The 55221-nt window shown below is 56.8% G+C and carries 58 protein-coding genes, 1 tRNA gene and 8 pseudogenes (2 of these 67 cut by a window edge); 22 read left to right on the plus strand and 45 right to left on the minus strand.

Annotated elements, in window-relative coordinates; all coding sequences use genetic code 11:
* The 5 genes and pseudogenes from ACZ1HE_RS15390 to ACZ1HE_RS15410 all read right to left on the minus strand — a co-directional run.
* Nucleotides 1–851: the 5' portion of a FliM/FliN family flagellar motor C-terminal domain-containing protein gene (locus ACZ1HE_RS15390; protein WP_472624491.1), read on the minus strand. It extends 202 nt beyond the left edge of the window; only the first 851 of its 1053 coding nucleotides appear in the window; the start codon lies at nt 849–851; its stop codon lies off the left edge, out of view.
* A 177-nt stretch (nt 852–1028) separates the two neighbouring features.
* A pseudogene (locus ACZ1HE_RS15395) lies at nt 1029–3706 on the minus strand (ATP-binding protein).
* A complete protein-coding gene (locus ACZ1HE_RS15400) occupies nt 3706–4014 on the minus strand; it encodes a hypothetical protein (protein ID WP_472622160.1) in 309 nt (102 codons plus the stop codon). The pseudogene ACZ1HE_RS15395 and the gene ACZ1HE_RS15400 overlap by 1 nt, the downstream one beginning before the upstream one ends.
* Nucleotides 4011–4391, minus strand: coding sequence for a response regulator transcription factor (locus ACZ1HE_RS15405; protein WP_472622162.1), 381 nt, complete (start codon nt 4389–4391; stop codon nt 4011–4013). Before ACZ1HE_RS15405 ends, ACZ1HE_RS15400 begins: the two co-directional genes overlap by 4 nt.
* Before the next feature lie 86 nt (nt 4392–4477).
* Entirely contained in the window at nt 4478–5776 is a 1299-nt protein-coding gene (locus tag ACZ1HE_RS15410; RefSeq protein WP_472622164.1) for a short-chain fatty acyl-CoA regulator family protein, read from the minus strand.
* A gap of 229 nt (nt 5777–6005) precedes the next feature.
* Between ACZ1HE_RS15410 and ACZ1HE_RS15415 the strand changes: the two genes are divergently transcribed.
* The 6 genes and pseudogenes from ACZ1HE_RS15415 (at nt 6006) to ACZ1HE_RS15440 (ending at nt 12318) form a co-directional block, all read left to right on the plus strand.
* Complete coding sequence (locus ACZ1HE_RS15415; RefSeq protein WP_472622166.1) at nt 6006–7352, plus strand: substrate-binding protein; 1347 nt, start codon at nt 6006–6008, stop codon at nt 7350–7352.
* A 135-nt stretch (nt 7353–7487) separates the two neighbouring features.
* On the plus strand, nt 7488–8510 hold the full coding sequence (locus ACZ1HE_RS15420) for a branched-chain amino acid ABC transporter permease (RefSeq protein WP_472622168.1): 1023 nt from the start codon (nt 7488–7490) through the stop codon (nt 8508–8510).
* Between the two features lie 4 nt (nt 8511–8514).
* Nucleotides 8515–9720 (plus strand): branched-chain amino acid ABC transporter permease, encoded by a 1206-nt coding sequence (locus tag ACZ1HE_RS15425; RefSeq protein WP_472622170.1) that lies wholly within the window; start codon nt 8515–8517, stop codon nt 9718–9720.
* Nucleotides 9721–9731: 11 nt separating this feature from the next.
* Complete coding sequence (locus ACZ1HE_RS15430; protein ID WP_472622172.1) at nt 9732–10487, plus strand: ABC transporter ATP-binding protein; 756 nt, start codon at nt 9732–9734, stop codon at nt 10485–10487.
* A 12-nt stretch (nt 10488–10499) separates the two neighbouring features.
* Nucleotides 10500–11256: pseudogene (locus ACZ1HE_RS15435) on the plus strand (ABC transporter ATP-binding protein).
* 195 nt (nt 11257–11451) lie between these two features.
* The gene (locus ACZ1HE_RS15440; protein ID WP_472622174.1) at nt 11452–12318 is read left to right on the plus strand and encodes a glycosyltransferase family 2 protein; all 867 of its coding nucleotides are present in this window, start codon (nt 11452–11454) and stop codon (nt 12316–12318) included.
* 202 nt (nt 12319–12520) lie between these two features.
* On the opposite strand, the gene ACZ1HE_RS15445 is transcribed toward ACZ1HE_RS15440, so the two are convergent.
* Nucleotides 12521–13681, minus strand: coding sequence for an acetyl-CoA acetyltransferase (locus tag ACZ1HE_RS15445; protein ID WP_472622176.1), 1161 nt, complete (start codon nt 13679–13681; stop codon nt 12521–12523).
* A 275-nt stretch (nt 13682–13956) separates the two neighbouring features.
* Between ACZ1HE_RS15445 and ACZ1HE_RS15450 the strand changes: the two genes are divergently transcribed.
* Nucleotides 13957–14619: a GntR family transcriptional regulator gene (locus ACZ1HE_RS15450; RefSeq protein WP_472622178.1), complete on the plus strand. Its 663-nt coding sequence runs from the start codon at nt 13957–13959 to the stop codon at nt 14617–14619.
* Nucleotides 14620–14646: 27 nt separating this feature from the next.
* Nucleotides 14647–15402, plus strand: a complete 756-nt coding sequence (locus ACZ1HE_RS15455; protein WP_472622180.1) for an aspartate/glutamate racemase family protein — start codon at nt 14647–14649, stop codon at nt 15400–15402.
* 98 nt (nt 15403–15500) lie between these two features.
* Here the strand turns inward: ACZ1HE_RS15455 and ACZ1HE_RS15460 are convergent, their stop codons facing one another.
* From ACZ1HE_RS15460 to ACZ1HE_RS15475, 4 genes and pseudogenes are all read right to left on the minus strand, one after another.
* A complete protein-coding gene (locus ACZ1HE_RS15460; RefSeq protein WP_472624493.1) occupies nt 15501–15662 on the minus strand; it encodes a hypothetical protein in 162 nt (53 codons plus the stop codon).
* Complete coding sequence (locus ACZ1HE_RS15465; RefSeq protein WP_472624495.1) at nt 15587–16276, minus strand: thiamine pyrophosphate-dependent enzyme; 690 nt, start codon at nt 16274–16276, stop codon at nt 15587–15589. The genes ACZ1HE_RS15460 and ACZ1HE_RS15465 overlap by 76 nt, the downstream gene beginning before the upstream one ends.
* A 9-nt stretch (nt 16277–16285) precedes the next feature.
* A pseudogene (locus tag ACZ1HE_RS15470) lies at nt 16286–16432 on the minus strand (hypothetical protein); the annotation flags it as partial.
* A 23-nt stretch (nt 16433–16455) separates the two neighbouring features.
* A pseudogene (locus ACZ1HE_RS15475) lies at nt 16456–17229 on the minus strand (thiamine pyrophosphate-binding protein); the annotation flags it as partial.
* A 592-nt stretch (nt 17230–17821) separates the two neighbouring features.
* Here ACZ1HE_RS15475 and ACZ1HE_RS15480 point away from each other — a divergent pair.
* Entirely contained in the window at nt 17822–18928 is a 1107-nt protein-coding gene (locus ACZ1HE_RS15480; RefSeq protein WP_472622182.1) for a tyrosine-type recombinase/integrase, read from the plus strand.
* Between the two features lie 15 nt (nt 18929–18943).
* Here the strand turns inward: ACZ1HE_RS15480 and ACZ1HE_RS15485 are convergent, their stop codons facing one another.
* From ACZ1HE_RS15485 to ACZ1HE_RS15575, 19 genes are all read right to left on the minus strand, one after another.
* Nucleotides 18944–19216 (minus strand): hypothetical protein, encoded by a 273-nt coding sequence (locus tag ACZ1HE_RS15485; protein WP_472622184.1) that lies wholly within the window; start codon nt 19214–19216, stop codon nt 18944–18946.
* Between the two features lie 5 nt (nt 19217–19221).
* Nucleotides 19222–19500 (minus strand): hypothetical protein, encoded by a 279-nt coding sequence (locus ACZ1HE_RS15490; protein ID WP_472622186.1) that lies wholly within the window; start codon nt 19498–19500, stop codon nt 19222–19224.
* Between the two features lie 2 nt (nt 19501–19502).
* A complete protein-coding gene (locus ACZ1HE_RS15495; RefSeq protein WP_472622188.1) occupies nt 19503–19994 on the minus strand; it encodes a hypothetical protein in 492 nt (163 codons plus the stop codon).
* 320 nt (nt 19995–20314) lie between these two features.
* Nucleotides 20315–20650, minus strand: coding sequence for a hypothetical protein (locus ACZ1HE_RS15500; RefSeq protein WP_472622190.1), 336 nt, complete (start codon nt 20648–20650; stop codon nt 20315–20317).
* A complete protein-coding gene (locus ACZ1HE_RS15505; RefSeq protein WP_472622192.1) occupies nt 20650–22305 on the minus strand; it encodes a phage tail tape measure protein in 1656 nt (551 codons plus the stop codon). The genes ACZ1HE_RS15500 and ACZ1HE_RS15505 overlap by 1 nt, the downstream gene beginning before the upstream one ends.
* Before the next feature lies 1 nt (nt 22306).
* Nucleotides 22307–23008, minus strand: a complete 702-nt coding sequence (locus ACZ1HE_RS15510; RefSeq protein WP_472622194.1) for a hypothetical protein — start codon at nt 23006–23008, stop codon at nt 22307–22309.
* On the minus strand, nt 22996–23259 hold the full coding sequence (locus tag ACZ1HE_RS15515) for a hypothetical protein (RefSeq protein WP_472622196.1): 264 nt from the start codon (nt 23257–23259) through the stop codon (nt 22996–22998). Before ACZ1HE_RS15515 ends, ACZ1HE_RS15510 begins: the two co-directional genes overlap by 13 nt.
* Nucleotides 23256–23444 (minus strand): hypothetical protein, encoded by a 189-nt coding sequence (locus tag ACZ1HE_RS15520; protein WP_472622198.1) that lies wholly within the window; start codon nt 23442–23444, stop codon nt 23256–23258. The genes ACZ1HE_RS15515 and ACZ1HE_RS15520 overlap by 4 nt, the downstream gene beginning before the upstream one ends.
* Nucleotides 23422–23613, minus strand: a complete 192-nt coding sequence (locus ACZ1HE_RS15525) for a hypothetical protein (RefSeq protein ID WP_472622200.1) — start codon at nt 23611–23613, stop codon at nt 23422–23424. Before ACZ1HE_RS15525 ends, ACZ1HE_RS15520 begins: the two co-directional genes overlap by 23 nt.
* The gene (locus ACZ1HE_RS15530) at nt 23592–23957 is read right to left on the minus strand and encodes a hypothetical protein (RefSeq protein WP_472622202.1); all 366 of its coding nucleotides are present in this window, start codon (nt 23955–23957) and stop codon (nt 23592–23594) included. Before ACZ1HE_RS15530 ends, ACZ1HE_RS15525 begins: the two co-directional genes overlap by 22 nt.
* Nucleotides 23954–24184, minus strand: coding sequence for a hypothetical protein (locus ACZ1HE_RS15535; protein ID WP_472622204.1), 231 nt, complete (start codon nt 24182–24184; stop codon nt 23954–23956). The genes ACZ1HE_RS15530 and ACZ1HE_RS15535 overlap by 4 nt, the downstream gene beginning before the upstream one ends.
* 5 nt (nt 24185–24189) lie before the next feature.
* Complete coding sequence (locus tag ACZ1HE_RS15540) at nt 24190–25575, minus strand: hypothetical protein (RefSeq protein ID WP_472622206.1); 1386 nt, start codon at nt 25573–25575, stop codon at nt 24190–24192.
* Nucleotides 25575–25802: a hypothetical protein gene (locus ACZ1HE_RS15545; protein ID WP_472622208.1), complete on the minus strand. Its 228-nt coding sequence runs from the start codon at nt 25800–25802 to the stop codon at nt 25575–25577. The genes ACZ1HE_RS15540 and ACZ1HE_RS15545 overlap by 1 nt, the downstream gene beginning before the upstream one ends.
* Nucleotides 25792–26118, minus strand: a complete 327-nt coding sequence (locus tag ACZ1HE_RS15550) for a hypothetical protein (RefSeq protein ID WP_472622210.1) — start codon at nt 26116–26118, stop codon at nt 25792–25794. Before ACZ1HE_RS15550 ends, ACZ1HE_RS15545 begins: the two co-directional genes overlap by 11 nt.
* Nucleotides 26115–26645, minus strand: coding sequence for a hypothetical protein (locus tag ACZ1HE_RS15555; RefSeq protein ID WP_472622212.1), 531 nt, complete (start codon nt 26643–26645; stop codon nt 26115–26117). Before ACZ1HE_RS15555 ends, ACZ1HE_RS15550 begins: the two co-directional genes overlap by 4 nt.
* Nucleotides 26646–26755: 110 nt before the next feature.
* Nucleotides 26756–27040: a hypothetical protein gene (locus ACZ1HE_RS15560; RefSeq protein WP_472622214.1), complete on the minus strand. Its 285-nt coding sequence runs from the start codon at nt 27038–27040 to the stop codon at nt 26756–26758.
* A complete protein-coding gene (locus tag ACZ1HE_RS15565) occupies nt 27037–27267 on the minus strand; it encodes a hypothetical protein (RefSeq protein WP_472622216.1) in 231 nt (76 codons plus the stop codon). The genes ACZ1HE_RS15560 and ACZ1HE_RS15565 overlap by 4 nt, the downstream gene beginning before the upstream one ends.
* Complete coding sequence (locus ACZ1HE_RS15570; RefSeq protein WP_472622218.1) at nt 27264–27725, minus strand: hypothetical protein; 462 nt, start codon at nt 27723–27725, stop codon at nt 27264–27266. Before ACZ1HE_RS15570 ends, ACZ1HE_RS15565 begins: the two co-directional genes overlap by 4 nt.
* 132 nt (nt 27726–27857) lie before the next feature.
* On the minus strand, nt 27858–27995 hold the full coding sequence (locus ACZ1HE_RS15575; protein WP_472622220.1) for a hypothetical protein: 138 nt from the start codon (nt 27993–27995) through the stop codon (nt 27858–27860).
* On the opposite strand from ACZ1HE_RS15575, the gene ACZ1HE_RS15580 reads away from it, so the two are divergent.
* Nucleotides 27994–28119: a hypothetical protein gene (locus ACZ1HE_RS15580; protein WP_472622222.1), complete on the plus strand. Its 126-nt coding sequence runs from the start codon at nt 27994–27996 to the stop codon at nt 28117–28119. The genes ACZ1HE_RS15575 and ACZ1HE_RS15580 overlap by 2 nt on opposite strands.
* 297 nt (nt 28120–28416) lie before the next feature.
* Here the strand turns inward: ACZ1HE_RS15580 and ACZ1HE_RS15585 are convergent, their stop codons facing one another.
* The 6 genes from ACZ1HE_RS15585 to ACZ1HE_RS15610 form a co-directional block, all read right to left on the minus strand.
* The gene (locus tag ACZ1HE_RS15585; protein WP_472622224.1) at nt 28417–30330 is read right to left on the minus strand and encodes a VapE domain-containing protein; all 1914 of its coding nucleotides are present in this window, start codon (nt 30328–30330) and stop codon (nt 28417–28419) included.
* Nucleotides 30327–30737 carry a hypothetical protein gene (locus ACZ1HE_RS15590; RefSeq protein ID WP_472622226.1) on the minus strand — a complete coding sequence of 137 codons (411 nt, stop codon included), beginning with the start codon at nt 30735–30737 and terminating at the stop codon, nt 30327–30329. Before ACZ1HE_RS15590 ends, ACZ1HE_RS15585 begins: the two co-directional genes overlap by 4 nt.
* Before the next feature lie 121 nt (nt 30738–30858).
* Nucleotides 30859–31299, minus strand: coding sequence for a hypothetical protein (locus tag ACZ1HE_RS15595; protein WP_472622228.1), 441 nt, complete (start codon nt 31297–31299; stop codon nt 30859–30861).
* A gap of 115 nt (nt 31300–31414) precedes the next feature.
* A complete protein-coding gene (locus ACZ1HE_RS15600; protein WP_472622230.1) occupies nt 31415–31843 on the minus strand; it encodes a hypothetical protein in 429 nt (142 codons plus the stop codon).
* Nucleotides 31840–32016, minus strand: a complete 177-nt coding sequence (locus ACZ1HE_RS15605) for a helix-turn-helix domain-containing protein (protein ID WP_472622232.1) — start codon at nt 32014–32016, stop codon at nt 31840–31842. Before ACZ1HE_RS15605 ends, ACZ1HE_RS15600 begins: the two co-directional genes overlap by 4 nt.
* A gap of 199 nt (nt 32017–32215) precedes the next feature.
* A tRNA-Leu gene (locus ACZ1HE_RS15610) sits at nt 32216–32302 on the minus strand.
* A gap of 211 nt (nt 32303–32513) precedes the next feature.
* On the opposite strand from ACZ1HE_RS15610, the gene ACZ1HE_RS15615 reads away from it, so the two are divergent.
* Both ACZ1HE_RS15615 and lipB read left to right on the plus strand, forming a co-directional pair.
* Complete coding sequence (locus ACZ1HE_RS15615; protein WP_472622234.1) at nt 32514–33173, plus strand: DsbA family oxidoreductase; 660 nt, start codon at nt 32514–32516, stop codon at nt 33171–33173.
* Nucleotides 33174–33203: 30 nt separating this feature from the next.
* Nucleotides 33204–33863 (plus strand): lipoyl(octanoyl) transferase LipB, encoded by a 660-nt coding sequence (lipB, locus tag ACZ1HE_RS15620; protein ID WP_472624497.1) that lies wholly within the window; start codon nt 33204–33206, stop codon nt 33861–33863.
* 79 nt (nt 33864–33942) lie between these two features.
* Here the strand turns inward: lipB and ACZ1HE_RS15625 are convergent, their stop codons facing one another.
* The 3 genes and pseudogenes from ACZ1HE_RS15625 to ACZ1HE_RS15635 all read right to left on the minus strand — a co-directional run bounded on the left by ACZ1HE_RS15625 (nt 33943) and on the right by ACZ1HE_RS15635 (nt 36439).
* Nucleotides 33943–35145 carry a bifunctional helix-turn-helix transcriptional regulator/alpha/beta hydrolase gene (locus ACZ1HE_RS15625; protein ID WP_472622236.1) on the minus strand — a complete coding sequence of 401 codons (1203 nt, stop codon included), beginning with the start codon at nt 35143–35145 and terminating at the stop codon, nt 33943–33945.
* A complete protein-coding gene (locus tag ACZ1HE_RS15630; RefSeq protein ID WP_472622238.1) occupies nt 35135–35665 on the minus strand; it encodes a hypothetical protein in 531 nt (176 codons plus the stop codon). The genes ACZ1HE_RS15625 and ACZ1HE_RS15630 overlap by 11 nt, the downstream gene beginning before the upstream one ends.
* A gap of 356 nt (nt 35666–36021) precedes the next feature.
* A pseudogene (locus tag ACZ1HE_RS15635) lies at nt 36022–36439 on the minus strand (HIT family protein).
* A 164-nt stretch (nt 36440–36603) separates the two neighbouring features.
* On the opposite strand from ACZ1HE_RS15635, the gene ACZ1HE_RS15640 reads away from it, so the two are divergent.
* From ACZ1HE_RS15640 to ACZ1HE_RS15655, 4 genes are all read left to right on the plus strand, one after another.
* Nucleotides 36604–37599 (plus strand): helix-turn-helix domain-containing protein, encoded by a 996-nt coding sequence (locus ACZ1HE_RS15640; RefSeq protein ID WP_472622240.1) that lies wholly within the window; start codon nt 36604–36606, stop codon nt 37597–37599.
* Between the two features lie 94 nt (nt 37600–37693).
* Entirely contained in the window at nt 37694–38878 is a 1185-nt protein-coding gene (locus tag ACZ1HE_RS15645; RefSeq protein ID WP_472622242.1) for a sterol desaturase family protein, read from the plus strand.
* A gap of 161 nt (nt 38879–39039) precedes the next feature.
* Entirely contained in the window at nt 39040–40710 is a 1671-nt protein-coding gene (ctaD, locus tag ACZ1HE_RS15650) for a cytochrome c oxidase subunit I (RefSeq protein ID WP_472622244.1), read from the plus strand.
* Nucleotides 40711–40849: 139 nt separating this feature from the next.
* A complete protein-coding gene (locus tag ACZ1HE_RS15655) occupies nt 40850–41329 on the plus strand; it encodes a DUF2244 domain-containing protein (RefSeq protein ID WP_472622246.1) in 480 nt (159 codons plus the stop codon).
* Between the two features lie 3 nt (nt 41330–41332).
* Here ACZ1HE_RS15655 and ACZ1HE_RS15660 read toward each other — a convergent pair whose 3' ends face one another.
* Nucleotides 41333–41818, minus strand: a complete 486-nt coding sequence (locus tag ACZ1HE_RS15660) for a GatB/YqeY domain-containing protein (RefSeq protein ID WP_472622248.1) — start codon at nt 41816–41818, stop codon at nt 41333–41335.
* 195 nt (nt 41819–42013) lie between these two features.
* Here ACZ1HE_RS15660 and carA point away from each other — a divergent pair, with 195 nt between their 5' ends.
* Entirely contained in the window at nt 42014–43180 is a 1167-nt protein-coding gene (gene carA, locus ACZ1HE_RS15665; protein WP_472622250.1) for a glutamine-hydrolyzing carbamoyl-phosphate synthase small subunit, read from the plus strand.
* Between the two features lie 72 nt (nt 43181–43252).
* Nucleotides 43253–45145 (plus strand): glycosyltransferase, encoded by a 1893-nt coding sequence (locus ACZ1HE_RS15670; protein WP_472622252.1) that lies wholly within the window; start codon nt 43253–43255, stop codon nt 45143–45145.
* Here the strand turns inward: ACZ1HE_RS15670 and ACZ1HE_RS15675 are convergent.
* Nucleotides 45142–45792 (minus strand): GntR family transcriptional regulator, encoded by a 651-nt coding sequence (locus tag ACZ1HE_RS15675; RefSeq protein WP_472622254.1) that lies wholly within the window; start codon nt 45790–45792, stop codon nt 45142–45144. The genes ACZ1HE_RS15670 and ACZ1HE_RS15675 overlap by 4 nt on opposite strands.
* A gap of 105 nt (nt 45793–45897) precedes the next feature.
* On the opposite strand from ACZ1HE_RS15675, the pseudogene ACZ1HE_RS15680 reads away from it, so the two are divergent.
* The 4 genes and pseudogenes from ACZ1HE_RS15680 (at nt 45898) to ACZ1HE_RS15695 (ending at nt 48848) form a co-directional block, all read left to right on the plus strand.
* Nucleotides 45898–46541 (plus strand): annotated as a pseudogene (locus tag ACZ1HE_RS15680) (pyrimidine 5'-nucleotidase).
* Between the two features lie 136 nt (nt 46542–46677).
* Nucleotides 46678–46878, plus strand: coding sequence for a hypothetical protein (locus ACZ1HE_RS15685; RefSeq protein ID WP_472622256.1), 201 nt, complete (start codon nt 46678–46680; stop codon nt 46876–46878).
* Between the two features lie 72 nt (nt 46879–46950).
* Nucleotides 46951–48147 (plus strand): UbiH/UbiF family hydroxylase, encoded by a 1197-nt coding sequence (locus tag ACZ1HE_RS15690; protein WP_472622258.1) that lies wholly within the window; start codon nt 46951–46953, stop codon nt 48145–48147.
* 8 nt (nt 48148–48155) lie between these two features.
* A complete protein-coding gene (locus tag ACZ1HE_RS15695) occupies nt 48156–48848 on the plus strand; it encodes a M50 family metallopeptidase (protein ID WP_472622260.1) in 693 nt (230 codons plus the stop codon).
* On the opposite strand, the pseudogene ACZ1HE_RS15700 reads toward ACZ1HE_RS15695, so the two are convergent.
* The 5 genes and pseudogenes from ACZ1HE_RS15700 to hutI all read right to left on the minus strand — a co-directional run.
* Nucleotides 48836–49964: pseudogene (locus ACZ1HE_RS15700) on the minus strand (aminotransferase class V-fold PLP-dependent enzyme). The gene ACZ1HE_RS15695 and the pseudogene ACZ1HE_RS15700 sit on opposite strands and share 13 nt — an antisense overlap.
* A 157-nt stretch (nt 49965–50121) precedes the next feature.
* Nucleotides 50122–51802: pseudogene (gene hutU / locus ACZ1HE_RS15705) on the minus strand (urocanate hydratase).
* Nucleotides 51799–52581, minus strand: a complete 783-nt coding sequence (hutG, locus tag ACZ1HE_RS15710) for an N-formylglutamate deformylase (RefSeq protein ID WP_472622262.1) — start codon at nt 52579–52581, stop codon at nt 51799–51801. Before hutG ends, hutU begins: the two are co-directional and overlap by 4 nt.
* Nucleotides 52578–54101, minus strand: a complete 1524-nt coding sequence (gene hutH, locus ACZ1HE_RS15715; RefSeq protein ID WP_472622264.1) for a histidine ammonia-lyase — start codon at nt 54099–54101, stop codon at nt 52578–52580. The genes hutG and hutH overlap by 4 nt, the downstream gene beginning before the upstream one ends.
* A protein-coding gene (gene hutI, locus ACZ1HE_RS15720; RefSeq protein WP_472622266.1) for an imidazolonepropionase crosses the window boundary here: on the minus strand, nt 54098–55221 show its 3' portion. It continues 82 nt past the right edge of the window; only the last 1124 of its 1206 coding nucleotides appear in the window; its start codon lies off the right edge, out of view; the stop codon is at nt 54098–54100. Before hutI ends, hutH begins: the two co-directional genes overlap by 4 nt.

A 55221-nucleotide genomic window follows, 5' to 3' on the forward strand; every position in this document is an offset into this window, starting at 1 on the left:
ACAACGGTCAGCGCCGTGGCCTCGGTCACTCTGTGCTCTGAAAACCCGCTGTCCGGGCTTGGTGCTTCCAGTTTGGGTACGTTTTCGTTCAGACGTAACGCGCGCATGCCACGACATTGGCCAAGCCGGGCCAAGGTTACCTTCTGCCCTTCGATTGTCAGCACCTCAGTTTTGTCCAACTTGTCCCCAATCAGCGGCAGGACATCCCCAGGTCTCATTTCCGCAAACGCTGACAAAGGAAGTTGAACGCGGGAAATGACGGCCATCAACTCTGCGCGCATGACACCAAATGATTGTTCCATCCCCGCAGCGTCAATTGCTTCACCCGCTGTGTCATTTGCATCCTGAGGTTCAGGTTGATCGGGCAAAATCACTGTCAAGTTTCCCTGAGACACGCCGCCGCCTATCTCGACAGTCAGATCAAACAGACGAAAACTCTCATATTCCAGCGCCAGTAGGAAACTTCGTCGGTCCTCTGCGCGACCCGCGAACTGAAACCCGTCCAAGCACACCCTATCCACGGTCGCCTCGACCAAATCTCGTGCTCTTGGTAGAAACGCGTCAACCAAGGGCGCAACCATGGCCGCATCGGTGTCAGTAAACGCGCGGTTCCCTACTGGCGCGGAAAACACGGTTCCCATTGTTTGTTGTTGAATGATCGTTGTTACACAGACCCGGTCGACGCAAATCCCCCCAAGTACTCCGCCAGGTCCTGACAGAAAAATAAAAAGTCGATCTTCGGGAAGTACGCTTTCCAAATCGTCCTGTGATCTGCGTGCCTGCGTCGCACCGATGACCGTCATGGCCATATCGATCGTCTCAACAGCTGCGCGGGCCAACCCCAGGCGCATGGCACGCAAAATGGAACGCCTGATAGAACGCCCCTCGTCTTGAGCTGCAGCGAGCTTGCGTTGAAGTACCGAGTGTGTATCCACCTCTGATGGCATTTGCCCTGACCTGCCTTGTCGGCCCTGTTCGTCCCATCTCTGATCTAACAGTCCGATGGTTACGAATGTGTTTACAGCCAGCTATTGCGCTGCCAGTTCGTAACCTGTGGGCACACTGACACGAAAAGCCGCGCCTTGATGCCCGTTCAGATAGGATATGTCACCGCCCAATCGTTGCATGATCTCGCGACAAATGGCCAAGCCCAGCCCAGCCCCTCCGGCACGGTCTGCGCTGACACGGGCAAATTTCTCAAAAACCAATTTGCGGGATTCCTTTGGAATTCCGCTGCCATTGTCGATCAGGTCGATTACGATTTTGCCGCTGATTTCATGAACTTGGATTGTCAACTCGGGGTCCGCCGCGTCGCAGTACTTGCGGGCATTGGCGATCAGGTTGATGAAAACTTGGGTCAACCTATCCAGATCCGAATGCACAGGAACACGCTCGTCCGCCTTGGTCCGAACGATCTTCATTTTCCGAGGCGCACCGGTCATAGCGGTGGACACAGCCCGATCCAGAACACCCATCAGCGTTCCGTCATCAAGGTTCAGATTGACCTGCCCCCGTTCCAACACGCTTAGATCAAGCAGATCATCCAATAGACGCGTCAATCGCAAGGCCTCGTCGTGAATGATCGTTGCATATCGGGTCTGTTCTTCGGGTTTCAATTCATCGGTGTCACGCAGAATCTCGGAAAATGCACGTATGGATGTCATCGGTGTGCGCAACTCATGACTGACCTGACTCAAGAACGCGTCTTTTTGCAGCGAGATCTGTGTCAGCTTTTCATTTGCCTCGCGCAACTGATGGGCAGTACGACTGAGTTCCGCCGATTTGGCCTCGAGTTGGCTGGAATATTCCAGCAATTGTGCAGATTCGTCCGCTACGGCCAGCAGGTCCTCGACCGAAACCGAAGAGCCACCAACGATTTGTCCGATCATCGCATGTGCAGTTGCTGCACCTACAGAACCGGATAGCTCGCGTTCCAGTCGATCCAGAAACATCGGTGTCGGTTCGGGCAAATGGCCACGTCCGCCCTGTCTCTGGACCTCGGCGTGAAAAAAGGTTTGTGCTTCATGCCCACCCAGGATGCGCTGCGACATGATCATCAAATCTTCGCTCTGCGCCACCGAGCCAACCCAGCCTCGCGGACCTGCAGAATGCTCGAATACATTGACAAACTGCGCTGCCTGCAACCGCTCGATCGGGCTGGGAATACCAAAAAGTGATACGACACAGAATCCCACGGCATTCAGAGACAGGCTCCACATGACCGAATGCACCATCGGATCAATACCATCGATCCCGAACAAAGCCTGAGGACGGAGCCAGGACAACCCAAAAGGCCCATTGCTCATGACACTTGCGGGCATGACATTGCCCCCGATTCCGGGGAGCAGCAAAGTGTACAGCCAAAGAACAAAACCGATGGTCAGCCCGGCGAGAGCACCTGAGCGGGTGGCGCCGCGCCAGAACAGCCCACCGACAAGCGCCGGTAAGATCTGCGCTATGCCCGCAAAGGCAATCAGCCCGATCGCGGCAAGGGCTGCGCCCCCGCCTGAAAGCCGATAGTAGAAGTAACCGAGCGCCATGATCACCGCAATCGACACCCTTCGCGACAACAGCACGATAGAACGCACATCGCCCGACACTGACGCTCCGGACCCTTGGGAACTGAGCCAAACCGGCATCACGATGTGGTTCGACACCATTGTGGAAAGGGCCATAGCAGCCACAATGACCATCGACGTGGCCGAGGAAAACCCCCAAGGAACGACAGCATCGCAAGCCCCTGCTGCCCTTGCGAAAGTGGTACGGTGAGAACAAACAGGTCAGGGTTTGCCCCTTCGGGCATCAGATCCAGCCCGACGACTGCTATGGGCACGACAAACAGGCTCATCAGCAACAGATAAAGTGGAAAGGCCCAAGCAGCCGTGCGCAGGTGACGCTCGTCGTCGTTCTCGACCACCATCACTTGAAACATACGTGGCAGACAGACAAAGGCCGCAGCTGCAAGAAAAGTGATCGTAGCCCACCTTCCCCGATCCACCTGCCACTGGCCAATCTCGGAAGCATCAATACGAGCCATCGTATCACTGATCCCGCCGGCGATCCCCCAGACCACAAAGATCCCTACTGCCAGCAGCGCCAACAGTTTGACGACGGCTTCGATAGCAACGGCTGTGACGACGCCGTGGTGGCGCTCGTTGGCATCCAGATTTCGCGTTCCGAACAGGATTGCAAAGATTGCCAACCCCGCGGCAACCCAAAACACACTGGCAATTTCATTATAGGAATTGTCAGGGTCGGCCTCGGCAAAGATTGAAAAAGACAACGTAATAGACTGAAGTTGCAGCGCAATGTATGGCGTCACTCCGATGACTGCGAGAATTGTCACACAGATCGCCAACAGGTTCGACTTGCCGTACCGGGACGAAATCAGGTCAGCGATCGAAGTCACGCGCTGACTGCGTCCGACGCGAACAAGCTTTCGCAGGCCCCACCACCAGCCAATCATCACCAGAGTGGGGCCCAGGTAAATAGTCACAAACTCCAGCCCCGAACGGGCAGCGTACCCAACCGCTCCGTAAAACGTCCACGCGGTGCAATAGATCGACAGTGATAGCGTATAGACCAAAGGAGACCGGAGCCACGTGCTGCGTCCCGTAGCAGCCAGCCGATCAGCGGCGAAGGCAACCAAGAAAAGTAATGCGACGTAACCCAGACACACCAGCACCAATACATTGAGCGATGCCATCAGCTTTGCTCCGTTTGCGCCACATCGCTCGGTCGGTTCAATCGACTAACCCCCAAACCGAAAACAGCCGCTACAACGATCAAACCTGCCCAGATGCCAAAAACATAGACAATCGCGGACGACATGCTGAACGGTTCTTGCGCTTCACCCGGTCCTGGCCACAGCAATGGAACAGCAAACAACCCTGCACCGATCAGCGGCAAAAGGCGAGCGGCGTCCATCAAGCGACGCCGACGATAGCCTTGGCGCTCCAGGAAAACCGGTGGATAGGAAACCTGGCCGGGTTCAGTTTCCGGCTCGCGACTCATGTCTGTGTGGCCTGGGCGTACAAATCTCGCACGGCAGTCAACACTTCAGTATTTGAAAAGGGCTTGGTCATGAAACGGCTGACACCCGCCTTTTCTGCCATGTCGCGATCTCTTGACTGCCCTCGGGCAGTCAACATCAGTACAGGCAACCCTTTCAGATCTTCACGCGCACGCAAATCTGTCAGAATCTCCATTCCGCTCTTGCCCGGCAACATAACATCAAGAATGACCAGATCCGGGCTTGCCGCGCTGATCACCTCGACAGCGTCCGCACCATCCGCATGAGTATCAACATGCCATCCATCCCGAACCAATAAAAACCGGATCGCTTCAGCAATGTTCGGTTCGTCCTCGACCAACATGACACGTCGGCTCATCTCTGCCCTTCCTCCCCAAAAAAGGCACGGAGTTCTCACTCCGCCAATGCGGTTCGATCCAGCTTAGCGTCGCTGTCACGGAACTGTCAAAACCCTTCTGACAGAATAGAAGGCTCGCGACGCGCACCACACTCTTGCCGAGGACACACCCGGCAACTGCTGCCAACCGGCTGTGCATCTTCTGCCCCGGTTTGCGCCGCCGGAACCGGCAGGATCAGCATGATGGACCGATAAACAGGATCACGATCAAAGCCCGGCATCTCCTGAGGCCAGGAAACCGCCAAGCAGTCGAACTCGCCAACGGTTCGCCCAAGTTGTGATACACGACGACGAATTGGCACCAAAGGGCGGTTGAGCGCAGTAAATAGTGGCCACAACGGGCAACTTTCACCGTATCTTGGCAAGGCAAACCCGGTAATTGATTTGCGAAACAGGATACTACCACTGGCGTCACAGATTACTAAGCCAACCTCTTGTGGCAATGCCCCCTGTGGCAGGCTCGCCAATCGCCGAAACACCGCTGGCATGTCCACATGAAACTCTCGCGACAGAGACAGAGGATCGATTCCATAACGCCCGACAGCATCCAAGAATTCAGATAGTGGCATCGCCCGCGCATCTGCCGCGTAAACGTCAAGAAGCTGTCGCGCAATCTTCTGCGCAGCTCCGGACGAAAGCCCCTGCAATTGCTGTTCCCTAACGGCAGCGCCAGTTTCGATCTCTGGAAAATGATGCCCCTGACCCGCGATGAAGGCCTCAACCTCTTCCAGAGGAATTCCGCGCCTGTCTTCACTGCTTTCACTTTCATCCAGATACGTCACCAGAGCCTTTGAACTTTCGGCAAGGCGTTCTGCATCCTGGTTGATGTTTTGGTGAAAGCGGTCACGCCACTCGGCCTCAAGCTCCCTGGTTTCCGCCAGAATTGAGGCCGTTGAGCGAATTGCAGCCGCTGTCGACAGCACCTCATGCAATGAGGCGGCCAGATATGGATCGTGGGTCAGCCGGTCGGACAATGTCTCAACCGTACGTTCCAGAGCCGAAGTTCTTCGATACTCCTGAGCCAGCACCTCTGCCCACCCGGGAAACCTACCCGCAAACTCCTCCGAGCGATCGGTCTCGGCAGCTATTGCGCCAGCGTCCGCTGCGGCTTCCTTCAAAGTTGCAATCAATGCGGCTTCTGCACCTTCGGTCAACATCGAGGGCTCGACGGCCAGAACACCCGCGATATCAACAAGAAGCTTGCCGCCGATTCTACGGCGATTGTGCTCGATCAGGTTGAGATACGACGCTGAAATTCCCACCTGCCGTGCAAGATCTGCCTGACGCAGCCCGGCGATCATGCGCCTTTCGCGAATACGGCTTCCAGTTAAGGTATCACGCGCCATGTCGACCTTTTGAATATCTCGTGCCTTATCAAAGGCTTTCTGCGCTGCAATGTAACTTAATTTACATCAAACCCATAATGCCTGTGTACTTATTTACAGAATTATTACGTTAAATAAAGGGTTTATTGCAGGATTTTCCATACGCGCCCCATAATCGCTTTGCACGAATAGTGCCTGCGCCATGCGGAAGAGGAGCCGCCCGGTGCAAATCACGAAATGGGAGGAATGAATGACCAAATCTGATGTCACACGCCGTGGTGTGCTAAAAACCGGTGCCGTTGCAGGGGCCGGTGTTGCATTGCCGACGATCTTTACCGCCTCGTCCGCGGCGGCTTACACCAACGAACCCACAGGCGGTTCGGTCACCTTGGGCTTTAACGTGCCCCAGACTGGCCCCTATGCGGACGAAGGCAACGATGAGTTGCTGGCCCAGCAGCTGGCGGTTGAGCACCTGAATGGTGAGGGCGACGGCGGCTGCATGAACACCTTCACGTCCAAAGCGCTGAAGGGCAACGGCATCCTGGGCAAGAAGGTCGAGTTCGTCACTGGCGACACCCAGACCAAATCGGACGCAGCCCGCGCATCGGCCAAGTCGATGATCGAAAAAGACGGCGCAATCATGATCAACGGCGGCTCGTCCTCGGGCGTGGCTGTTGCGGTTCAGGGTCTGTGCCAAGAGGCTGGCGTCATCTTCATGGCGGGTCTGACCCACGCCAACGACACCACCGGCAAGGACAAGAAGGCCAATGGCTTCCGTCACTTCTTTAACGCCTACATGTCGGGTGCCGCTCTGGCTCCGGTGCTGGCCGCCGAGATGGGCAAGGAACGTCGCGCCTATCACCTGACGGCTGACTACAACTGGGGCTGGACCCGGGAAGAGTCGATCGTGGCCTCGACCGAAGCCATGGGCTGGGAAACCGTCAACACGGTGAAAACCCCGCTCGCATCGACCGACTTCTCGTCCTACATCGCACCGGTTCTGAACTCGGGCGCGGATGTGCTGGTTCTGAACCACTATGGCGGCAACATGGTCAACTCGCTGACCAACGCGATCCAGTTCGGCCTGCTCGACAAGGTCGTGAACAACAAAGACTTCAAGATCGTTGTTCCGCTCTATTCGGAACTGATGGCCGCAGGTGCGGGTGAAAACATCAAAGGCGTTCTGGGCTCGATGAACTGGAACTGGCAGCTGCAGGACGAAGGCACCAAAGCGTTCGTTAAGTCGTTCGGCGAGAAGTACGGCAAGCCGCCGTCAAACTCGGCTCAGACATGCTATGCACAGGTTCTGCTTTATGCGGACGCATGTGAGCGTGCGGGCACCTTCAACCCCTGTGGTGTTGCCGAAGCTCTCGAAGGCTTTGAGTTCGATGGTCTGGGCAACGGCAAGACGCTGTATCGTGCCGACGACCACCAGTGCTTCAAGGATGTGCTGGTTGTGCGCGGAGCGCTGAACCCGACCAACGCCTATGACACGCTGGAAATCGTCGAAGTAACGCCGGTTGAGCAGGTCACCTATGCGCCTGATCACCCGATGTTCGCCGGTGGCGATTTGGGCAAGTGTAATCCGGGCGCATAAGGTTCGCATGTGCGCCTGACGGTTGAACCACGCCCAGCGCGTGGTTCTGCCACCCCCGGACCGAGGAAGGGGAGAGCCCCGGTCCGGGGGAAACCAAAATAAGCCAAAAAACCGGCCAACCCAAAGGTGGGGACAATGGACGCCATCCTGCTTCAAATTCTAAACGGGCTCGACAAGGGCTCGGCCTATGCGCTGATTGCGCTCGGGCTGACACTCATCTTCGGCACGCTTGGCGTGGTGAACTTTGCCCACGGGGCGCTGTTTATGGTCGGCGCTTTTTGCGCCGTCACACTTCAACGTGTCCTGACGCTATCGTTCGAAACCATCGACGAGACACAAAAGGACTTTCTGGGCAATCCGCTGAAGGTCAAAACGCCTTACGTCGAGGCATGGTTCGGGCCCGAGGCCGGGGCCTGGATTATCGACTGGGCCGTTCCGCTTGCGGTGCTCATTGCCATTCCGATCATGCTGCTCGTCGGCTATGTGATGGAACGCGGTCTGATCAAACACTTCTACAAGCGTCCCCATGCCGACCAGATCCTTGTGACCTTTGGCCTGGCCATCGTCATGCAGGAAATCGTCAAGTATTTCTTCGGCGCCAATCCGATCCAGACACCGCCGCCGGACGCACTGAATGGCGTTGCCAACCTTGGCGCCATCATCGGGATGGACATTGTCTATCCAGTCTGGCGCATCGTCTACTTCTGCTTTGCAACATTGATCATCGGCGGCATCTTTGCCTTCCTGCAGTTCACCACCTTCGGGATGGTTGTTCGGGCAGGCATGGCAGACCGCGAAACCGTGGGCCTTTTGGGCATCAACATCGACCGTCGGTTTACGATCATGTTTGGCATCGCAGCCGCTGTCGCGGGATTGGCCGGTGTTATGTACGGGCCGATCAATCCGCCAAACTATCACATGGGCATGGACTTTCTGGTGCTCAGTTTCGTTGTGGTTGTTGTCGGCGGCATGGGGTCTCTGCCCGGTGCTGTGCTCGCGGGGTTCCTGCTGGGCATTCTGGAGAGCTTTGCTTCAACCACCTGGGCAACCACCACAATCCCTGGCATCAACCAGATCATAATCTATCTCGTCGCTATCGTCGTCCTGCTCACCCGTCCACGCGGGTTGATGGGTCGCAAAGGTGTGATGGAGGAGTAAGGCCATGTTTGGTTTAGACAAAAAAGACACATCCCTTCTGATCGTCGTGGCGCTTTTGACTTTGCTGGCGCCCTTCATCCTCAACCCTTTTCCCACCGACAGCGCCATGGCGCAGTTCAATGCGGGATATCCTGACCTGATGCAGCGGTTCGTGATCTTCGGGATCTTCGCCGTAGGCTTTAACATCCTGTTTGGTCTGACCGGCTACCTGTCCTTTGGACACGCCGCATTCCTAGGCGTGGGTTCCTACTCTGCCGTGTGGATGTTCAAGCTGCTCAGCTACAACATCATTCCCGCTATCGTTCTGGCCGTGATCATTGCGGGTCTCTTCTCGCTGCTGATCGGATACGTCAGCCTGCGCCGCTCGGGCATCTACTTCTCGATCCTGACACTGGCCTTTGCCCAGATGTCGTTCGCGCTGGCCTATTCGGTGCTGTCGAACCCCAAGTTCAACCTGACCAACGGGGAAACCGGCCTGCAGGTTTATGCTGATGACCCACAGATATTCCACGGCGCAAACGCTCCTGATTTGCCGCATCTGTTTGGCCTGTCGATGCGATCGACCTACACGATGGACGTGGGACCTTGGGCGTTTGACTTCAACGCCGGCTACTATGTCTGCGCGGTGATCATGATGGCAGCCTTCTATCTGGCGATCCGCATCTTCCGCTCGCCGTTCGGCATGATGCTCCGTGCCGTCAAGTCGAACCAACAGCGGATGAACTACACCGGGCTGAACACCCGCCCCTACACGCTGGCGGCTTTTGTGATCTCGGGCATGTACGCCGGTCTGGCCGGTGGCCTGATGGCTGCGATGGACCCGCTGGCAGGCGCCGAGCGTATGCAGTGGACTGCATCGGGCGAAGTTGTCCTGATGACCATTCTGGGTGGTGCCGGCACTTTGATCGGTCCGGTTTTGGGTGCTGGTTTCATCAAGTACTTCGAGAACATCTTTTCGAAGATCAACGACAACGTTCTGCACGGCTGGTTCGCCTTTCTGCCGGATGGGGTTGAGGATTTCGTCGTGGCCATCATCCATCCCTTTGTGGGTAAGGGCTGGCACCTGACGTTGGGCCTGATGTTCATGATGGTTGTGATCTTCCTGCCTGGTGGCCTGGTCGAAGGTGGTCAACGTCTTGCAGCCTGGGTGCGCAGCAAGCGCAACAAAGGCAAAGACGAAACCACCGGCAAAACCGAACCTGCGGAATAAGGAGACGCATCATGGGCATTCTTGAAGTCAAAGGCGTCAACAAGCGGTTCGGTGGCCTGCAAGCATTGGGTGACGTGAACCTGAGCGTGGCCGAAAACACCGTTCACGCCATCATCGGCCCCAACGGGGCGGGCAAGTCCACCCTACTCAACTGCCTGGTGGGCAAGCTGATCCCCGACACCGGCTCGGTCATGTTCGACGGGCAGTCGGTGTTGGGCCGCGCGCCGTATGAGATCAACCAGATGGGCATTTCCCGCGTGTTCCAGACGCCCGAGATCTTTGGCGATCTGACGGTGATGGAAAACATGATGATCCCCTGCTTTGCCAAACGGGACGGGGCGTTCGAACTGAACGCTATGCCCTCGGTCGGTAGTCAGAAGGACATCATCGAACGCGCCGAAAGCGTGCTTGAAGACATGAACATGGCCGATAAGCGGCACATGCATTCTGCCTCGCTATCACGCGGCGATAAACGGCGACTTGAGATCGGTATGTGCCTGTCTCAGGAACCTCGCCTGTTGCTGTTGGATGAACCTACCGCGGGCATGGCGCGAGCCGACACAAACAACACTATCGATCTGCTCAAACAGATCAAAGAAGAGCGCGACATTACCATCGCCATCATCGAGCATGACATGCATGTGGTGTTCTCCCTGGCCGAGCGCATCACCGTTCTGGCCCAAGGTACACCACTGGTGGAAGACACACCGGAGAACATCAAGGGCCATCCGAAAGTGCGCGAAGCGTACCTCGGTGAGTCGGCGTAAGGGAGAAGATCAATGAACGTCAAACCGGACTTTTCCAAAAACGCCAATCAGGCCACGACTGCTCCGGCCTTTCTGTCGGTTTGGGACATGCACTCGTACTATGGCGAAAGCTACATCGTGCAGGGCATTTCCTTTAACGTGCACGAAGGTGAGATCCTGGCCCTGCTGGGGCGCAATGGGGCTAAGCAAAACCTCGACCCTGCGATCCATCGCACGGCTTGGTGACCCCGAAGTGCGCCATGGCGAGATCTGGTTGGATCACAAACCGCTGCATAAAATGGCCAGCCACGAGGCCGCATCGGTTGGGCTTGGCCTTGTGCCCGAAGACCGCCGCATCATCCCCGGCCTGACGGTCGAGGAGAACCTGCAACTGGCCCAGATTGCGCCGCCCGTCGGCTGGTCGCTGGATCGCCTTTACGACCTGTTCCCTCGTTTAGGCGAACGTCGCAAGCAAGAAGGTGTGACCCTGTCAGGTGGTGAACAGCAGATGCTGGCCATCGCGCGGGCGCTGGCGCGTGACATCAAGGTACTCCTCTTGGATGAACCCTACGAAGGGCTCGCTCCGGTAATCGTGGACGAGATCGAAAAGACCCTTATCCACATCAAGGAACAGGGCATGACCACCATCATCGTCGAGCAAAACGCGGTGCGCGCGCTGGAACTGGCTGACCGCGCCGTGATCCTCGACACCGGCGGCATCGTCTTTGACGGCTTGGCTGCCGAAGTTCTGGAGAACGAAGAACTACGCGCCGAATACTTGGCGATCTAGTACAACCACCTTGCAGGCAAGGGAGAACACCTTGTCGGCACATCAAATGCAATACTTAGCCTCCCCACCACTCGTGGGGAGGGTTTTTTTTGAGCGCCTCATTCCAGACGGTGTTAGTCTAAATTTAGAACCTGCTTTTTTGCGGCTGGACAATGAGCTGTTTCTAAACGGCACATTTTTGCGTTAAATAGCGTCATGAGGATTTGCGCACTCACGATGGTGTATCGGGACTATTGGGCACTATCGCAATGGTATGCGCACTACGGCAAGTATCTGGGATATGAGAACCTGTTTGTGGTTGCGCATGGCGCGGACCCCAAAATTGGACAACTTTGCCCACAAGCCAGCATAATCACGATCCCACGAGAACAACTTGCGCATTTCGATATGGCCAGAAACACCATGTTGAACGGGTTTCAGCAGGGTTTGGCCGAGGTCTACGATTGGGTAATACGAACCGACGCAGACGAGTTGATCTGTCTTTCTCCGGATCGTTACTCGGGTTTTGGCGAACTATTTTCCTTACATGACGGCAACGCAGTTTTTGCCCTTGGATTGAATGTCGGTGAAGAACCTGACGACCTTGAGTTGGAAGGAAACGAACCCGCCCTGTCCAAAAGGAGGAGCGCAGTGTTCTCCGGCCACTACAGCAAGGCCTGGGCAGTACGCAAACGAGTTGGATTGATGCGTCACGGGATCAAGGTGCGTCCCCGTTTCGCTGCCCAATACCCATTTGTAATGCCCCGCGGCGTGTATCTTGTTCATTTGAAATTCGCCAACACTCGTGCCCTGTCCACTGCAAACTCTATCCGTCGCGACATAGCCAATTCCCAGGCCGCAGGTTTGCCGGGACGCGCATGGCAGAACCCTGGCGCTGAAAACAGGAAATTCTTTGACATGATGTCCACCCTGCCCCTTGAAGAGTGGGATAAAGCCGAGGCCAGTTCGTATGATTTACTCAGCCAAAATCCAGTTCGCGATATCGACAAAGGTCTGATCCGCGCGCGCAACATCAGGGGAAAAGTTAAAACAATTCTGCCTGAGTGGTTTGCGACGGCTTGAAGCTCAGACGAGATTGTCCCTTTGCCATATTGCCGATTCAGGACAACCTGAACGGGATACTGTAGATCACATACGAAACAGTGCCGGTGTCAGCCATCCCACTCCCCCAAAAACGCCTGTGGCGCCATTGGCAAAGCTTCCGGTTGAAACGCCAGACGAACGCATTCAAAACGCGCTTCTTACCTTACATTTAGGCCAACTCTCAGGCCTTTATGCCCTCAAGCACCGAGGCATAGTTCGCCACGCCAGAACCGCCCATGTTGAACACCAATCCTAATCCGGCTCCAGGATGTTGCATTGCGTCAGCTTGACCGATCACCTGTCGGGCAATCAGTGTGTGCATGGACACACCAGTTGCCCCCACCGGATGCCCCTTGGCCTTGAGTCCGCCAGACAGGTTCACTGGCAGCTTACCACCAGCATGCACCATGCCGCCCTCAAGAACATCTGCTGCATGACCGTGAGCAGCCAGCCCCATTGCCTCGTAGATCAACAATTCCGCGATAGTGAAACAGTCATGCACCTCTGCCACATCAAGGTCATTGACTGTGATCCCTGCCCGGTCATAGGCCTGATGCATTGCCCGACGTGGCCCTTCGAACGCAATCACGTCGCGTTGTGACATGGGCATGATATCATTGACCTGTGCAACAGAACGCATTCGCACAGCCTTGCCCACGTCCCCCAACAGATCATCTGAAACTAAAACCAGTGCCGCTGCCCCGTCTGATACCAGCGAGCAATCCGTCTTTTTCAAAGGCGCTGCGATTATCGGGTTACGATCTGATACATTTGCGCAAAACGCCTCATCCATTGGCTTTTGCAGCTGCGCCAACGGATTGTTGACCGAATTGCCGTGGTTCTTGGCTGCGATCTTGGCCAAGGCGTGGGTGTGATCGCCATACTTGTCGAAATAGGCCTGCGCAAACTGCGCGAAGACACCTGGAAAGGACAATCCAGCCTCTTCTCTCTGGTAAGCCGCGTGCCCCAATGCCGCCGCGACTTTTGACGTTGGTAGATGGGTCATTTTCTCGACACCGATGACAAGAGCCGCCTTGCATTCACCGGACAAAATTGCCTGACGCGCGGCAAACACCGCAGCCGACCCAGAAGCGCAGGCGTTTTCCAGCCGTGTCGCAGGCTTGTACCTAAGCCCCGGATCAATCGACATGGCCAGCGAGGACGGAAACCCGTCAGAAACCAGGCCTGCATTGAAATGACCAACCCAAATTCCGTCGATAGCATCCGCGCCAAGACCCGCATCCAGCATCGCTTCGCGTCCGGCAGCCGCTATCAGATCCTCAACAGACATATCCGTCAGTTTACCGAATTTGGTGTGTCCCCAGCCGACGATGTTTACCATGGTTTCTCTCCCCTTCTCTTCTCGCAACCTACAAGTGACAAAACAGCCAACTCAATTCGTAGTAATACGTGGGCAGGCAAATTGGGGGCGGGCTTGGCCTGGGTCCTACCGGAGGCCGAACTCAAACAAGTTCATCCAAAATAGCTCATGTTTTGCTTGTGATCGCCATGTCAGAATTGTATACAGATACGTATCCAGGGCGCGATGCAAACTGTTCCCCCATGGTCCAGGTGCATCCAAAGCCAAAGTGTCAAACACCAAGGGAGCAACCCCGGATGAGTACAAGCGTCGATCTGGTGTATGATCAGGTTCGCCAAATGGCGGCAAATTTCGAGTTCAAGCCAGCGGAACGGATCAACGAAAGCGAGCTGTCAAAGAGATTGGGCGCCAGTCGAACGCCATTGCGAGAAGCTATGAACCGGCTGACAGCCGAAGGGCTCCTTGTTTTTGAGGCGGGGCGAGGCTTCTTTTGCCAACCTCTCAATCCACAATTGGTGGTACATCTTTACGAAGTTCGCGAAGCTCTCGAAACTGCAGCCATACGTTTGGCAGCTGAACATGCAACCGACGAAGGCATTGCAAGCATCAAGCACTTTCTGTCGGAAACGGCGGATCGCTATGCAGATGGAACGCCAACCCGCGAAATCGTGCACTTGGACGAAGAATTTCACCTCATGATTGCCAGATTGTCGGATAACCCGGAAATGGTGAACATGATCCAGCTAACGTATGAACGCATTCGCTATGTGCGATGGATCGCCATGCGGGAAAAAATCGACATCACGCACGCGGCGCACCTGCAGATCTTCGAGGCTCTGGCCGAAAGAAATGCCGACCTCGCGGTTGAGAGAATGCGCACACACATCAAAACACACAACACCGAAGCGACCGAGATCGTAAGGAAGGCCTACAGCCATCTTTACGTTCCCCAAATTTAGGCGCCCCAAAGAAAAGGGATCAATGCTATGGCAACCGAGTACGGTGGAAAACCGGTCTATGGCGCGGTTTTGGGCATCTTGATGCTCGAAGCACGTTTCCCACGGATCTATGGCGATATCGGAAATGCAACCACTTGGCCGTTCCCAGTTCAATACCGCGTGGTCAAAGGAGCCAGCCCCGACCAGATCGTACGCAAGGATCCGATGCGACTGGTGGATGACTTTATTGCAGCCGCGCAAGACCTGGTTGCATCGGGATGTGACGGCATAACCACCAACTGCGGATTTCTGGCCCTGACCCAAGAGCGCATCTCGCACGCTGTTCCTGTTCCCGTAGCAACTTCGTCATTGATGCAGATCCCGATGGTCCAGTCCCTGATGCGTCCTGACAAGAAGGTGGCAGTTCTCACGATCTCCAAGTCTACCCTGACCCCTGCGCACCTTCTGGCGGCAGGCGTCACCAATCTGGATGAGGTTCCCGTGTACGGAACTGACGGTGGCCGCGCGTTCACGCGCTGCATTCTGGACGACCACGAAGAGATTGATTTCGAAGCCTGTCGACAGGACATGATCGACGCAGCGCGGGACATTGTGGAAACTGACCGGGACATCGGCGCGATCGTTTTAGAGTGTACCAACATGGTTCCCTATGCGCGCGATGTTCGCAAGGTCACCGGCCTGCCAGTCTACTCAATTTATTCGTTCGTGAACTGGTTTCACCAAGGACTTTTGCCTAGACGGTTCCCTCTGGAATTGGATGACCCGCGCGCAGGCTTGTTTTGAACAGCCCCTAAAAGACTGAGCCAACAAGGAAATGATCGCAGCGGCCACGCCGGGGAAGCGAAGTTCGCTTTCCCGGAGTGGCCGCTGCTTTGCTTATGCTATTCGAAATACGGCAGATTCTTTGCCTTGGCCGCCCGCACCCAATTGGGCACAAACGGAATGATCTTGTCCTGTGTCGGCACCATTATTTCAATAAAACTGGCCCCGTCGTGATCAATTGCATCCTGCAGGACTGTTTCAATTTGGTCTTCGTTGGTGATCTTTGCCGTTTTGAAACCGAATGCCTCTGCCAGCTTGACGTAATCCACAGCTCCGAAGTCCGTCGACCAGGGCTCATCCACATCATCAAGCAATATCGCCTCCCCCGAATCCAACCGAACGTGTCATTGCGCGTCAAAATCACCGTAACGTTCTTACCCGAGCGGCGAATGGTTTCCATATCCCCCATCACGAACCCGAATGAGCCGTCCCCAGTAAAAGAAATGACCGGTCCGTCCGAGGCATAAGACACCCCCAGAGCCGCAGGAACGGAGTATCCCAAAGCCCCCATGGAGTAGTTGGTGATATAACGGCGTCCCGGTTCTTTGATTGTCAGCAAGGCAGATGGATAGATCGCACTCACCCCGGGTTCCGACGTGACGATTGCTTCGGCTGGCAAAATCTTGTCCAGCGCCTGGCTCAATTTAACCGGGGAAACCGTCCCTTTCGGCATTGGAATATTGGAATTGAATACCTTGTCCAGCGCCGTTTTCTTGATCGGATTCAGGTCGACCGGGTCACGCTGTAAATCCGGATGTTCGGCTTTTATGATCTCTACCATGTATTCAAGACTGGCACGGGCGTCTCCGACCAACCCGACCTTAACCGGGAACATGTTGCCGACATGAGCTTCGGCAATATCCAGGTGCAGAAATGTCTTGGTTTTCGGGTTTCCGTACAACCGCCAATGATCCGTGGCTGCGCTGTCGGTATTGCTGCCAACAAAAAATATGGTGTCAGCGTCGCGAACATAGGCATTGGAGTATTCCATGCCACCTCGCCCCCGATCACACGCAGAGCCAATGGGTGATTTTCGGGTATCGTCCCCTTACCAGGCGTCGTCGTTCCAACCGGTATCTGCAATAACTCTGCCAGCGCCAACACGGCATCCGTCGCCTTCGAGATCAGCGCACCTTGTCCGCACACAATGGCTGGCTTCTCGGCCGTCAAAAGCACGTCAATCGCAGCCCGGATCCGGTCATGGTTTGCAACTGGCCGGTGCGCGGGAAAAGACCCATATGCCTCATCGGCATAGAGGTCATCGACCTCGGCCACCTCATCGAACACATTGATGGGAACACGGATATGAACCGGCGCCGGACGACCTGACGTCGCCACACGGAACGCCCTGCGCAACAGGAACGGAATTTCGCGCGCGTTTGTCACGACGAAACTTTCCTTGCAGATGCTGTCATACAAGGCGGTTTGATCGACACCAGTCAGGCCGTGTTTCTTGTCCTGATTGATTGGAATATCCGAACTGAAATAGATGACCGGAATTGAGCTTAGAAAAGCCTCGGTGATGCCGGGCGTGCAATGTGTTACCCCCGGACTCGGCGCTTCCAGAACACAGGGACGCCCCGTGACCTTAGCATAAGCTTCTGCCGCGTAGGCCGCAGTACGTTCATCCCGCGTCAGGACGTATTCGATATCCGAGCTCTCGCGCCAGTGTTTGTACCATCCAATGGTTGTTTCCCCCGGAAGTCCAAAGACGTGTTTGACGCCATGAAGTTCCAACATCTTCAAGATGATCTGTGCACCTGTCATGGCGCCATCTGCGCAATCCATCAATTTTCTCCGCTCAAATCGTCAGGTTTCCAAATTGTATACAGATCTATATACATTTTCAAATACTGATTTGCGCACGGCGTCTAACCACGTGTCGACCGGCAAGAAAAACTGGTTCAATTTCACGATAGGAAACCGGCCACGATGCCACCATCGTCGTGAATGGACCCCCTGTTCGCTTACTGTGTGTTGAAGCATCCAAGTTGAGCTCTGTCGCGAAACGCGATGTTCGGGTGAGGACGATCAATCATCATTCTCAGGGGGCCGATTTGAACTGAAAACCGACAGGAGAGAGAACACCAACTTAGGATTTTGATTTTGTCGAATTTGCATTTGCGTGCCAAGGCCGACTGGATGACAGCAATCCAAAGTGGAAACAAAAAGCAAATGCTCAGCCAATAGCCATGGGCATGTAAATTCAGGAGAACTAGTTGGTGCGGTCGAGACGCATATACCTTACCGCACACCGCACCATACAATCCAACGTATAGCCTTTATTATATAAGAAATATGGACTACTCATCCCACAGTGCCCCACACTGATTCGTATCTGAGTGTGGGGCAAGTGTGGGGCAGAATGTGGGGCATACGGATGCTAACAGCGCAACAAATCAAGTCACTCGGCGACGGGAAACACACGGACGCCAACGGTCTATATCTACACGTTCGCGGCAACAGCCGCGTCTGGATGTATCGCTATCAACTCGGCGGCAAACGACGGGACATGCAGATCGGGAAATACCCGGCAATGAGCCTCAAAGAAGCCAGGATGGCCCGTGCGGATGCCTATGCCCTGAAGGAACGCGGGATCGATCCGGTGGATGCCCGCAACCACACGGCCACCACAGATACCGTCACCGACGCCATCAACCAGACGTTCGAAGCCATCAAAGGCGATCTGAAACGGGACGGTCAGGCCGGTCGCTGGATGTCTCCCCTGACCACCCACATCATCCCTGCCCTGGGTAACCGGGATGTCACCACGATCACCGCCAACGATATTCACGCCACTCTTGCCCCGATATGGAAGACAAAGACATCGGCGTCAGAAAAGGCATTGCAGCGCCTGGGGATCACGTTGCGCCACGCAGCGGCCAAGTATGTCGGTCAGGTGGATGTCGCAGCGATAGACAATGCCCGCATCCTGCTGGGCAGTCAGGGCCATCGCGTGACACATATCCCAGCCATGCCCTGGCAGGACGTTCCGGCCTTCTATGCCACCCTGGGGGTGTCGTCAGTCGAGTTGGCGCTACGGTTGGTCATACTCACCGCCTGCCGGTCCGCGCCGGTCAGACTGGCCACGGTCGATCAGTTCGACGGGGACACCTGGACCATACCGGGCGAGAACATGAAATCCGGCGAGTCATTTCGGGTGCCACTCAGCCAGGCGGCGCAGGATACGATCACAGCCGCCCTGCCCCTTGCCCGCGATGGGTATCTATTTGTGGGGCACCGGGGCAAGCCGATCAGCGACATGGCGATGACGGCATATATGCGCCGGGCTGGTCTGTCCTACCGTCCGCACGGGTTCAGGTCGTCATTCCGTGACTGGGCTGCTGATGGTGGTCAGGATTGGACGCTGGCTGAAGTGGCGCTGGATCATCGGGTCGGTGGAAAGGTTCAACGGTCCTACCAGCGCAGCGACCTGCTGGATCGCAGACGCCCGCTGATGGATGAATGGTCGGAGTGGGTCACTTAGCCCGGCCCATACGGGTCAGTTGGTGAAACATTTCCCCGCAGCGGCCATATCACCCATCGACACCACATCACCCGTGCTGACCATCATCTGCCATGCGGCTTGCGTGAAGTCACCCAGTCGCCACGATTTCAGTTCACCCAATGCCACCAGATTGGCCGTAGTAGCTTCAGGGTCGGCCACGTCCATTTGAGCGACAACAGCATCCACGCAAGCTGTCACGTCCTGTTCAGCCACAGCAGCCGTGGCGGTCAGTGCGGCCAGGGTGGCCGCTGCGATTAGTTTCATCATGCCGATCACCCGAACAAAGATGCCCAGAACCCGCGCTTAGGTGCAGGTGTAGGTGTTGGTTTCACGACCTTGATTTGACCATATGTCCCGTCGCGCAACGGGACGTGTTCGGTTTCAATGATACGTGCCACCGCTGCCCGCATTTCAGCATACGTTCCGTGCGGAACGCGGTTGGCGTAAAGGTCCACAAATTTGTGGTAATCCACCTTTTCGTAATAGGGGTGCCGGTCGTGGTTCATGATGATGTCGGCACAGGACATCACTGCGGTTTCGTGTTCGTTCATGTTCAGTTCCATGCTTTCGGTTTAAGGTTGGCATCATTCCAGATACGGAACGCTTCGTTTGCCTTGTCGTCTGACAGGTTCGCGTCAGGATGCAGTGCCTTTTTCAGCAGTTTCAGTTCCGACTCCTTAAAGACTCCATCTGTGGATACGACCCTTTCGAACATATCAGATTGACGCGCGACTGCCCTATCAACCTTCTTGTTGAATTCGCGGGTCAGCTTGGCCTTGTGGGACGATAGCGCCTTTTTGAATTCAGGGTGTTCCGTAACATCCACCTGTAACGGTTCATACCGGCCCTTTTCCAATTCCTTCATCTTGGCATTGTACTCGCGATCCAGTGCAGCCTTGCGATCCCGCAGGGCCACTGACAGCTTGGCATCGTACTGGGCTTGCAGGGTGGCCCTGATCGCCGCTTCATCGACCGTATCAGTCGCAGGAGTTACGCGCTTCTTTCCTTCAGCGGTCAACCCAGCGGCACGACGCCTGTCGCGCATTGCCTGGACGCGACACTTCGCGTCACAATATTTCCGTGCGGTGTCCAGCGACTTCCCACACGCTTCACAGGTATTCATTATTCTATCCGTAACAGTTCATCTGTTACGCCTATATAGTAACAGTCGGATGTTACGCAACAGATGACGTAACGTAACAGGTGGGTGTTACGCAAACCACCACTGGTCCAAACATTCCAGTAACTGTAAGGTTGGGGCACCACCTGATCCGACTTGACCGCGAAGACGGTGGTATGGCCCACGACGCAGCTTCAGGGCGTCGTGGGTCGCTTCCCAAACCAAATTTCGTTAAGGTCGTGCCGTTACACCACAGACAGGGACGGACGGGATGCAGGAACGCGGGTTATCCATTGGTCGAGACTTTGCGACGTGGCTCCGCAAAGCCGGAACAACCGCAGAATGTCAGCCTGGTGATCCGCAAGTATGGCACCCACCAAATCATGTGCAGAATGTGGATACGCCGCAGGCACGACCTGATCGATCACCTGAAACGAGTCGACCCAGGCCATCACCATTATCTGATCTGCATCGATCCAGGCACACCACACACTAGTCCGGACGCCGCGTTCCTCGAACGGTGCCAGGGCTTCTTCGATGCAATCTTTAAGATATGCGGCAATGCAGTCGAATCCGTCCATCAGAGTTTCCGTCGCCCCAGGGTGTAGCCAGCTTCCATGGATCGGGCATAAATGCCCTGACCTGACATCATGGATTGGGAAAACTCATTGCGGACGGCATTGACTGCAATTTGAACGATTTCCCCATCGCGGCTGACTGACACGTCAGCGCCAGTGTTGTTGATCACCTGGACGTTTACAGGCGCAGCAGACACACCCAGATTACCGCTGGCATCGCGTGACAGGGGCATGATCGCTTCAGGACCAGCTTCCCCCATCAGGCCAACGCCGGATGACATCGGGAACATCGTGGGACCACCGACGACACCGCCTTTGGCAAAGGGCGTCACGTCACCGTGCTGGAACACGTTGCCCTTCGCATTTGGTAAGATCAGGTTGGAGGCCCAACCAATCAGACCAGTGCCACCATTGGCCGTGCCACCGATCAGGCGTTGCAGGACCAGAATGCGGAACAGTTCATTGACCACGGAACGTGCCATTTCCTTCATCGCGTTTTCGAAGGACTCGGCACCCGTAATCATGTCCATGAAACCGTCTTCAATGCCGCTGCTCACGACATCCCACGCATCCTGATGCCGGGCCAGTTCGTCACGCTGTTCACGCAACTGGCGGGTTGCTTCGGTCGCGGCGTCGATGGCCGCTTGGCTGTACTTTTCCCAATCCTCACCCAATGCGTTGATGACCACCTGTTCATCTTCCAGCAATGTCAGGGCTTCGCGCTGCGCCTCAATGCGCCGCAGATACTGTTGCAGGGCATCTTCCTGTGATCCGCCACCGCCAGCACTGCCACCGCTGCTGCTGGGCTGACGTGGCGGTTTAAACGTGGTTGGAACATTGTAGTAAGGATCACCCTCACCACCGAACGCATCAAGCTGGTCCTGACGCACACGACCCGCAATGCCCAACATCGTGGCATAGAACTGTTGTGCCTTGCTTAACGCGCTGTCAGCCGAACTGACGGCATCGTCCCACACCTGGCTGATGTCCACGCCTGCGATCTTTTCTAGGGTGGCCAGTGTTTCGCTACTGGTCACTTTGGTATCATCAGCCGCTCTGGCCTGTTCTTTCCGCAGACGGACCACTTCCGCTTCTGCTTGTCGGATGCGGTTCAGGATTTCGATGCGTTCGGACCGCAGACGAATAGTGTTGCGGGTGGTTATCTCTGTCGCTTCGTTGATCTTTAGCAGTTCGCGCTGCGTCCGCAGTTCATCACGTAGTTGCTGCATCAACTGAGACTGACCGGACTCGCGTCGGTCGTTGGCCTTTTCCAGTTCATCGATGCTGTCAGTGATGCTCTTGATGTTTTCCGCCCATGCCTCGGCCTGCTCATTGACCTGTTTAAGCTGGGACAGCATTGGAAGCAGGACGGCTGAAGCGGTGCCGATGGCAACACCCCATAGGCCAAACCCAGACGCAAGCTGGGGAAGCTGTTGTGACAGCGCCCTGACGGCTCCCTGACCGCTGGCTATCTGGACTGCAATATCTTGTATTTGATAACCGGCATTCTGCATTTGGTTGGCAAATGCCCGGCTACTTTGAGTCGCTTGTCGCGATGTAGCGCGGGCCTGACCCATCACCGTGTTGAACCGCTTCGCATCAGCGATGGCGCGATTTGCCTGGACTTCAAATTGAACAAGGACGCGTTGGTCGGTCATGTCAGAATCTCCTTCTCAACAGGAACGCCCAGACGCCCTGATAAAATACCGGCCTGCCGGATAGCTTGCTGGGTCGGTTGCCTCGTTGCTTGATCCCCGCCCCTGGTGGCAGGTCGCGCCCACGGGTGTGGGTAAAGCTGTGAACGGCCTTAACATCCATACCTTGACGCCGGGCCGATCTGCGCATTGCACCGCTGGCCAATCCCACCTGGCCGGTTTTACGGACCCGGTATTTGCCACCCGTGTGCAGATTGTACTTCGACAGGATGTTGTAAAAGGTAATGTCGTTGCGCGGGACCAAATAGAGCCTGTCGCCCCGCTGAAGGGTCACAGGACCACCGGACGCGACAGCAGCCCGTAATGGGGCTTCATTCTCCGGTTCACGGGTCCAGACGCCCCAGAACCAGGACACGCCGGGGAAACGCTTTGACGCTTCAGCTTCCATTGCGGTCATCGTGGCGCGGACATTCTTGCCACCCTGGAACACAGCGGTCAGCCGGGTCGTCATCCGCATCGGATGTTTGGTCGGCTGGCCATCAGTCAGGATTTCTTCGACCGGGTTGCGCAACTGCGCCTGCTGTTCCACAGCGCGGTCCACCGTCTTGATGGCCAGGCGTCGGATCGTATGGGTCGACCACCCGTCCTTCGGAGGCGGCTGGTTGGATGTGATCTTTCCGTCCTTGATTGTGGTCAGCACTGCCATGATTGCTGTTCCCCGATCCACGCCAGCAGTTCATCCACCATCGGGTCAGCGCCAGGTGGGCATTCATGCAGGCGGTCCAGCAGGTCGTCTTCCTGCGACAGCGTGAGCGGTCCAATACCGTACATTTCACACACCTCGGCACAAAACGACCGGACAGCCTGACCAGACGTGTCAGACGGGTCTATGGCCAGCACACGGGCTGTCAGGGCTGCGGCCAGGTCGGTGGTGGTTATGGCGGCTGTGGGGGTCATACCGGGTCGCGATCCCCCGTCAGATAATCGGTCTGGCCGTTGTATTCGGTCACGCGATTCCAGATCCGGACATACTCCGACCACGACAATGGCCGACCGATTTCGGTCTGGACGTGCAGTGCCACCGCATCGCGGTCAACTTGGGGTCGCTCTGGTGTCGGGTCAGGCGTCATGTCGAACGGCATTACTTCGCTCCAGGTTACGGGCGGCTGTGTGGAATCCTGCGGCCCGTAGTTCAACGACCCGGCGCTGTAACTCGGCAACTGACAGGCCGGTGCGGACCGGTTTGCCTTTAGTGGTCTGTGCGGTCTGCACGATATCGCGTTCGGATTTCATGCCGGTGTGAATGCCCATGTTTGCCAATCGGTGGTGTCCGTATCCTTGGCCAGCCAGAAGGTCGGCAAGATTCGGTAATTGGCGGTCTCGTGGTTCGAACTGGTGAAGGCGGCGGGGACGGATAGCGTGACCTGCATCCAACCACCCACTGCATGATAGACAGGGTGCGGTCCAACGCTGCTGATCATGTCCATCCTGATCCACTTTTTCAGGCGCGGTTGGAACGTGTCGGAGGTATTGTAAATCTCCACATCGTTCTTCATCGATCCGGAATAAATCGGTATCCAGGGTGCGGTCGATGGTGTGCGTTGCAGCCGCACATCGATCAGGGGTTTGCCGTCCCATCCTAGCGCCTCGGTCATTTCTTCCCCCGTTTCTTCTGTGGTGGGGCGAGACACAGATATGTTTGCGCCATCACCCGATCTGTTTTGCCACGCTCATTCATGACGTTGACGCGCTGATCTGGTCGGATGCCAGCATCACGCAGGACGGTGCCGATCTGAGCAGCGGTGTCCGCGTGCCGGATCGTACCGTCGATGTAGACGCTAGTTGGGGCGTTCGCGTGGGCTGTAATGCTGACCTGTCTCATGCCGATCACCACCCCACCGCAGTCAGCAGAGCCGTGCGTCCGCTGCGCATCATCCCATAGGTCATGGGCTGGATAACGCGCAGGGCAGTGCTGTAGCTTTGGAACGTGGACCGCACCTGCGTCGCTGGTGTGGTAAACCGCGCATCGCTGATATGGATTGATCCACCATCATCGTTCACCGCACCCGTATCGGTCATTTGCGGATCGCCAGGAATGTCATTTGCCATTGCCAGCGTGGCGGTCTGGCTCACGTCAATTTCAGGCACCGTCATCCAGCTTGCAAAATCGTTGGCGTCGATCAGGTAAACACGATCTGTCGGGCAGTTGGCACTGGCGATGTAGGGGACACCCACAATGCGACCCTGTTCCATTTCAGAGCGGAACACCCAACCAAACGTATCCCGCATCAGCCACAGCCGCAGTTCGCGATCCTTGGACATCACGATCACCGGATCGTTGGGCCGGTCGATCTGGTCGAGTAACCACGCAAAGTCGGCAAGGATCGCGGTCAGGTCCGTACCACCGCTGTTCTGCGACGGTGCGTTCAACCAGGGCGATCCAGGGCGGATGCCAGCAATGGGACCAAGCGTCTGGTTGGTGATCACGGTATCCAGAAACAGGCTGGTGTCGTCTTCAATCATTTCCAGCAGGGTCGTGCGCAGATCGGCCACGGCCACTTTGGCCAGTTCATTGCTGACCAGACTGATCACGGCACCTTTGACGCGGGAAAAGTGACGACCGGCCACCTCGCCTTGCTTGACGGGGATCGTGGCACCCTCACCAACAAACGACATCGCCATCGATCCTTCGTCACTTATGGACCGTTCGGCGTAGGTGATCGTTTGATTGTTGCCCATCGGCAGGGATCGACCACGGGCGGCAAGGGTCGCAAAGATCGACTTGCGTTCGAGGCTGGCAATCCACCCCATGTGATCCGAATTGACCAGATCAGCGCCCCAACCAGCCCATGTGGTGGTTGCAGGATCGGTCGCGCCCTTTTGCATCAGTTCACGCGCAGCTTTACGGCGCAAACGGTCGTCGTCGTTGGGGTAGAATTCACGCAGGGTGTTGGCGGGATCGCGTTGGGACGTGAACCGCAGGAATTCGGCCACCGCAGCCGCTGAGAAGGCGTCCACGGGGTCGATCCGCTTCACCGTCCCTTTGGGCTTGGCTGGTTGCTTCAGGGTCGCTTCCAGCTTCTGTGGTCGCGCCAGGGCACGTTCCAGGGCGTCGATGCGGGCGGTCAGTTGCGGCGCGATCTTGCGAACCTCGAAGGCGTCTTGGACTTCGGCTTCCATCTGGTCCCAAGCTTTCGCGGCCATCGCCGTTTGTCGACCATCATCGATGATCTTCTGGTTCTTGGGGGACAGTTTGAATTCGTCTTTAGGCATCAGATCAGCCCTTCCTTTTTCAGCACGTAACGCGCCGCAGGGGCGCAACGTGGGTTTTCGGTTTCCAGATCGGCCAACCACCGCTTGTAAACACGCCGCATGGCGCGTTCTGTGCGGTCGCGGGCTTCGTCCACGGTTTCGCCTGCCACTGCACCTTCGGCATTCATCAAGGCACGCTGTCGACGCAACTTGCCGGGCAGATCGTGCTGGATCGTTTCAGGAGTCATCGCTGTTCCCCGTGCCGTGCTGGGCCATTTTCTGGCGGTGTTTCTTGTGCGCTTCGTCCAGATCGGGTTCGTCTTCACCCAGGAAACCGACGGTTGCGGCGCGGATCGCATCGGACACCTTGGTCCGTTCCACATCCAGGGCGGTTTCCAGTGTCTTGATCCGGTCGGTCAGCGGCTTCAGTTGGTCGGCCAGTTCCTTGCCAACGATTTCCATCAGATCGATGTGCTGTTTCTGAACCTTGTCCAGAATGCGCTTTTCGATGTTGACCACGGGTTGGGTCTTGGTGGTGGTGGGGGCTGAAAACGGGTTTGTCATGATTTGGCTGCTTCCTTGTGAGCATTCATCAGCGCCTTCAGGCGTCGGGTCTTGCTGGTATCCTTGAAACCTGCTTCACGCTGCGCCAGCGACAGATCGGCCATCACTTCAGCGGATCGGATGTCGTCCCGGGAATCGTCCAGCCGGGATCGGGCTTTCTCAGCCGCTTCTGTGGCGCGGGTTGCAACCGTAGCGGTCAGATCGGCCAATAAGGAGAGATCACAGCCAAGCCTGACAGCCACGGTTGCTAGGTCCGACAGCGGTCCGTTTGCGGGCAGATCACTGCCGGATTTCAGAATGAGGGATGCCCGATCCAGATCGTCGGCGATTTCTTCGGCCTGGTCGGTCACATCGATTGCATCCTGAACGTTGTGACGTAGGCGGTGGATGATTTCGTCGACTTCCCGATCTGCACCGGCCACGCCATCGCATTCCTTTTTGGATGCTTGCCACAGCTTGCGGCGGACGAATCCCAGATCGCGGATCAGTTTACGGGCACGTTTCGGAGCGGTTCGGATGTTTGTCATGTCGGTTCCATCGATGGAGTTTTCCCAGGATGGATCAGGTCAGACAGTCGAGTCCATATTTCTGGTACGACATAAACGAAATAAATTCAGTAGGTTACGGCACGACTCTTTCAATCTGACCGCATCCACCGACTCCAACGTTTCAGGGCATCGTGACATTCCTGGCTGCACACCAGATCGCCAGACCCTGGAACGTGCCACAGCCGATCAGGTCGGCGCGGTTGGCCGCAGGCATCACAGGTCGCCAGGGCGCGGCGATCCACGCCGATACTGTCCTTGATGCGGGGTGCCTCAGATGCAGGTACTGCACCCACGCCGGGCGGCGGATTGTCCCGCATTTTCGTCCGTCGTCGGACAACTTGCGCGTCGATCATCATGTCTTCCAGCAGGTTCATGGCCACCCCTTCCGGCGCAGGGGTTCGGTCAGCCGACGCTTGGCGCAGGATCGGCATCGACATAACAGGTCATCAGGATCGAAGGGCTGGCTGGGATCGCCCAAATATGACACGCGGGGATCGCTGGTGTACTTGCCGCAGATTTCACAGTGACCACCGACCAGTTCAGCCAGATTGTGTTTCTCGGAATTGAATGCGGCTTGGGTCAGATCAGCGGGACAGTTCATATCAGCGACCGGCGATGGTTGGACTGGTTCTGGATCGCTTCACGTACCTGGCGTTCTTGCTGGCCGCGCTTGGCGCGGGATCGATGATCGTTCTGGGATGTGTGGGTCAGACCCAGACGCCGGGACAAAGTATTGATGCTGGAATTCAGATCGTGGACCACTCGTTGGCGCGGGTTCTGCACTGGCGTCATCCCGGTTCGTCCCCCGAACACGATCTGGCCTTCGTTCCTGAGTTTGTCGTGTTCGGCCACCAGATCGGATTGCAACTTGGCCAGGTTTGCCAGGCTGACCAGATCGGATGGTGTCCAGTCATCATGCGCCCGCTGTTGCTGCAACTTGGCATACATGGCCCAATCTGGGCCGGAACACTCACCCGCTTCAGCGGGCCATTCGTGCTGTTTGTCAGCGTTCTGGGCTGCTTTGACCTGTTGCGATGTAGAACTGACTTTATTGGGCATAATTCGGCCTTTTCAGTGGGCGTCGGGGCGCGAGTCTTACCAATAATAGTCAAACGTTCCAGTTACTGGAAGGTTTGTGTTGTTGCGATCCCAGTCGTTGATCTGAATTTGCAGGAAAGGGCGCGGTCGCAACTAGATCGGTTTTGGTTTGCCGACGCCCCCGCCTGGCTGATGGATCGGGCCATCATCAATCGACATCGGGAAATCCGGATCGTGATCATCATCAACGAACCGATGCTGGATCAGAACCAGATCGATCACCAACCACATGGACCAGCCAGGGATATATCGGATCGACTATACCCCTCTTGACCTTGGGTTGGCTGGGCGGACCACTGCCGTGCTGGTGCTGGATGTCGTTGGCTTGGCTGTATCGATGGTGATCAGGGACTAGGCGGATTGGCTATAGGTTCTGACCTGGCCGGGGATGGATACCTGACCCTGATTGCAGAACGCAGAACGTAATTCCCTATACTAGCCATATACTCCAATCCACTACCTTCAGAACACTTTTCGTTCTGCACACTATAGCTATTTAACTATACTGATAAGTTATTGATAATAAAGGTAAAGTGGTAGAGAGTCCTAAACAATAGAAAATGGGGGTGATCTGCACTCTTTCGTTATGTATAGCGAAGGCGATATATGGTGCAGAACGGGGGTGTTCTGCACTACTGTTCTGCACACTTTTCTACCCTGGAACATAGCGGGCGCAGCCTCTGTAAAGCCCGCTCATTTGCTTATCCACGACCCATCCCAGATCGCGGATGGCTTTACCGACCTGTTGTTCCAATCGTGTATTTCGCACACCGTTGTGGCGCTGAAGACCCAACAGGTCCATCACCTGTCGCACGCAAGTTTCCTGCATCGGTGCCAGCACATGTGGCAGTTCCTGCCGCCATTCATCCAGCGGCACACGCGATTTCTGGATCGTGCGGGCATGGGTTTCGGTCTGTTTATCCAGCCACCACTTTTCACCGGCCTTGTACGCCTGGTACGCTTCGGCCCATATCTGATCGCGGTCTTGCTCCATCCCTTCGATGTTGATTTGTCCACGGCACTGCACGATCCAAAACCGGCGTTCGCCTTCCACATCCTTCAGGTAATCGTCGCGGTTGGTGGTGCCAGCGAATACACAGCGCCGTGGACGGTCCACTGTGCGCCGCACATACTTCGGACTGTAGTTTTCCACGCGTCTGGTCAGGAACCGGCGCATGTCTTCCACTTCGCCTTTATGGACCTGAGTCAGTTCGGACATTTCAATGATCCATTTCCCGTTCAGGTATTCCGCAGCATCGATGGTCTTGTGAAAATCTGGCAGGCTGTCACCGAACCAGTCGGGGTTAGGACACAGCGCCCGCAGGACGGTTGATTTGCCCAGACCCTGACCACCTTCCATGATCAGAGCGTGATCAGCCTGGCACCCTGGCTGCATCGCCCTGGCGACAGCCGATATAAGCCACTTGCGGGCCACCTGGCCGATGTAATGCAGGCTGGTTGGGTCCAGGCCACCGGGCAGGACGCCAGCGTATGTGAACAGCCAGGAATCGATCCGTGGCACGCCATCCCAGATCAGGTTTTCCAGATACTGCTGCACCGGTTCGAACGTGTTATCCATGACACGTCCCTGGATTGCGTCCCGCACATCCCCCTTGCTGATCTTCGGGAAGATTTGCAGTTGGAACCATCGATGGATGGCCAGTTCATCTTCATCGGTCAGGGGACGCCCCAGACGCTGGTCTGGTGATCCCGGTATGTGGCCCGTCACAATCGCCCGGTCGGCAAACTTGTCATAGGCCAGAGTCTGACTCCATGCGTCGTCATTATGCAGATAGGCGTAAACGTTGGCCGAATTCATGACCGGCACACCGTCGTCATTCGTCGCGTAATCGATAAACTGCCGACCTTCCTGGACCACAGCAGGCGTCAAAGCCACGCCAGCAAGCATCCCCGCCTGAGACGCACCTTGCGCAGCCACTCCGAACGATACGCGTGACGCGATGTGGGATGGCAGAAAACCGCCCTGATCCCGCCTGGCCAGAAAGACCAGTGTTCCGAACCCGGTCGATCCGTCGGGCTTCAAACCCTTCCAAATCCGCTGTGTCATCTTCGGTTCGTCTTTCGACGCTTTGGCCGACCAGGCGGCAAACGCACCCCACCCGACATCACCCAGACATGCCTTGATCGCGTACCCCACCCGAACCCAATCGTCATATTCCAGATCATCATTACCGATCAGATCGATCACCGGCTGCACCAGCGCCTGATCGAATGGTTGGGCACCCAGGGCACTAGTTCCGTCAGACGGACCTGTTCTGGTGGCCCTGCCACGCGTCCAACCACGGGACTCGGCGACTTCCAACAGAGCGTTGACCATCGCATCCATTTGTTCCTGGGTGCAGGCGGGGAACATGTCGGCATATATGGCCTGGTCCCAGCGATACAGATCACCGCAGGGATGGGTGCCAGCGATCACGACCTGGGTCGGTGTTCCTTTGTTGCTAACGCCTTTGACTTCGATCAGTTGCTTACCTTCGACGCCTTCCTGCTTCATCGGATATTGCCGGGACAGGATCGGTTCACCCTGCATCTTGAACAACATCATGAATTTCGGTGCCTTGCCGACCCTGATCGGCCAAACCCCACCCCTGAAGCGGCATAAGCCATCAACCAGTCGTACATGGCCCGTGCCAGGGTTTCGTCGGTCACGTCCACATCCAGCGCCACCCAGGACACGCCCATTTTCAAACCAACATTGGCACCCAGGCTGTCCCACTTGGCACACAGGGCTTCTGTCATTTCGTAGGTGGGCCATCTTCCAAGCCCGTCCCAGGCACCCCCAAAGAAATCGCCCGGCACCTTCCCACGGGCATCGGGATCGACCAAGCTGTGTTCATGCAACAGGGCACCGGGTGGAATGACTGGGATCAGATCACGAAATCCGGCCTGCCATGCGGTCTGATGGTGCAGGATGGTTGATGGAGTCTCGGGGTTGGTGGTATTCTGCGCCATAGACAGAGCCTTTCTTGGCGGATGGGTTCATATCGCCCCGGCGCAGCGGCTCGGCTGCACCGGGGCTTCTTCGTTCCAACCTTGCGGCTCTGATACTGGAACGAATACGGTTTGGTTTCAGTTAGGCTGCATGTGCGGCGCGATGTTGTTCAGGCGTCAGTATTTGCCAAACAGCATGTTGCCTGTGAAAATCGTGCCATCCAACCGCTAGTTTCCTGTCGATCAGGCGACGTGTACCCGTTCGTTCTTCGAAGGTTTCGTGAATGTCGTTGCCAAAGTAGTGGTCGGCGATTTGCTTGAACGTCAGACCAGCGTGATGCGCTTCATATCCGGCAGGAATGAACGGCTTTTGATCTTCGATTTCGTGCCGAATTGCGCGAATGAAATACTCACGTTGCCAATTGAGATTCACACCCCGACGATAAGACCAACCACCCCAGATATGCCCGTTCGGCCATGTCGCATACCAGCCGTATTTCTGGGGTTCATCCGCATGAACACGAACATTGAAGAACCACGGCCAACCTGGTGGGTGTTCGTCACGATGTGGGTGTAGTTCCATGCAGGTATTAACAGCGTGGTAGGGTCCGCAAAGACAGTAGATCGCACCCCGACCCTTCCATTGCTTCGGCGCGGCGGCTTTCAACAATGTCGTTTTGTTTCGGAAACCGTGCAGGTCAGTCACAGCGGGCACCCAACACGGCTTCGATCTGCTTGTAGGCCGCGACGAAAGAATCGCCATCCAACGACTCCCACACATCTTCTACAACTCTGCACACGTCAGCGGGGCAATTCATATACCAACCAGTTTTGTGAAGTTTGTGGTAGATCGTGGAAATCATCGCCTTGGCGAAATCGTTAAATCCCAGACCCAGGGCATCACGTACCAGACTCAAATCCCACAGGATCGAACTGGCTTCCGCGTTCATTCTGGACTGGTCAACGACAGCTTGCGCCCTGGTGGTCATGAAGTCGGGCAGATTTGCCGACAGTGACTCAACCCGACGATAAATGGATTCCCCTTTCGCAACGAAGTCGGGGTCTTTCAGTCCCTGGTGACGATGGACTGAAAAGAACGTACCCGGCGGGTTTTCTGGTTTGTTCATGCCACATTCCCCAGTTCCGGTTCAGGGTAGTACCTGACCGTCCCTTCGTACTCGATGTAGGCTGGACCTTTTCCGTCCCGACGCCAGCGGCGCAGGGTTTCGGATGATACGTTCAATTCCGTCGCTTTTTCCGTAATGGTCAGCAACGGCATGATTTCAGTTTTGGCGGGCATGGGATTCAATCCACGAAGCACACGATTCCGTCCCTGATCGTGCTGGTTACTGTGTGACTTCGTTTCTGATGCTCTTTACATGCCCACAGATTTTTTGACACGTCAACGAATTATCGCGCAACTGTGGGGCAGACTGTGGGGCATAATCACCCGTCACGCCCCAATTATGGAGTAATATCAATATGTTAAGGGGGTGATCTGGTGCGGTCGAGAAGACTCGAACTTCCACGGGTGTTACCCCACAGCGACCTCAACGCTGCGCGTCTACCAATTCCGCCACGACCGCACTGCCAAGGCTTGGTGGGCCGGGGTCTATAGTGAAGCGCGGGCGTTGTGAAGAGGTAATTCGCAAAAATTTGCACTCTACCCGCCCTTTGGAACGTCACGCTCTCTCGCAGAGTCGATTGAGCGATCTCTAAAGGTGCAATGCCTTGTGTCCTCTTGATTTCCCGGGCGCAGAACTCACCTAATGAAGCAAGCCTGATAAGGAACAGAACATGCCAAGCTCCGATACCCGCCCAATCGTTCAAATCGATATCGTGTCGGACGTGGTATGCCCATGGTGCATCGTGGGATTTCTACAGTTGGACCAGGCGTTGACCCGTACCGGCTATCTGGCGAATCTTCGGTGGCACCCGTTCGAACTGAACCCCACGATGTCTCCAGAGGGACAAAACCTGCGCGAGCACATCATGGAGAAGTACGGCTCAACAAAACAGCAAAGTCAGCAGGCGCGCGATCAATTGACCGCATTGGGCAACGATCTTGGGTTTGAGTTCAATTTTTCGGATGACAGTCGCATGGTGAACACCTTCAAGGCGCATCAGCTGCTCGATTGGGCCGAGGAACAGCAGTTGCAGCACCCTCTCAAATTGGCCTTGTTCTCTGCCTATTTCACGGGCGGGCAGGATGTTTCAGACACCGAATCCTTGGTTGAGATCGCACATTCCGTAGGGTTGGATGCCGCAGCCGCAAGGGATGTCCTGAACAGCGGAGCCCGTGTTCAGGACGTTCGCGGCAAGCAACAGTTTTGGACAAGTCGCGGTATCTCTGGTGTTCCTTCGATGGTATTTTCTGGAAAGTATCTGGTCACCGGGGCACAGGGTGTCGATACATATGAACAACTTCTTCTGCGGTGTGTATCTGAAGCTGCCTGACCACTCTTTCCCTTCTCGCTCCATGCACATATAGAACGCACCATGGAATGGATCACGTCAGACGAATTGGTCGGCTATGAACAGGCCGTAGGCTTCATGGAGAACCGTGTCGCCGAAATCGCGGCTGGTACGGCTGACGAATGTATCTGGCTGGTCGAGCATCCACCGATTTATACAGCCGGCACGTCTGCCAAACCCGAGGATCTGACAGACCCGAACCGCTTCGAAGTGCATGCCAGCAAACGCGGAGGGCAATACACCTATCATGGCCCTGGTCAAAGAGTTGTCTATGTCATGCTGGATGTGGGTAAGCGGGGACGCGACGTCCGTAAGTTCGTCCACCAGCTAGAGACATGGGTGATAGCTGCTTTGGCAGAGTTCAATGTTCGTGGTGAAATCCGCCAAGGCCGTGTTGGGGTCTGGGTCGAACGGGATGACAAGCCACTGACAGCATCAGGGGCGAAAGCCGAGGACAAAATTGCAGCCATCGGCATACGGCTTAGAAAATGGGTCAGCTTTCACGGGATATCAATCAATGTGGAACCCGATCTGGACCATTTTTCGGGCATTGTCCCTTGTGGTATTTCCGAGCACGGTGTGACCTCGCTCGTAGACCTTGGGCTGCCGGTCACCATGGCAGACGTCGACATCGCCCTCAAACGCAGCTTTGAGAAGATCTTCTCGGAATAACCTTCGAAGACAAAGAGTTAGAGTGGTTCGAAACGGCAGGTGACATCTGTCGCCCCGATATCTGACTAGGAACCCGACCCTACGGGTGGTCGGTCGAGGCCAGCTTCGCAAGAGCCGCCAAAACAGCATCGGGTCGTTCATAAATCAAAAACTGACCCGCATCCGAAAAGGCCTGAAAGGAAATATTGTCGTGTTGCGCTGCAAACAGTTCTGTCGCGCAGCAAGGGATCACTGGATCCAGTTCTCCGTGAAGATGAATAACCGGAGTGTTCGACCCTTCAACATTGGGCACCCAATTCCGCACCATTAGGTGCCCGTCAGAGGTAAATCCTGCCGCACCGGTCTGCGCTGCAAAACGATAGCCAGCGAACATGAGCTCTGACAGGTTCAGTCGATCTACTACCTGCCGCTCGTGGCTTCCCGGTTTGTACAATGTGTCCATAAACTTGGACACTTCATCACTATCCACAAGAGCAATTCCTGCACGAACAAAAAAGGGCAGCAAAGCGGGCGCAAAACGGGCAGTGTATGCCATGACACGTTGGCGCGGAGCCATTTTGGAAATCTGCTTCATACGAAGGACCGGTCCGCCACCAGCGACGGCAACCATTCCCTGCACTTTTCCCTTCAATCTGGCACATGCAACATGCCCATGCAGGGCGCCAGCCATGTGACCTAAAACAAGTGGCCGCTCTAGACCCATGGTTGCAATCAACTCGTTGATATGGGCAGTTCCGATGTCCAATGCCTCCTCGGGGCTGCCAACAGCATGTGATGCACCGTATCCTGGTCGTACGGGTGCTATGACCCGATATCCGCGCAAGGCTCCGATCGCCTGCATGTGCTGGAGTGGCGCCATACCATCCAGCATTCCGTGCAAAAATATGACCGGGCGACCCTTGGGATCACCACACTGAAACAGTTGCATTTGTAGACCGGTGTTCATCAGGCGCACTTCTCTGTGTAGCCCAATCGACCCGACCTGACGGTCGTGCGTACGACCTTCATTGCCAACGAGAAACGCAACCAACCGGATCAAATCAACCTGGCCCGGAGCACCGGTCTTAGCCAAAACTGACTTGGTTTGATTGCGCACCGTATGCTCTGACCGCCCAGATTGCTCAGCGATGTCACGTAGACTATGACCCGACATCAAGTTGCGCACAATTTGCACTTCGGCGCGCGACAATCCAAAAGAAGTTACAAGCAAGTGCTCAGCTTCAGCCGTCCACTGATAATCGAGCCCCTCAATCATCAACTGCGGCACGCCATCATCTCGCACAATGCGAGCAATCAGATGACGAGGTTGCAGAATCCGTTGTGAGAACAACAGCTTCGGCCCCTGTACCGTCGCTTTGAGCAGCTCGGCGCAACTCCTCCAGCAGGTTTACCGAACTTGCATTCAGTCGATCACTCAATTCACTCAGGCTGTCTAGGGTCGGCACAAAACGGTGGGTCCCGGAACCGGTTGCCAGCACCCGACCATCAGGCGATGCCAGAACAGAAACTCCGGACGCAGCCGCAACCCGGTCGCGCAGATCTTTTTGCGGAACTTTGCGTCCGATCTGATCCAGGATGTCATGTGCCCGCGCAAAATGTGCCTGAAGCTCTGGATCAATCTCCATGCCTCCTTGGACATCCCGGCCATCAAGGTGCGACGCTAACTTGGGTTCGTTCAGTATAGCAGTGATATGCTCTTCCCAGGCTTGCATGAAATGCTCATACAGTTCCGGACGCAGTACCGTTTCATAGATCGCTGCGATAACTTGATCGCGCGTAATCTCGCCTGCTCGCTTCGCCATTATACCGTGTTGACCCGTGGTCTTCTTCTTTGCGCCTAAAATAAGTGAGTACGCAAACAATGCCAGCCCAATTTATTAACCAATAATCGCCACTTTGAACCATTTGGGTCATGTCGCGAGTCAGCGTCTACTTCACATAGAATGTGCCGTTCTGTGAGTGAGTGGTGTTTTTTTCAAGTTGTGGAGGCGAACTTTTGTCCGTTTCCCTTATTTTCATAGTAAATGCCGCCCCGATCCCATCTCGGGGCGGTAATTTTTTGTAGTTCTGCATCAAGCCCGAACCGCCAAATCAAAGCGGCCGGATGATCACGACTTTGTGAACACCCTTCACGCACTCCTCTTGGTTCATCTGAACCTCAAGCTATTGCTGCCCGAATTTTGTCCGCGTGCTGTGCAATGAGATCAAAGTCCCCCATCTTACCCGGAGCACGTACCGATACGCCCTCGTGGCGCGGCAGAACATGGAAATGCAGGTGAAAGACTTCTTGCCCGTGCGGCGGCTTCGTTGAACTGCTGAATGGTGACACCGTCAGCATCAAACGCCTTCATGACCGCGTTGCCCATTTTCTGCACGGTAGTGATGACCGCGCTGAGTTGCTCGGGGCTTGCATCCAGGACGTTGCGGCACGGTGTTTTCGGAATAACCAGCAGGTGCCCGTCCGCGCGCGGCATGATATCCATGAACGCAATAGTCTGGTCGTCTTCATAAACTCGGTTCGACGGAATTTCGTCGCGCAGAATTTTGGCAAAGATATTGTCTGGATCATACGCCATTGGGCACCTTCCTGTCTGTCTCTGCCCTGTTCTTGCGGTCTGGGCAGTCAACGTCAAGCAAACAGGGAAAACCGGTTGATTTTGAAACCCGAAAATTCACAATCAACGGGACAAGTCCCGCGTAACCGGCCACCCTACTCAGATTTGAACCAGACGGAGACGAAATGCTCGATCTGATCCTTCGCGGCGCGACCATTGGAATTATACTTACCACAGCAGCATCATTGGTGTTGTCACGGCGCGGGTCTGCCGACTATTCGGTTGCCGTTTTCGGGGCGATGATCGCATGTTACTTGATCGTGTCTGCCCCCGCATCAACCGGCCTGGCTCCTTCAATCAGGGTTGCTCTAACAATTGGAGCATTGGTGGCCCCCCTCGCCTTGTGCTGGATGGCGCTTGAATTACTCACCGACACGCCATCGTCCCATTGGCCAGTATTACTGCTTGGTGGGGTGACCGTACTTGCGGGGGCGACCGCTTTGTTGTGGCCGCAAACGGGATTGGTCCGCACGGCACTGGCGGTCGTCCTTTATGGCAGTTTGATTTGGTTGGCGGTCAGCACCGATCGGGATGATTTGGTAGCCAAGCGCCGTAAGTTTCGTCGAGGCTTTCTGATTGTGCTGGGGCTTGTCGGCGTTCTGGTCACGGGAATTGAGGCATTGAACATGGACACCGAACTGCCGCGCGCGGCCTTTCTTGCGCAATCAGGTGGTTTTCTTTGTCTGGCGCTTGTCTTTGCCCTTTGGGCTCTACGCCCCCATGAAGACCCCACGCACCCGCAATCACTGTTACCTGAGCAAGTCAGGCATCCGGATGTAGTCGCCCGGCTGACGGAAGCTATGGCCAATGGAGCATGGCAGCGCGAAGGTCTGACAATCGGAGAATTGGCTGCTGATCTAAACGTTCCCCAACACCTGCTGCGCAGCACGATCAATGGCGATCTTGGCTTCCGCAATTTTTCTACCTTCGTCAACGGCCATCGCATTGAGGCTGCCAAACGCATGCTTGACGATCCCGCCAACCGCCGAACGACAATTCTTGAGATTGCGCACGACGTCGGATTTGGTTCTCTCGGCCCCTTTAACAAAGCGTTTCGCGCCCAAGCAGGCCAAACCCCACGTGCATATCGAAACAGGTTGAAAACAAAAGAAGCTGGTTGATTTCGCAAAACACCCTTCGATTTCAGTATCGGCAGGAATCTGCGACTCAGCCCTGGCAACCTCTGTGTCATTCCAATCATGACAGGAGGTCCCAATGACCCAAGACCATTTTGTTGCAATCGTTTTTGAAACGCTCACGCACGACATTTTGCGCTATGTCCTCGGAGCAGGTGGTGTCTATCTGATCGTCAACGTGCTGCTCAGGCGACGCCTTGCTCATCGTAGGATCAGGCCCGGCTGTGCGGATGCCCCGCAAATCCGACGAGAATTGCTGGCCAGCGCCCGAACAACCCTAATTTTTGCCGCCACTGGCATCACAATCGCTGTTACCCATTCGCTGGGATGGATGCCGATCTACACGGACATCAACACCCACGGCTGGGGTTATCTGCTGACTTCGTTCGCAATGATCGTGGTTGCACACGATGCATGGTTCTATTGGTCCCATCGCCTTATGCACCATCGCGGCCTGTTTCGCCTCATGCACAGATTGCACCATCGTTCACACAACCCGACGCCTTTCACCTCGTATTCGTTTGATACTTCAGAAGCTGCCGTCAACGCGTTGTTTTTGCCTCTCTTTGTAGCGATCATTCCAATGCATCCTGCGGCCCTTTTTGCTTTTGTCGTGCATATGATGCTTCGCAATGCCATTGGGCACTGCGGATACGAGATCTTTCCGGCTCGCAAAAACGGACGCCCTCTGTTTGGTTGGCTTACAACGGTTACGCACCATGATCTGCACCATGCTGACGGGCGTTATAACATGGGGCTCTATTTTACGTGGTGGGACCGGTTGATGGGAACCGAACACCCACACTACCTCAGGGAATTTGCGCGCTCGACCAACGACGTAAAGTGGAAACCCAACCAGATCGCAGGGATAAGCCTTGCAGCCCTTCTGGCACTGACAGCCTTCAAATCCGAAGCGCAGCCCCTATCTGGCACCTATGCCGCACCCGGTTTGTCATTGGTGGTGCGGTTCGAGCCCTGCCCGGATCAAAACAAGGTTTGCGGTCGTTTGTTGTGGGGATGGAACATGGAGCGCTGGAAGGCTGCGCAGGCCGGGGATCTGATAGTTACCGGGCTTGAACCAGCCGCAGACACCTGGACCAACGGCCGTCTGGTCGACCCGGAAACCGGCATGCAGTACACAGGCACCATTCGCCGCAGCACTGGAGGCGGGCTGAACCTAAAAGGCTGCGCTGGCTTATTGTGTCGAACACAGCACTGGCGACCGCTCGGCCCCATTAGGACATCACTTTCAAGCCTTAAATGAGCTCTAGAGGGCCGCGTTCATTCAAGGGGGTGCGGCCATTTATCTTGATCCATATCAAACTCCACCATTGAAGGCGGTCCCGCTGCACTCTAAAACCAGCGGGAATCCGCGCCGCATGGAGAGGTCCGGCTGCGCGCGCAGTTGCAACAGGAGGCACCTAAATGGCAGACGCAGCCATTCATGGTCACGAGCATGAAGACGATCGCGGTTTCTTTACCCGCTGGTTCATGTCGACCAACCACAAGGACATCGGGATTCTATACCTGATCGTCTCGGCCCTTGCGGGTCTGATCTCGGTCACATTGACCGTCTACATGCGACTGGAGCTCATGGAGCCCGGCGTCCAATACATGTGTCTCGAAGGCGCCCGTTGGTTTGCAAGCGACGAAGTTTGCACCCCCAATGGCCACCTGTGGAACGTGATGATCACCTATCACGGCGTCCTGATGATGTTCTTCGTTGTCATCCCTGCCCTATTTGGTGGTTTCGGCAACTACTTCATGCCGCTGCAGATCGGTGCGCCGGATATGGCGTTCCCGCGGATGAACAACCTGTCGTTCTGGCTCTATGTTGCTGGTACGTCGCTGGGTGTGGCGTCGATGCTGACACCGGGTGGTAACGACCAGCTTGGGTCGGGCGTTGGTTGGGTTCTGTACCCGCCGCTGTCGACCACAGAGGGCGGCATGTCCATGGACCTTGCGATCTTCGCGGTACACGTATCGGGCGCCTCCTCGATCCTGGGCGCGATCAACATGATCACCACCTTCCTGAACATGCGTGCCCCCGGCATGACCCTGTTCAAGGTGCCGCTGTTTTCTTGGTCGATCTTTGTCACCTCGTGGCTGATCCTGCTGTCCCTGCCGGTTCTGGCGGGCGCGATCACCATGCTGCTGATGGACCGCAACTTTGGCTTTGCGTTCTTTGATCCAGCCGGTGGCGGTGACCCGATCCTGTACCAGCACATCCTTTGGTTCTTTGGTCACCCCGAAGTTTACATCGTGATCCTGCCCGGTTTCGGCATCATCTCTCACGTGATCGCAACCTTCTCGCGCAAGCCGGTCTTCGGCTATTTGCCGATGGTTTGGGCGATCATCGCGATTGGTGTTCTGGGCTTCGTCGTTTGGGCGCACCACATGTACACCGTTGGCATGTCGCTGAACCAGCAAGCCTACTTCATGCTGGCCACCATGGTCATCGCGGTGCCTACAGGGGTTAAGGTCTTCTCGTGGATCGCAACCATGTGGGGCGGCTCGATCGAGTTCAAGACGCCGATGCTGTTCGCCTTTGGCTTCCTGTTCCTGTTCACCGTTGGTGGTGTGACCGGTGTGGTTCTGTCGCAGGCCGGTGTGGACCGTGCGTATCACGACACATACTACGTTGTGGCACACTTCCACTACGTGATGTCGCTTGGTGCGGTGTTTGCGATCTTTGCCGGTATGTACTTCTACTTCGGCAAAATGTCGGGCCGTCAGTATTCCGAGTTCTGGGGCAAAATCCACTTCTGGATGTTCTTCATCGGTGCAAACCTGACCTTCTTCCCGCAGCACTTCTTGGGTCGTCAGGGCATGCCACGTCGTTACATCGACTACCCTGAGGCATTTGCGTATTGGAACAAGATCTCGTCCTATGGCGCGTTCATCTCGTTCGCTTCGTTCCTGCTGTTCTTCGGTATCATGTTCTACGCGCTGTTCCGTGGTGCTCGCATCACTCAGAACAACTATTGGAACGAATATGCTGACACGCTGGAGTGGACGCTTCCGTCGCCTCCGCCAGAGCACACGTTCGAAATCCTGCCCAAGCAGGAAGACTGGGACAAAGGCCCCGCGCACTGATCCCATCAGACAGACAACGACAAAGCCCCGGCATCGCGCCGGGGCTTTTTCTTTGCGTCGGTGGACAAATTGTCACGAAGCCAAAGCAGTAACTTGAAAGGTTTTGACCCGATATCAGTGCCACCCTAGGTAACACTCCATGCCCTATGACTGGACAGAAAAGACAGATCACTCGCAGACGCTACGCCTGTGGCCACACAACTCTCTGCCGCAGCGAGGCGCTGCGGCCTGGGTATTGATGGTATTTGGTTTCGCGACAATCCCGTTGGTTGCAGTACTCGGAACAGTGTTGCTATGGGGATTGTTGCCCTTTGTTCTGCTGGCAGTTGGGGGCATGTGGCTTGCGATCGAAATGAATTATCGCCAACGCCGCACCCTTGAAGTTCTGACTTTGTCGGACACCCAGGCGCATCTGATCAGACACAACCCCAATGGCGCCCCTCAAGAATGGGCCTGCGATCGTTATTGGGCTCGTATTGAGATACACCCCGAAGGGGGGCCAGTACCGAACTATGTCACGCTGAAAGGATCGGGGCGCCAAGTCGAAATAGGCGCATTCCTGTCCGAAGACGAACGCATCGCACTTTATGATGAATTGTCGGTCAAGCTACGACACTAGGCCTCAGCACTGACCGCCAGAGGCCGCGCACAGTTGGTCCTTGACCATCGGGCCGACTTTTCCAAAATCCATCTGACCGGTGTAACGGCCTTTGAGTTCGCCCATCACTTTACCCATGTCGCGGATCGAATCTGCGCCCGTAGTTGTGATCGCATCCAAGATGGCCTTGCTGACTTCATCATCATCAAGTGCCTTGGGTAGAAATTCTGAGATAATCTCGACCTCCTGCTGCTCTCGTTCAGCAAGGTCCAGTCGTCCACCCTCTTCATAGGCACGCGCGCTTTCTTGGCGCTGCTTGGTCATTTTCCCAAGAATGGCAAGAACTTCGGCATCGCTGATACAGCTCGCTTCTTCGCCGCCCGCTGTGCGTGCAGCAATGTCCTTGTCCTTGATCGCAGCATTAATTAGGCGCAGAGTCGACAACCGTTGGGCCGCCTTGTCCTTCATCGCCTGTTTCAACGCTGCGTTGACGCGAGATCTCAGGTCCATTTTTTGATCCATCCCCATGGAAACACAAGACCCCGACCATACCGAAAGAAAAACCACGAGACAACCAGAAGGGTATCCGCGTAAGTCATTGAAAAACAACGATAGCCTAAAAATTGATCACCAACGCCTGACCCTTGACCTGACGGCCCAACCCTCTTAGGTATGCGCCGGTTTACCCTGCAGGAGAGTCGCGCCATGGCACCGTCCACCCCGTCCAAGCCCACCGCATGTCTGGCTTTGGCTGATGGAACCATTTTCTATGGGATCGGGTTCGGAGCACAGGGACAGACAACTGCTGAGCTCTGCTTCAACACCGCGATGACTGGCTATCAGGAAATCATGACAGATCCGTCCTACGCCGGGCAGATCGTGACCTTTACCTTTCCCCACGTAGGTAACGTTGGCGTCACCCCCGAGGATGACGAGACCGCTGATCCTGTCGCCGCCGGTATGGTGGTGAAATGGGACCCAACGCTGGCCTCGAACTGGCGTGCGACCGAAGAGCTCAAGGCCTGGCTGGAGCGCCGGGGTCGGATCGCCATCGGCGGCATCGACACTCGCCGTCTGACCCGCGCGATCCGTCAACAAGGCGCGCCGCATGTGGCATTGGCGCACGATCCCGAAGGCAACTTTGACATCGAAGCTTTGGTTGCCGCTGCGCGTGGTTTTGCTGGTCTGGAAGGCATGGACTTGGCCAAGGATGTCACCTGTGCCCAAAGCTATCGCTGGGACGAGATGCGGTGGGCTTGGCCAGATGGCTTCCCCAAGCAAGACGCTCCCCGTCACAAGGTAGTCGCGCTGGACTACGGCGCAAAGCGCAACATCCTGCGCTGCTTGGCAAGCGCAGGCTGCGACGTGACTGTCTTGCCCGCAACCGCGACTGCTGCCGAAGTTCTGGCCCACAACCCTGATGGCGTGTTCCTGTCGAATGGCCCCGGCGACCCGGCCGCAACCGGCGAATACGCCGTACCTATGATCAAGGAAATCTTGGACACCACAGAACTGCCGGTATTCGGTATCTGCCTTGGTCACCAAATGCTGGCATTGGCGCTTGGCGGTCAGACCGTCAAGATGAACCACGGCCACCACGGTGCCAACCATCCGGTCAAGGATCTGGATACCGGTAAGGTGGAGATCACTTCGATGAACCACGGTTTTGCGGTTGATGCGCAAACCTTGCCCGAAGGCGTGGTGGAAACCCACAAATCTCTGTTTGATGGCTCCAATTGCGGTATCCGCATGACCGATCGTCCGGTGTATTCGGTACAATACCACCCCGAAGCCTCGCCCGGCCCGCAAGATAGCTTTTACCTGTTCGAGCGCTTTTCGGCTGCGATGGATGAGCAAAAAACCAACGCTTGAGTTGATTTTCTTAACGATCCGTTAACCTTATGATTGCAAACCTGACCCGATGCTGGACATCGGGCGGGCTGCATGAGCGAGCAACTGATACGACTTTCCGCCGCCACACCGGCGGCCCACGAGCTGCAGCCCAATCTGCCGCTGGGCCGTTACCTTGTGCGAAGTGGAGTGATCACACAGGAGCAACTGGTTCACGCCCTGCAGATGCAACTCCTGCTCGACGCACCTATTGGTGAAATTCTGGTGGCCGAAGGTTGGGCTGAACAGCAGGACATTTTGTCGGCGCTGGCCCTTCAGAACGGCATACAGGTCGCCGATTTGGCAATCAGCCCTCCGGATTCTGAACTGTGCGATTTGCAGACCAGTCAGTTCTGGTTGCAACATAATGCCATTCCCTGGATGCAGCTGGGACCGATGGTAATGATCGCCACCTCGCGTCCAGATCAGTTCGACGCCATCAGGGATGCTTTTGTTGGGACGGGCGTTATGGTTCTACCTGCGCTGGCGAGCGAAGAGCAGATCGATGCGGCTCTCGCCAAGCAGTTCTCTCGCAGCTTGGCCGTCGCGGCTGAAACACGGGTCAAACCATTCTACAGCTGTCGAAACTGGCGGATCACTAAACGACTTCCTGCGATCCTTGCCACACTCAGCACGATCTCTCTGGCACTCGCTGCTCCAACCTGGGCCCTTACGGCGTTGTTTCTGACAGCGATCGTGACGCTGGCAATGTTTGCCACACTAAAAGCGATGGCATTTGTCACCCATCTTTTGGATCACTCCCATCTGACCGCTCCTCGGCCCAAGCCAACACCAGAAACCGCGGGTTTCAGATATCCGAAAGTGTCCGTCCTTGTGCCGCTTTATAAGGAACGCGAGATTGCCTCGGCCCTAGTCCGCAGGCTTAGTCGATTGACCTATCCCAAATCTCTTCTGGATGTGGTCCTTGTTCTCGAAGAAGAAGATGACGTTACCCGCCAGACCGTCGCCCAGACCGACCTGCCTGCCTGGATTCGCGTCATCGAAGTGCCCGCGCATGCAGGACTAACCACGAAACCTCGGGCAATGAACTATGCGTTGGATTTCTGTCGTGGCGACATCATCGGGGTCTGGGATGCTGAAGATGCACCAATGGCAGACCAGATTGAGCACGTGGTTAGCCGCTTTGCGCAGACAGCAGACGATGTTGTCTGCCTGCAAGGGATCTTGGATTACTATAACCCCCGCAGCAGCTGGCGCGCGCGATGTTTCACCATCGAATACTCAAGCTGGTTCCGCATCATCCTGCCCGGGATCGCGCGCATGGGACTGGTTGTACCCTTGGGCGGCACAACCCTATTTTTCAAACGCGAGGCGCTTGAGAAGCTAGGCGGCTGGGACGCGCATAACGTTACCGAAGACGCCGACCTGGGCGTGCGCCTGTGCCGCGCTGGTTACCGAACCGAGCTGATTGACACTGTCACATATGAAGAGGCTAATTTCCGCGCCTGGCCATGGGTCAAACAGCGTTCGCGCTGGCTCAAAGGGTTCATGGTCACCTATCTGGTGCACATGCGCTCGCCCCGGCAATTGTGGCGCGATCTGGGGACGCGGCGGTTCCTGGGGGTACAGGCCTTTTTCCTGGGCACCTTTGGGCAGTTCCTGCTGGCTCCCGTCCTTTGGTCCTTCTGGCTGATCCTGTTGGGGTTCTACCATCCGGTCCAATCGGTTCTGCCGTTTTGGATCGTTCACCTTAGCGTTGGCCTTTTCGTTGCGACAGAACTTTTGGCGCTGGCCGTTGGGCTGACATCGGTCTCACGCCGCGAGCGGCGGTTCCTGATGCCTTGGGTCCCGACAATGATCCTGTATTTCCCCTTGGGCGTTGTCGCCGCTTACAAAGCGCTCTACGAACTGGCCGTGGCGCCTTTCTTTTGGGACAAAACCCAACATGGCCATGCCGACGAAGAACAGGCGCCAAACCAGCCCTAGCTGCGCTCGCGAATATCCGCATCTCGCTTGAGCCGCGTCATGAAAGCCACCGAAATATGATCCTTGAGCGCGGCTTCGGCCGCATCCTCATCGCGCGCCGCGATGGCCTCGACAATGCCCTTGTGCTCGCTCTGCGCAATCTCTCCCCGCCCTTCGACGGCCAGTGACGTCGTCGCCATCAGAGCCATAGTGCGATGCACCAAATCCAGTTGCTGCACCAGATAGCGGTTGTGCGAGGCCAAGTGTATCTGAACGTGAAACCGGCGGTTGGCCCGGCTGAGCGCCTGCGGGTCCCCCACAAGCGCATCATCTGCCTCAACCATATCACGCAGCACCTTGATCTCTTCTTCGGTCGCATGACGCGCCGCCAGACGGGCCGCCAGGCCTTCCAGCTCGCGCCGCACCTGATAAAGCTCGGACATCTGGTTGTGATCGAGCGAGGCCACGATCAGCGATCGTCCATCACGTTCGAGCAGCGATTGCGTCTCAAGCCGCTGCAACGCCTCGCGGATCGGGGTACGCGACACGCCAAAGCGCTCGGCCAGGTCGCTTTCCACCAGCCTGTCACCGGGTTTGTAAACCCCGACGTCAATCGCCTCGAGGATCAGGTGATAGGCGTCTTTCTGCGAATGCCTGCTTTGGCTCATATGACCTCTTGGCCTCCCTTGTGTCGGACCTGTCTATCCCTCTGCCCCCTCAGCAATCAAGTCTGGGCGTTGATTGCTGATCTTACCTGCCCTAGATAGCGGGTCATGGTCAAAGACGCGTTTACAGAAGTTTCCCAATGGGTGTTCGATCTGGACAACACCCTATACCCACCGCAGATGGGGTTGTTCGATCAAATCGAAGTAAAGATGACGGAATACGTCATGACGGAACTTGGCGTCAGCAGACCCGAAGCGGATCGGCTGCGATCAAAATACTGGCGCGAGCATGGCACCACGCTGGCTGGCCTGATGCGCGAACATGACATCGACCCCGATCCCTATCTGGTGGCCGTCCACGATGTGGACATGACCCACATGACCGCGACCCAGGCCTGGCAGAGCGCATAGGCACTCTGCCCGGCCGCCGCATCGTCTATACCAACGGCTCGGCGCCTTATGCCGAGCGTGTTTTAGCAGCGCGGGGATTGAGCGGACTGTTTGATGCGATCTATGGGGTCGAACACGCGGGGTTTCGCCCTAAACCGGAACGGGCCGCGTTTGAGCAAGTATTCGAACAGGACGGCATAATGCCCACGCGGGCGGCAATGTTCGAGGATGATCCCCGAAATTTGGCTGCCCCACATGCCATGGGCATGCGTACGATCCTGGTTGCGCCCGGTCGCCATGACGGCGACCATATTCATCACCAAACTGTTGATCTGAAAGCATTTCTAGATCTTCTGCACTAACGCCGAAACTGCGACGAAAACGCACCTAAAAGATGCATGATTGACTCCATATATGCCGATCATATCCTCATCACTCAGGAGCGTTTTCCATGGCCGCAATCGACATGCCCCCCGCCTTCCATTCTGGCAGCGCGCGGTGTTTTCTGTTCCGGTCTTTGGCCGAATGGCGCGCGAAGTGGCCTATGGCGACGACGAAAACCTGTTCTATGCCGCCATCGCATTCATCTGCGGTTGGGGCTGTTCGATCATGCTCTTTGGTCTGCCCGGTCTCTACCTACCCGCCTTGGCGCTGGTGCCTTTGATGTTTCTGGTTCTAATCGTCATCTCGCGGGGCTGACAAAAGACAGGATGTCGCTTGGCCTTCCCCCGGTATCGGCACTAAGTTGCGTCCAAGAACAAGAGGCGCATCATGACTGACACTTGCGACATCCTGATTTCCGGCGGCGGCATTGCAGGTTTGACCGCGGCGGCCACCTTTGGCCACGCGGGGTTCAACGTTGTCTGCGTCGATCCTGCCCCGCCAATCACCGAGCGTGACGTTGACGGCTCGGACATGCGCACGACCGCCTTTCTGCAACCGGCGCAAACTCTGCTGGACACCTGCGGCCTGTGGGCGCGCCTGTCGGATCATGCCGCGCCTTTGCAAATCATGCGCATCGTGGATGCGGGCGGGGAACTGCCCGAACCGCGTATCGTGCGGGATTTCAACGCTGCCGACATCTCGGACATGCCATTTGGCTGGAACCTGCCCAACTGGCTGTTGCGCCGCGAGATGGTGGCCCGCTTGGCCGAGCTGCCCAATGTCGACTTTCGTCCTGGCACGGGCACGTCCGGCCTATTCACCCGCACGGGCGAGGCCCGAGTGACCCTGACCGACGGCTCCCGCGTGCGCTGCAAACTGGTACTGGCCGCCGACGGACGCAATTCCCCTATGCGCGAAGCTGCAGGGATTGGCGTCAAAACCATCCGCTATGGTCAAAAGGCGCTGGCCTTTGCCGTCACCCACCCGATCTCACACCAGAACGTCTCGACCGAGATCCATCGCTCGGGCGGCCCGTTCACGCTGGTCCCCCTGCCCGACTGGCAGGGCTCGCCGTCGTCTGCAATCGTCTGGATGGAACGCGGTGCAACCGCGCAAGAGCTGCTGGCGATGGAGCCCGAGGCGTTCGAGGCGGCCATGACCGAACGGTCCTGTGGCCTCTTTGGTCCGCTCAAACTCGCCTCACGCCGCACCATCTGGCCCATCATCAGCCAATCGGCCGAGCGGTTGAACGGTGAACGCGTGGCGCTGATGGCCGAAGCCGCCCATGTGGTGCCCCCCATCGGCGCGCAGGGGCTGAACATGTCGCTGGGTGATCTGGGGACCCTGTTGGAGCTGGCACAGGCCCGCCCCGAGGGATTAGGCGATGCACAGATGCTCAATGCTTATCACAAAGCCCGTCACAACGAGATTGCGTTGCGCGTCAAGGGCATCGACCTTCTGAACCGCGCCTCAATGGTGGAAACCCGTGCGCTGCGCGACGTACGCGCCGCTGGGCTGAATGCCCTTTATTCGCTGGCGCCTGTGCGCAAAACCCTGATGCAGATGGGTCTGGGCGTCCGGTGAACCGCCTGATGGCCCTTCTGCGCGGCCATTGGCAGTTGATTGCCCTGACCGCGCTGCTGTTCGCCCTTTGGCAAACTCCGATGGTGGCACCACTCAAAATCCTGATCGTCTACCTGCACGAGCTTTCGCATGTCATCGCGATCCTGACGACGGGTGGTTCAGTTGAAAGCCTGACCGTCAACGCCAACGAAGGCGGGCTGGTCATCTCGCGCGGCGGCAACCGTTTCCTGAGCCTCAGCGCAGGTTATCTGGGCTCACTCGTCATCGGCGCATTGCTATTTGTGGCCGCTGTCCGCACCCACGCGGATCGCGCTGTTTTGGCCCTTCTCGGCGGGATCATACTGCTGACAACCGTGCTTTACAGTCGAGAGCTGTTTGCCGTGGGGTTCGGCCTGATCACGGGCTTTGCCATGCTCGCCATCGCACGCTTTTTACCGCGCGATTACAGCGATCTGATTCTACGTGTGGTCGGCTTGGCGAGCATGATCTACGTGCCCTTTGACATTTTCAGCGATACGATCCAACGCTCGTATCTCAGGTCCGACGCCCGTATGCTGGCAGAAGAGTTTGGCGGCGCCACGATGATGTGGGGCGGACTGTGGATTGTGATCAGCCTGGGCGTGCTGGCGCTTTGCCTGCGCTATGGTTTGGGGGCGGAAAGCAACATCCGCCCCGCATCCAAGTCGGGTTACAAAACCTGATCAAGCGCGATTTTCAGCCGCCCGATGGTGCCATCGACGTCATAGAGTTTGTCCAGACCAAAGAGGCCAAGGCGGAAGGTGCTGAAGTCCGCAGGCTCGTCACATTGCAGCGGCACACCAGCTGCGATCTGCATGCCCAGGGCAGCAAATTTCTTGCCATTCTGAACCTCGGGGTCGCTGGTATAGCTCACCACCACCCCCGGTGCACCAAAGCCGTCGGCGGCAACCGAAACGATTCCCTTTTCAGCCAGCATCGCACGGACACCATTTCCAAGCGCCCACTGAGCTTCGCGCAGCTTGTCAAAGCCATAATCACGCGTTTCCACCATCGTGTCCCGGAATGCGCGCAGCGCATCTGTCGGCATGGTCGCGTGATAGGCATGGCCGCCGTTTTCATAGGCCTGCATGATCTGACGCCATTTCTTTAGATCAATCGCAAAGCTGTCCGAAGTTGTCTCTTCCAGCCGCTGCTCGGCACGTTCCGAGAGCATCACCAGGCTAGGCGCAAGGCGACGCGCTCCAACCTTTTTGCGGGGCCGAGATCAGGACGTCCACGCCAGTTGCCTTCATATCGATCCAGGCGCAGCCGCTGGCGATGCAGTCCAGCACCATCAGCGCTCCCACCTCATGCGCGGCAGCCGCCATCGCGGTTACATAGTCATCCGGCAGGATCACACCCGCGGCGGTTTCCACATGTGGGGCAAAGACGATATCCGGTTTCTGCTCGCGGATCGCGGCCACAACCTCATCAATCGGGGCGGGTGCAAAGGGCGACGGGCTGGAATTTCCGGTCTGGCGAGCTTTCATCACCTGAGTGCTGGCAGTCAGATCGCCAGTCTCAAAAATCTGACTCCAACGGTAGGAAAACCACCCGTTGCGCACAACAAGCACATTGGCACCGCGTGCAAACTGACGCGCAACCGCCTCCATCCCATAGGTCCCACCACCGGGGATCACAGCCACGCCATCAGCACCATAGACGTCTTTCAACATGTCCGAGATGTCGCGCATCACACCCTGAAAGGCGGCGGACATGTGGTTCAGGGACCGGTCGGTGAAAACCACCGAAAACTCTTCGAGCCCGTTGGGGTCGACAGTATCAAGCAAGGCAGGCATAGGAGGTGTCCTTTTGTTCACGTCGGATAAACCTTGCCGCCCTGCCTTAAAGAGGTAAAGCGGCAAACCGACACAGAACAGATTAGAATCCGACACCACTGCTTCACTTGGCCGAAATACGGCAGGAGTTTTGGGGGCAATGCCCCCCATCCCGCGCTTACAAAATGCCAGGCAGGTTCAGATCATGCTCGCGCGCGCAATCCTTGGCGATGTCATAGCCTGCATCTGCATGCCGCATCACGCCCGTAGCCGGATCGTTCCACAGCACATTGGCGATCCGACGGTCCGCATCTTCACTCCCGTCACAGCAGATCACCATGCCCGAATGCTGACTGAACCCCATGCCCACACCTCCGCCATGGTGCAGCGACACCCAAGTCGCACCGCTCGCCGTGTTCAGCAGCGCATTGAGCAACGGCCAGTCCGACACGGCGTCCGAGCCATCCATCATCGCCTCGGTCTCGCGGTTGGGCGAGGCCACCGAGCCGCTGTCGAGGTGATCGCGACCGATGACGACCGGCGCTTTCAGTTCACCATTGCGCACCATCTCATTGAACGCCAGACCCGCCTTGTGACGGTCGCCCAGGCCGATCCAGCAGATGCGTGCAGGCAAGCCACTGGAACGCGATCCGCTCTTGCGCCATGTCCAGCCAGCGATGCAAATGCTCGTTCTCGGGGAAGAGCTCCTTCATCTTGGCGTCGGTCTTGTAGATATCCTCGGGGTCACCAGACAGCGCGCACCAGCGGAACGGGCCGATGCCCTTGCAGAACAGCGGGCGGATGTAGGCGGGCACAAATCCGGGAAAATCGAACGCGTTCTCGAACCCCTCGTCCAGTGCCACCTGACGGATGTTGTTGCCATAATCCAGCGTCGGCACTCCGGCGTTCCAGAAATCAACCATGGCCTCGACATGCACCTTCATGGACGCCCGCGCTGCCGCCTCGACCGCCTTGGGATCGCTTTCGCGCTTGGCGCGCCATTCGCCCATGGTCCAGCCCTGCGGCAGGTAGCCGTTGATCGGGTCATGTGCACTGGTCTGGTCGGTCACGATGTCAGGGCGCGCGCCCCCATCTTTCATCCGGCGCACCAGTTCGGGGAAGACATCCGCCGCATTGCCCAGCAGTCCAACGGACTTGGCTTCGCCTGCTGCCGTCCAGCGCTCGATCATCTCAAGCGCCTCATCCAGCGTCTCAGCTCTTTCATCCAAATACTTGGTTCGAATGCGAAAATCGATCGAATCCGGGTTGCATTCCACGGCCAAACAGCAGGCACCTGCGAACACTGCGGCCAACGGTTGTGCGCCGCCCATGCCGCCAAGACCACCGGTCAGAATCCACTTACCGGTCAGGTCACCATCAAAGTGCTGGCGCCCGGCCTCAGCAAAAGTTTCATAGGTGCCTTGAACGATGCCCTGCGTACCGATGTAAATCCACGATCCGGCCGTCATCTGGCCATACATCGCCAGACCCTTCTTATCGAGCTCGTTGAAGTGATCCCAATTGGCCCAATGCGGCACCAGGTTCGAGTTGGCGATCAGTACGCGCGGCGCGTCTGAATGGGTACGAAACACCCCCACAGGTTTGCCGGATTGCACCAGAAGCGTCTGGTCTTCCTCAAGATCTTTCAAGTTCGCAACGATCTTGTCGAAGTCTTCCCATGTCCGCGCCGCGCGTCCAATACCGCCATAGACCACCAGCTCATGCGGGTTCTCGGCCACATCCGGATGCAGGTTGTTCATCAGCATTCGCATCGGCGCTTCGGTCATCCAGGATTTGGCGGTGATCTCAGGGCCAGTGGGTGGAAAAACGTCGCGGGTGTTCTTGCGGGGATCCGTCATGCGGGGCTCCATTGTTTGAGCGTGATCAGAATGTCGGTGAGATGGGCACGCAGGACATTGGCCTTTTCGGGCAGATAGTCCCAAGGTGCGGCCTCGGTCATGTAGGTGGATTGCGCCAGTTCCATCTGGATCGCGTGCAGGTTTTCGGACGGCCTGCCGTAATGGCGCGTGGTCCAACCGCCCTTGAAGCGACCGTTCAGAATGTGCGTGTAACCCTCTGCTTTTTTGCAAATTTCATAGGTTTCGCTTTCAATCTTTGATGAGCAAGTTTCACCTAGATTGGTACCAATGTTAAAGTCGGGCAGCACGTCGGCAAAAAGGAACGGGATGTGCGAGCGGATTGAATGGCAATCATAGAGCACAGCAAATCCGTGGGTGTTTTTTACCCGCTGCAACTCTGCCTCAAGCGCCGCGTGATACGGCGTGTGAAAGGTATCGCGGCGTCGCGCAATCTCGCTCTCATCCGGTTCCATGCCTTCGCGATAAATCGGCAAACCGTCAAAATCTGTTGTTGGACACAGCGTTGTTGTGTTCTGCCCCGGATAAAGGCTTACCCCGCTCGGGTCGCGGTTCACGTCGATCACATAGCGATGCACCGGCGTGCGGACGGTGGTGATGTCATCCACCAACCCGGCGTAGAGATCGTGGATATGCCAATCCGTGTCGGCGAGCGCCTGTCCGGTCTCGTTGAAAGTCTCCCAGATCTCAGGCGGCACATCTGTCCCGGTGTGCGGCAAGCCCAAAACGAGTGGGCTGTTGCCACGGGTCACGTCGATCATGCGGGCACCTCCAATCCGGCAACATGGGCCAACTCGCCCGAGCGGACCATGGCGGCGGCGGCCTCAATGTCGGGGGCCAGATAGCGGTCTTCAGCCAGGGTCGGGACAGTGCTGCGCAGATGCGCAATCACGGCCTGCAACCCGGTGGACGTCGCCAGCGGCGCGCGGGCCTCAACGCCTTGAGCTGCACACAACAGCTCGACGCCCAGAATGACCGACAGGTTGTCGTTCATTCGGCGCAGACGCAGCGCACCGTGTGCGGCCATGGACACGTGGTCCTCTTGGTTGGCTGAGGTGGGTGTGGAATCTGTCACACACGGATTAGCTAAGTGTTTATTTTCACTCATCAAAGCCGCTGTCGTAACCTCGGCAATCATGAAACCTGAGTTGAGACCTGGATCAGGCGTCAAGAACGGCGGCAGATCGTAACTGAGCGTGGGATCCACCATCAACGCCACGCGGCGTTGTGCAATGGCGCCGATCTCGGCCACGGCAAGCGCGATCTGATCTGCGGCAAAGCCCACGTATTCAGCGTGGAAGTTGCCACCCGAGACGATCCGCCCTTCATTCACCAGAACAAGCGGGTTGTCGGTAACAGCGTTGGCCTCGATCTCCAGCGTTTTAGCCGCCATCCGTAGAACGTCCAGCGCGGCACCAACGACCTGTGGCTGGCAGCGAATGCAATATGGGTCCTGCACACGGGTATCGTCCTCGCGGTGGCTTTCACGAATTTCCGATCCGTCCATAAGCGTCCGCATACCTTGCGCCACGTCGACCTGCCCGGCATGACCGCGCAGCGTGTGGATGTCAGCAAGCAACGGTGCGGTGGAGCCCATAATCGCATCCGTCGACAATGAGGCAATCGTCATAGAGGCTTCGACCATGCGCCAGGCATCGAACAGGCCCGCGAGCGCATTGGCGGTGGAAAATTGCGTGCCGTTGATCAGGCCCAGCCCCTCTTTCGGGCCAAGCACAACCGGGATCAGGCCAGCTTTGGCCAAGGCCTTTGCCGCAGGCATTCGCTCGCCTTGATAAGTCGCCTCACCAGCGCCGATCATGGCAGCGGCCATATGTGCCAGTGGGGCAAGGTCACCGGATGCTCCGACCGAACCCTGTTCGGGGATCACAGGCGTCACGCCCGCCTCCAACATCGCCTCAATCAACGCGATCACATCCCACCGCACGCCAGACGCGCCGCGCCCCAGCGACAGCAGCTTGAGCACCATCATCAGACGCGTGCGATCCTCGGCCAGCGGTTGGCCCACACCGCAGCAGTGCGACAGGATCAGGTTGCGTTGCAGGGTGGCAGTATCCTCGGGCGCGATCTTCTTGCTGGCCAGTTTGCCAAAGCCCGTGTTGATACCATAGACCGCCGCCTCGCCAGCGGCAGCATCGGCCACCATCTGTGCTGCCACCTCGACAGCGGGACGTGCCGAAGCATCCAGTTTGGCGGGTGCCATGTTACGGTAAATCTCGCGCAGCGTGGCCAGAGTGACGGCCCCGGGGGTGAGAGAAATCATGCGGAATCTCCGTTAAGACGTTCGTGGAGAGGGTTGAAACCAATGCGATAAGACAGCTCCGCTGGCGTTCGGACATCCCAGATCGCCAGATCGGCTATGTACCCCTCGCGCAACTGACCGCGATCTGTCAGGCCAAGCGCCTTGGCCGCGTTGCGGGTCACACCTGTCAGCGCCTCAAGCGGGGTCATGCGAAAGAGCGTGCAGGCCATGTTCATCGTCAACAGCAGTGAGGTCAGCGGCGAGGAACCGGGGTTGCAATCGGTCGCCAAGGCCATCGGCACGCCATGGGCGCGGAAGTGATCAATGGGAGGAGCTTGCGTCTCGCGGATCGTGTAGAATGCGCCTGGCAGAATCACTGCAACCGACCCGCTGGAGGCCATTGCCCGCGCGTCATCCTCAGTTGCGTATTCCACGTGATCTACCGATAGCGCATCGTAGCGCGCCGCCAGTTTCGTGCCGCCCAAATGGCTCAGCTGTTCGGCGTGCAGCTTGACCGGCAGGCCCAAATCCTGCGCCACCTTGAACACCCGTTCGATTTGCGCAGGTTGGAACGCGATCCCTTCGCAGAACCCATCGACCGCATCGACCAGCCCCTCGGCATGGGCCGCGCGGAGGGCGGGAATGCAAACGTCATCGATATAGGCGTCGTCCTGTCCTGCATATTCGGCAGGCGTGGCATGGGCGCCCAGAAAGGTCGTCTTGATCAGCACCGGGCGCAGCTCTTGCAGCTGCCGCGCGGCGCGCAACATGTTCAGCTCAGTATCGAGATCCAGACCATAGCCGGACTTGACCTCTACCACGCTCACGCCCTCGGCCATCAGCGCATCCAGGCGCGGCAGGGCCAGCCGGACCAGGTCGTCGACACTCGCCGTGCGGGTCGCCTTGACGGTCGATACGATGCCGCCCCCGGCCCGCGCGACCTCTTCATAGCTGGCGCCATTCAGGCGCATTTCGAATTCCATCGCCCGGTCGCCACCGAACACGATATGCGTGTGGCAGTCGATGAAGGATGGCGTCACAAGCCGCCCTCCGGCGTCCCGGCGCGGTAGATCGGCAAAGTCGGCGGGCAAGTCATTTCCAAACCACGCGATTCGACCGTCTCGGACCGCCACCGCGCCCT

Source organism: Falsiruegeria sp. JB4-1 (genome assembly GCF_055693495.1).

Excerpts from the sequence above, each read along its gene's own strand:
- ACZ1HE_RS15400 (WP_472622160.1), bottom strand. The coding sequence starts at position 4,014 with ATGAGTCGCGAGCCGGAAACTGAACCCGGCCAGGTTTCCTATCCACCG.
- ACZ1HE_RS15405 (WP_472622162.1), bottom strand. The coding sequence starts at position 4,391 with ATGAGCCGACGTGTCATGTTGGTCGAGGACGAACCGAACATTGCTGAA.
- ACZ1HE_RS15410 (WP_472622164.1), bottom strand. The coding sequence starts at position 5,776 with ATGGCGCGTGATACCTTAACTGGAAGCCGTATTCGCGAAAGGCGCATG.
- ACZ1HE_RS15415 (WP_472622166.1), top strand. The coding sequence starts at position 6,006 with ATGACCAAATCTGATGTCACACGCCGTGGTGTGCTAAAAACCGGTGCC.
- ACZ1HE_RS15420 (WP_472622168.1), top strand. The coding sequence starts at position 7,488 with ATGGACGCCATCCTGCTTCAAATTCTAAACGGGCTCGACAAGGGCTCG.
- ACZ1HE_RS15425 (WP_472622170.1), top strand. The coding sequence starts at position 8,515 with ATGTTTGGTTTAGACAAAAAAGACACATCCCTTCTGATCGTCGTGGCG.
- ACZ1HE_RS15430 (WP_472622172.1), top strand. The coding sequence starts at position 9,732 with ATGGGCATTCTTGAAGTCAAAGGCGTCAACAAGCGGTTCGGTGGCCTG.
- ACZ1HE_RS15440 (WP_472622174.1), top strand. The coding sequence starts at position 11,452 with ATGAGGATTTGCGCACTCACGATGGTGTATCGGGACTATTGGGCACTA.
- ACZ1HE_RS15445 (WP_472622176.1), bottom strand. The coding sequence starts at position 13,681 with ATGGTAAACATCGTCGGCTGGGGACACACCAAATTCGGTAAACTGACG.
- ACZ1HE_RS15450 (WP_472622178.1), top strand. The coding sequence starts at position 13,957 with ATGAGTACAAGCGTCGATCTGGTGTATGATCAGGTTCGCCAAATGGCG.
- ACZ1HE_RS15455 (WP_472622180.1), top strand. The coding sequence starts at position 14,647 with ATGGCAACCGAGTACGGTGGAAAACCGGTCTATGGCGCGGTTTTGGGC.
- ACZ1HE_RS15465 (WP_472624495.1), bottom strand. The coding sequence starts at position 16,276 with ATGTTCCCGGTTAAGGTCGGGTTGGTCGGAGACGCCCGTGCCAGTCTT.
- ACZ1HE_RS15480 (WP_472622182.1), top strand. The coding sequence starts at position 17,822 with ATGCTAACAGCGCAACAAATCAAGTCACTCGGCGACGGGAAACACACG.
- ACZ1HE_RS15485 (WP_472622184.1), bottom strand. The coding sequence starts at position 19,216 with ATGATGAAACTAATCGCAGCGGCCACCCTGGCCGCACTGACCGCCACG.
- ACZ1HE_RS15490 (WP_472622186.1), bottom strand. The coding sequence starts at position 19,500 with ATGAACGAACACGAAACCGCAGTGATGTCCTGTGCCGACATCATCATG.
- ACZ1HE_RS15495 (WP_472622188.1), bottom strand. The coding sequence starts at position 19,994 with ATGCGCGACAGGCGTCGTGCCGCTGGGTTGACCGCTGAAGGAAAGAAG.
- ACZ1HE_RS15500 (WP_472622190.1), bottom strand. The coding sequence starts at position 20,650 with ATGGACGGATTCGACTGCATTGCCGCATATCTTAAAGATTGCATCGAA.
- ACZ1HE_RS15505 (WP_472622192.1), bottom strand. The coding sequence starts at position 22,305 with ATGACCGACCAACGCGTCCTTGTTCAATTTGAAGTCCAGGCAAATCGC.
- ACZ1HE_RS15510 (WP_472622194.1), bottom strand. The coding sequence starts at position 23,008 with ATGGCAGTGCTGACCACAATCAAGGACGGAAAGATCACATCCAACCAG.
- ACZ1HE_RS15515 (WP_472622196.1), bottom strand. The coding sequence starts at position 23,259 with ATGACCCCCACAGCCGCCATAACCACCACCGACCTGGCCGCAGCCCTG.
- ACZ1HE_RS15520 (WP_472622198.1), bottom strand. The coding sequence starts at position 23,444 with ATGCCGTTCGACATGACGCCTGACCCGACACCAGAGCGACCCCAAGTT.
- ACZ1HE_RS15525 (WP_472622200.1), bottom strand. The coding sequence starts at position 23,613 with ATGGGCATTCACACCGGCATGAAATCCGAACGCGATATCGTGCAGACC.
- ACZ1HE_RS15530 (WP_472622202.1), bottom strand. The coding sequence starts at position 23,957 with ATGACCGAGGCGCTAGGATGGGACGGCAAACCCCTGATCGATGTGCGG.
- ACZ1HE_RS15535 (WP_472622204.1), bottom strand. The coding sequence starts at position 24,184 with ATGAGACAGGTCAGCATTACAGCCCACGCGAACGCCCCAACTAGCGTC.
- ACZ1HE_RS15540 (WP_472622206.1), bottom strand. The coding sequence starts at position 25,575 with ATGCCTAAAGACGAATTCAAACTGTCCCCCAAGAACCAGAAGATCATC.
- ACZ1HE_RS15545 (WP_472622208.1), bottom strand. The coding sequence starts at position 25,802 with ATGACTCCTGAAACGATCCAGCACGATCTGCCCGGCAAGTTGCGTCGA.
- ACZ1HE_RS15550 (WP_472622210.1), bottom strand. The coding sequence starts at position 26,118 with ATGACAAACCCGTTTTCAGCCCCCACCACCACCAAGACCCAACCCGTG.
- ACZ1HE_RS15555 (WP_472622212.1), bottom strand. The coding sequence starts at position 26,645 with ATGACAAACATCCGAACCGCTCCGAAACGTGCCCGTAAACTGATCCGC.
- ACZ1HE_RS15560 (WP_472622214.1), bottom strand. The coding sequence starts at position 27,040 with ATGAACCTGCTGGAAGACATGATGATCGACGCGCAAGTTGTCCGACGA.
- ACZ1HE_RS15565 (WP_472622216.1), bottom strand. The coding sequence starts at position 27,267 with ATGAACTGTCCCGCTGATCTGACCCAAGCCGCATTCAATTCCGAGAAA.
- ACZ1HE_RS15570 (WP_472622218.1), bottom strand. The coding sequence starts at position 27,725 with ATGCCCAATAAAGTCAGTTCTACATCGCAACAGGTCAAAGCAGCCCAG.
- ACZ1HE_RS15580 (WP_472622222.1), top strand. The coding sequence starts at position 27,994 with ATGGACCAGCCAGGGATATATCGGATCGACTATACCCCTCTTGACCTT.
- ACZ1HE_RS15575 (WP_472622220.1), bottom strand. The coding sequence starts at position 27,995 with ATGTGGTTGGTGATCGATCTGGTTCTGATCCAGCATCGGTTCGTTGAT.
- ACZ1HE_RS15585 (WP_472622224.1), bottom strand. The coding sequence starts at position 30,330 with ATGATGTTGTTCAAGATGCAGGGTGAACCGATCCTGTCCCGGCAATAT.
- ACZ1HE_RS15590 (WP_472622226.1), bottom strand. The coding sequence starts at position 30,737 with ATGGCGCAGAATACCACCAACCCCGAGACTCCATCAACCATCCTGCAC.
- ACZ1HE_RS15595 (WP_472622228.1), bottom strand. The coding sequence starts at position 31,299 with ATGGAACTACACCCACATCGTGACGAACACCCACCAGGTTGGCCGTGG.
- ACZ1HE_RS15600 (WP_472622230.1), bottom strand. The coding sequence starts at position 31,843 with ATGAACAAACCAGAAAACCCGCCGGGTACGTTCTTTTCAGTCCATCGT.
- ACZ1HE_RS15605 (WP_472622232.1), bottom strand. The coding sequence starts at position 32,016 with ATGCCCGCCAAAACTGAAATCATGCCGTTGCTGACCATTACGGAAAAA.
- ACZ1HE_RS15615 (WP_472622234.1), top strand. The coding sequence starts at position 32,514 with ATGCCAAGCTCCGATACCCGCCCAATCGTTCAAATCGATATCGTGTCG.
- ACZ1HE_RS15630 (WP_472622238.1), bottom strand. The coding sequence starts at position 35,665 with ATGGCGAAGCGAGCAGGCGAGATTACGCGCGATCAAGTTATCGCAGCG.
- ACZ1HE_RS15640 (WP_472622240.1), top strand. The coding sequence starts at position 36,604 with ATGCTCGATCTGATCCTTCGCGGCGCGACCATTGGAATTATACTTACC.
- ACZ1HE_RS15645 (WP_472622242.1), top strand. The coding sequence starts at position 37,694 with ATGACCCAAGACCATTTTGTTGCAATCGTTTTTGAAACGCTCACGCAC.
- ctaD (WP_472622244.1), top strand. The coding sequence starts at position 39,040 with ATGGCAGACGCAGCCATTCATGGTCACGAGCATGAAGACGATCGCGGT.
- ACZ1HE_RS15655 (WP_472622246.1), top strand. The coding sequence starts at position 40,850 with ATGCCCTATGACTGGACAGAAAAGACAGATCACTCGCAGACGCTACGC.
- ACZ1HE_RS15660 (WP_472622248.1), bottom strand. The coding sequence starts at position 41,818 with ATGGACCTGAGATCTCGCGTCAACGCAGCGTTGAAACAGGCGATGAAG.
- carA (WP_472622250.1), top strand. The coding sequence starts at position 42,014 with ATGGCACCGTCCACCCCGTCCAAGCCCACCGCATGTCTGGCTTTGGCT.
- ACZ1HE_RS15670 (WP_472622252.1), top strand. The coding sequence starts at position 43,253 with ATGAGCGAGCAACTGATACGACTTTCCGCCGCCACACCGGCGGCCCAC.
- ACZ1HE_RS15675 (WP_472622254.1), bottom strand. The coding sequence starts at position 45,792 with ATGAGCCAAAGCAGGCATTCGCAGAAAGACGCCTATCACCTGATCCTC.
- ACZ1HE_RS15690 (WP_472622258.1), top strand. The coding sequence starts at position 46,951 with ATGACTGACACTTGCGACATCCTGATTTCCGGCGGCGGCATTGCAGGT.
- ACZ1HE_RS15695 (WP_472622260.1), top strand. The coding sequence starts at position 48,156 with ATGGCCCTTCTGCGCGGCCATTGGCAGTTGATTGCCCTGACCGCGCTG.
- hutG (WP_472622262.1), bottom strand. The coding sequence starts at position 52,581 with ATGATCGACGTGACCCGTGGCAACAGCCCACTCGTTTTGGGCTTGCCG.
- hutH (WP_472622264.1), bottom strand. The coding sequence starts at position 54,101 with ATGATTTCTCTCACCCCCGGGGCCGTCACTCTGGCCACGCTGCGCGAG.